Source organism: Candidatus Edwardsbacteria bacterium RifOxyA12_full_54_48 (assembly GCA_001777915.1).
In the GTDB taxonomy this organism is placed as follows: domain Bacteria; phylum Edwardsbacteria; class AC1; order AC1; family EtOH8; genus UBA2226.
Map to the genome: position 1 here is coordinate 1 of MFFN01000006.1, position 57,671 is coordinate 57,671.

48 protein-coding genes (1 of these 48 running past the window's edge) are annotated in these 57,671 nt (G+C 56.0%); 2 read left to right on the top strand and 46 right to left on the bottom strand.

Annotated features, from left to right (window positions below; translation table 11 throughout):
- Positions 1-318: 318 nt before the first annotated feature.
- Positions 319-2,817 (top strand): hypothetical protein, encoded by a 2,499-nt coding sequence (locus tag A2273_00005; GenBank protein ID OGF06640.1) that lies wholly within the window; start codon positions 319-321, stop codon positions 2,815-2,817.
- A gap of 78 nt (positions 2,818-2,895) precedes the next feature.
- On the opposite strand, the gene A2273_00010 is transcribed toward A2273_00005, so the two are convergent.
- The 36 genes from A2273_00010 to A2273_00185 all read right to left on the bottom strand — a co-directional run bounded on the left by A2273_00010 (position 2,896) and on the right by A2273_00185 (position 48,022).
- Entirely contained in the window at positions 2,896-3,228 is a 333-nt protein-coding gene (locus A2273_00010; GenBank protein ID OGF06641.1) for a hypothetical protein, read from the bottom strand.
- A 122-nt stretch (positions 3,229-3,350) separates the two neighbouring features.
- Entirely contained in the window at positions 3,351-3,836 is a 486-nt protein-coding gene (locus A2273_00015) for a hypothetical protein (GenBank protein ID OGF06642.1), read from the bottom strand.
- 77 nt (positions 3,837-3,913) lie between these two features.
- The gene (locus tag A2273_00020; GenBank protein ID OGF06938.1) at positions 3,914-4,264 is read right to left on the bottom strand and encodes a hypothetical protein; all 351 of its coding nucleotides are present in this window, start codon (positions 4,262-4,264) and stop codon (positions 3,914-3,916) included.
- Between the two features lie 37 nt (positions 4,265-4,301).
- Positions 4,302-5,555: a hypothetical protein gene (locus A2273_00025; protein ID OGF06643.1), complete on the bottom strand. Its 1,254-nt coding sequence runs from the start codon at positions 5,553-5,555 to the stop codon at positions 4,302-4,304.
- A gap of 59 nt (positions 5,556-5,614) precedes the next feature.
- Complete coding sequence (locus A2273_00030) at positions 5,615-7,234, bottom strand: CTP synthase (protein OGF06644.1); 1,620 nt, start codon at positions 7,232-7,234, stop codon at positions 5,615-5,617.
- A 226-nt stretch (positions 7,235-7,460) separates the two neighbouring features.
- Positions 7,461-10,037: a hypothetical protein gene (locus tag A2273_00035; GenBank protein ID OGF06645.1), complete on the bottom strand. Its 2,577-nt coding sequence runs from the start codon at positions 10,035-10,037 to the stop codon at positions 7,461-7,463.
- A gap of 158 nt (positions 10,038-10,195) precedes the next feature.
- Positions 10,196-11,509, bottom strand: coding sequence for an AAA family ATPase (locus A2273_00040; protein ID OGF06939.1), 1,314 nt, complete (start codon positions 11,507-11,509; stop codon positions 10,196-10,198).
- Positions 11,510-11,589: 80 nt separating this feature from the next.
- Positions 11,590-13,374, bottom strand: coding sequence for a hypothetical protein (locus A2273_00045; protein OGF06646.1), 1,785 nt, complete (start codon positions 13,372-13,374; stop codon positions 11,590-11,592).
- Entirely contained in the window at positions 13,374-13,706 is a 333-nt protein-coding gene (locus tag A2273_00050; GenBank protein ID OGF06647.1) for a hypothetical protein, read from the bottom strand. Before A2273_00050 ends, A2273_00045 begins: the two co-directional genes overlap by 1 nt.
- 109 nt (positions 13,707-13,815) lie before the next feature.
- On the bottom strand, positions 13,816-15,000 hold the full coding sequence (locus tag A2273_00055) for a hypothetical protein (protein ID OGF06940.1): 1,185 nt from the start codon (positions 14,998-15,000) through the stop codon (positions 13,816-13,818).
- Between the two features lie 46 nt (positions 15,001-15,046).
- On the bottom strand, positions 15,047-15,718 hold the full coding sequence (locus A2273_00060; GenBank protein ID OGF06648.1) for a hydrogenase accessory protein HypB: 672 nt from the start codon (positions 15,716-15,718) through the stop codon (positions 15,047-15,049).
- Between the two features lie 11 nt (positions 15,719-15,729).
- Entirely contained in the window at positions 15,730-16,074 is a 345-nt protein-coding gene (locus A2273_00065) for a hydrogenase maturation nickel metallochaperone HypA (GenBank protein OGF06649.1), read from the bottom strand.
- On the bottom strand, positions 16,074-18,629 hold the full coding sequence (locus A2273_00070) for a hypothetical protein (GenBank protein ID OGF06650.1): 2,556 nt from the start codon (positions 18,627-18,629) through the stop codon (positions 16,074-16,076). The genes A2273_00065 and A2273_00070 overlap by 1 nt, the downstream gene beginning before the upstream one ends.
- Complete coding sequence (locus A2273_00075; GenBank protein ID OGF06651.1) at positions 18,630-19,472, bottom strand: TIGR00159 family protein; 843 nt, start codon at positions 19,470-19,472, stop codon at positions 18,630-18,632.
- Between the two features lie 129 nt (positions 19,473-19,601).
- Positions 19,602-20,441: a dihydropteroate synthase gene (locus tag A2273_00080; protein OGF06652.1), complete on the bottom strand. Its 840-nt coding sequence runs from the start codon at positions 20,439-20,441 to the stop codon at positions 19,602-19,604.
- Between the two features lie 44 nt (positions 20,442-20,485).
- On the bottom strand, positions 20,486-21,919 hold the full coding sequence (locus A2273_00085) for a hypothetical protein (GenBank protein ID OGF06653.1): 1,434 nt from the start codon (positions 21,917-21,919) through the stop codon (positions 20,486-20,488).
- A 118-nt stretch (positions 21,920-22,037) separates the two neighbouring features.
- Positions 22,038-22,595, bottom strand: coding sequence for a GTP cyclohydrolase I FolE (locus tag A2273_00090; protein OGF06941.1), 558 nt, complete (start codon positions 22,593-22,595; stop codon positions 22,038-22,040).
- A 13-nt stretch (positions 22,596-22,608) separates the two neighbouring features.
- On the bottom strand, positions 22,609-24,525 hold the full coding sequence (locus tag A2273_00095; GenBank protein ID OGF06942.1) for a cell division protein FtsH: 1,917 nt from the start codon (positions 24,523-24,525) through the stop codon (positions 22,609-22,611).
- Between the two features lie 36 nt (positions 24,526-24,561).
- Complete coding sequence (locus A2273_00100) at positions 24,562-25,092, bottom strand: hypoxanthine phosphoribosyltransferase (GenBank protein OGF06943.1); 531 nt, start codon at positions 25,090-25,092, stop codon at positions 24,562-24,564.
- On the bottom strand, positions 25,092-26,489 hold the full coding sequence (locus A2273_00105; GenBank protein ID OGF06654.1) for a tRNA lysidine(34) synthetase TilS: 1,398 nt from the start codon (positions 26,487-26,489) through the stop codon (positions 25,092-25,094). The genes A2273_00100 and A2273_00105 overlap by 1 nt, the downstream gene beginning before the upstream one ends.
- 98 nt (positions 26,490-26,587) lie before the next feature.
- Complete coding sequence (locus tag A2273_00110; GenBank protein ID OGF06655.1) at positions 26,588-27,118, bottom strand: hypothetical protein; 531 nt, start codon at positions 27,116-27,118, stop codon at positions 26,588-26,590.
- A gap of 157 nt (positions 27,119-27,275) precedes the next feature.
- Positions 27,276-27,545, bottom strand: a complete 270-nt coding sequence (locus A2273_00115) for a hypothetical protein (GenBank protein OGF06656.1) — start codon at positions 27,543-27,545, stop codon at positions 27,276-27,278.
- A 16-nt stretch (positions 27,546-27,561) separates the two neighbouring features.
- Positions 27,562-28,545, bottom strand: a complete 984-nt coding sequence (locus tag A2273_00120; protein OGF06657.1) for an AmmeMemoRadiSam system radical SAM enzyme — start codon at positions 28,543-28,545, stop codon at positions 27,562-27,564.
- Positions 28,546-28,653: 108 nt separating this feature from the next.
- Complete coding sequence (locus A2273_00125) at positions 28,654-29,187, bottom strand: hypothetical protein (protein ID OGF06658.1); 534 nt, start codon at positions 29,185-29,187, stop codon at positions 28,654-28,656.
- A 192-nt stretch (positions 29,188-29,379) separates the two neighbouring features.
- Positions 29,380-30,693 (bottom strand): propionate kinase, encoded by a 1,314-nt coding sequence (locus A2273_00130; protein ID OGF06944.1) that lies wholly within the window; start codon positions 30,691-30,693, stop codon positions 29,380-29,382.
- A 232-nt stretch (positions 30,694-30,925) separates the two neighbouring features.
- Positions 30,926-31,420 (bottom strand): nucleoside-diphosphate kinase, encoded by a 495-nt coding sequence (locus tag A2273_00135; GenBank protein OGF06659.1) that lies wholly within the window; start codon positions 31,418-31,420, stop codon positions 30,926-30,928.
- Positions 31,417-31,959: a 2-oxoglutarate ferredoxin oxidoreductase subunit gamma gene (locus A2273_00140; protein OGF06660.1), complete on the bottom strand. Its 543-nt coding sequence runs from the start codon at positions 31,957-31,959 to the stop codon at positions 31,417-31,419. Before A2273_00140 ends, A2273_00135 begins: the two co-directional genes overlap by 4 nt.
- Positions 31,960-32,086: 127 nt before the next feature.
- A complete protein-coding gene (locus A2273_00145) occupies positions 32,087-32,902 on the bottom strand; it encodes a 2-oxoacid:ferredoxin oxidoreductase subunit beta (GenBank protein OGF06661.1) in 816 nt (271 codons plus the stop codon).
- A gap of 2 nt (positions 32,903-32,904) precedes the next feature.
- Positions 32,905-34,041 (bottom strand): 2-oxoglutarate synthase subunit alpha, encoded by a 1,137-nt coding sequence (locus A2273_00150; GenBank protein ID OGF06662.1) that lies wholly within the window; start codon positions 34,039-34,041, stop codon positions 32,905-32,907.
- The gene (locus A2273_00155) at positions 34,038-34,280 is read right to left on the bottom strand and encodes a hypothetical protein (protein OGF06945.1); all 243 of its coding nucleotides are present in this window, start codon (positions 34,278-34,280) and stop codon (positions 34,038-34,040) included. The genes A2273_00150 and A2273_00155 overlap by 4 nt, the downstream gene beginning before the upstream one ends.
- 60 nt (positions 34,281-34,340) lie before the next feature.
- Positions 34,341-35,288: a carbamate kinase gene (locus tag A2273_00160; protein OGF06663.1), complete on the bottom strand. Its 948-nt coding sequence runs from the start codon at positions 35,286-35,288 to the stop codon at positions 34,341-34,343.
- 107 nt (positions 35,289-35,395) lie between these two features.
- The gene (locus A2273_00165) at positions 35,396-36,715 is read right to left on the bottom strand and encodes a GTPase (protein OGF06664.1); all 1,320 of its coding nucleotides are present in this window, start codon (positions 36,713-36,715) and stop codon (positions 35,396-35,398) included.
- 339 nt (positions 36,716-37,054) lie between these two features.
- Positions 37,055-41,533: a hypothetical protein gene (locus A2273_00170; protein OGF06665.1), complete on the bottom strand. Its 4,479-nt coding sequence runs from the start codon at positions 41,531-41,533 to the stop codon at positions 37,055-37,057.
- Positions 41,534-41,744: 211 nt separating this feature from the next.
- Complete coding sequence (locus tag A2273_00175) at positions 41,745-44,519, bottom strand: hypothetical protein (GenBank protein OGF06666.1); 2,775 nt, start codon at positions 44,517-44,519, stop codon at positions 41,745-41,747.
- 206 nt (positions 44,520-44,725) lie between these two features.
- The gene (locus tag A2273_00180) at positions 44,726-45,994 is read right to left on the bottom strand and encodes a phosphomethylpyrimidine synthase (GenBank protein ID OGF06667.1); all 1,269 of its coding nucleotides are present in this window, start codon (positions 45,992-45,994) and stop codon (positions 44,726-44,728) included.
- Between the two features lie 141 nt (positions 45,995-46,135).
- Positions 46,136-48,022, bottom strand: coding sequence for a hypothetical protein (locus A2273_00185; protein OGF06668.1), 1,887 nt, complete (start codon positions 48,020-48,022; stop codon positions 46,136-46,138).
- Positions 48,023-48,152: 130 nt separating this feature from the next.
- On the opposite strand from A2273_00185, the gene A2273_00190 reads away from it, so the two are divergent.
- Positions 48,153-48,401: a hypothetical protein gene (locus A2273_00190; GenBank protein ID OGF06669.1), complete on the top strand. Its 249-nt coding sequence runs from the start codon at positions 48,153-48,155 to the stop codon at positions 48,399-48,401.
- Here the strand turns inward: A2273_00190 and A2273_00195 are convergent.
- The 10 genes from A2273_00195 to A2273_00240 form a co-directional block, all read right to left on the bottom strand.
- Complete coding sequence (locus A2273_00195) at positions 48,377-50,677, bottom strand: hypothetical protein (protein OGF06670.1); 2,301 nt, start codon at positions 50,675-50,677, stop codon at positions 48,377-48,379. The genes A2273_00190 and A2273_00195 overlap by 25 nt on opposite strands.
- 9 nt (positions 50,678-50,686) lie before the next feature.
- Entirely contained in the window at positions 50,687-51,034 is a 348-nt protein-coding gene (locus A2273_00200) for a 50S ribosomal protein L31 (GenBank protein ID OGF06671.1), read from the bottom strand.
- A gap of 31 nt (positions 51,035-51,065) precedes the next feature.
- Positions 51,066-52,358, bottom strand: a complete 1,293-nt coding sequence (locus A2273_00205) for a transcription termination factor Rho (GenBank protein ID OGF06672.1) — start codon at positions 52,356-52,358, stop codon at positions 51,066-51,068.
- A gap of 18 nt (positions 52,359-52,376) precedes the next feature.
- Positions 52,377-52,868 carry a hypothetical protein gene (locus A2273_00210; protein ID OGF06673.1) on the bottom strand — a complete coding sequence of 164 codons (492 nt, stop codon included), beginning with the start codon at positions 52,866-52,868 and terminating at the stop codon, positions 52,377-52,379.
- 36 nt (positions 52,869-52,904) lie between these two features.
- A complete protein-coding gene (locus A2273_00215) occupies positions 52,905-53,549 on the bottom strand; it encodes a molybdopterin-guanine dinucleotide biosynthesis protein B (GenBank protein ID OGF06674.1) in 645 nt (214 codons plus the stop codon).
- Positions 53,550-54,074, bottom strand: coding sequence for a hypothetical protein (locus A2273_00220; protein OGF06675.1), 525 nt, complete (start codon positions 54,072-54,074; stop codon positions 53,550-53,552).
- Between the two features lie 93 nt (positions 54,075-54,167).
- Positions 54,168-55,379, bottom strand: a complete 1,212-nt coding sequence (locus A2273_00225; GenBank protein ID OGF06676.1) for a hypothetical protein — start codon at positions 55,377-55,379, stop codon at positions 54,168-54,170.
- A gap of 1 nt (position 55,380) precedes the next feature.
- Positions 55,381-56,196 (bottom strand): hypothetical protein, encoded by an 816-nt coding sequence (locus A2273_00230; protein ID OGF06677.1) that lies wholly within the window; start codon positions 56,194-56,196, stop codon positions 55,381-55,383.
- 270 nt (positions 56,197-56,466) lie between these two features.
- Complete coding sequence (locus A2273_00235) at positions 56,467-57,576, bottom strand: hypothetical protein (protein OGF06678.1); 1,110 nt, start codon at positions 57,574-57,576, stop codon at positions 56,467-56,469.
- On the bottom strand, positions 57,573-57,671 hold the final stretch of the coding sequence (locus A2273_00240; protein ID OGF06679.1) for an ABC transporter permease. 597 nt of this gene lie beyond the right edge of the window; 99 of the gene's 696 nt are visible here — the last part of the coding sequence; its start codon lies off the right edge, out of view — the gene reads right to left on this strand; it ends in the stop codon at positions 57,573-57,575. The genes A2273_00235 and A2273_00240 overlap by 4 nt, the downstream gene beginning before the upstream one ends.

Genomic DNA, 57,671 nt, shown 5'->3' on the forward strand with positions numbered 1-57,671 from the left:
ATCAGCCAACCTTGGGTTGACCAAATTTCAACAACTTGCTCCTACCCCTGACATTTTCACTTGCCTGTTACCCTGACATATTGACTAAGCAACGACAGCAAAGAAAATTACATAATATAAGCCCCGCAGTTGCGGGGCTTTATATTTGATGAGTATTTGAAAGGGCTCTTACCATTTTCTGGCATATTTATTTCTTATTGACATGTAAGAAGTATGGCATTATAATAATAATTGAGCATATCTTGGCAAATCATGATCGTCAACTAAAATCAAACCAATTAAAAGGAGGGGATGATGCTAAACAGAACTGTTCTGCTAATGCTTGCCCTGCTATCTACCGTTAGTTTGGGCTTGGCAACCCAGAACTTCGAGAGCAATTCTTTGACGCTAAAAGGTAAGGATTTAGTTAAGGGAAACTACCAGGGGGAGCAAACCGCTGCAACCGATGCCAAAGATGAAATATCTTTTGCGCCGAAAACGGCAGTAAAAGCCAAAAGTTCGGGAGGACCTGATGCCTACGGATATATCTGGACTGATTCTGACGAGGCAGGCGGACCGACCTATAGCTGGATTGACATCACCGGCACTGGCACTCCGCTGAGTATTTTAGATGACGGAGAGGCGAATATCACCATACCTTTCTCTTTCCAGTTCTACGGCATATCGTCCGCAGATCTGCGCGTCGGCAATAACGGCGGCATTATTTTCACCACCACCATCGGCGATGTCTTCGCCGGCAACACTGCCTTGCCAGCCACATCATGGACCATGGGGATAATGGCCTTCTGGGACGACATTGACGATGAGACCGGCAATGTCTACTGGGAGGTGCAGGGCATTGCCCCCAACCGCCAGCTGATAATCGAGTGGTACGACCGACCGCATTACAGCAACACCGGATCGGCCACTTTTGAGATGATCCTGTCCGAGGGATCGAACGCCATCGTTTTCCAGTATGCCGATCTGGACTTTGGCAACGCATTATATGACAACGGCCTTTCGGCCACCGTCGGCATCCAGGGAAGCAGCACTGCCGGCGACAGCCTGTATCTGTTGTACAGTTTCAACACGGCCTCGCTGCACGATAACCTGGCCATTCGCTTCTCTGATTATATCCCAGCCACCCACGACCTTGCCGTAGCCAGCATTGATACACCGACTACCATAATGCCACCCTCGGAGGGATTTACCCCCGTTGCCACCGTAAAGAACCTAGGACTGAGCCCGGAGAGCGACTTCCAAGTGTTCTTCCAGATCAATGACAGTATGGGCTCCCAGCTTTACCTGGATTCGGCACAAATAACCAGCCCGGACAGTATTTTATGCGATTCCTTGCGGCAATTCACCTTTAGCGCTTTCGACCCGAATGCATTTACCCGCTACACTGCAATTGCCTGGACCGGACTGGCCGACTCTATACCATCCAACGATACCCTGAGCAAGGCCTTCCGCACCTGGGATTTGAATGTAGGAGCAACCGGTATCCTGGCTCCGGCGGTTAAAGTTAACCCCGAATCTACTGCGGTCCCGACGGCCACATTCCACAACTTTGCCACCCAGACGGCAGACTTCCAGGCCCATTTTGAGATCCGTGACAGCGCCAGCATGGTTTACGGACAGTCGCTGGCCATTACCGGACTGCCACCCGGGGGGGACACTACCATAGTCTTTCCGGACTGGGCGGCTCCGCACGCCCTGGGAAACTATAGCGCTTCTGCCTATACCGTGATGCCTCACGACCTCAATCCGAGCAACGATACGCTGACTGAAAGCTTCATCGTCGGATACCATCAATTTGGGGATATCGATACCACCATCACTATAGGCACCCTGGCTAGCTACGCTCTGACCGGCATTACCTTCTGCCAGGCGGACAGTAATTTCTATTTTGTGAGCATGGCCGACGATTGTGTCTATCGCCTCGATCCCGATACCTGGGCAACCACCCTGGCCTTCCCGGTCGACAACAGCGCCGGCGAGATCCCCTGGGGCATCTCCTGGGACGGCACCAATTTCTGGGTAGGCCAGATCGAGAACAGCATGATCTATGCTTATAACAAGCAATACACCTTTGCCGGGACCTACACCGGACTTTACTGCGACATTACCGGCATCGGCGGCAGCGGCTGGATGGCAGGCATGGATTTCGACGGCGTCCACACCTGGCAGGTGGCGGTAGGCGGAGATAACATGATCTATAGGCTGGATCTGCCGAACGGGGCAGTCATCGATACCATCAACTCCGTGCCCTGGGTTACCTCGCAACGGGGTTGTAGCTGGATACCATACACCAGCCAGTTCTTGTCCGGCGGTTGGAATACTAACCTGCTTTACAAGCTCGACTCCCTGGGTAATCAGTTAGACTCAGCCGTCATGGCCTCCATGGCCGACGTTGACATCTACGACCTTATCGCCGAGGGTGAGTATCTCTGGGGATTGGTCACCATCCAGGACGCAGCCAACTCCATCAGAAAGGTTTGGATGGGTTACCTTCGACCGACCGGAGTGAATGGCAACCCCAACGAGCTGAACGAATCGGCAGACTTCTCCCTGCAGCCAGCCTACCCCAACCCACTTCAGGGCAACACCACCATCAGTTTCAGGCTGCCCCGGGCCTCGCTGACCAGCTTGGATATTTACAATATCATGGGGCAGAAAGTGAAGACCCTTGTTGCCGGTAATCTTGAGGCCGGCCGGCACAGTGTCATCTGGAACGGATGTGACAACAGCGGCAGGAAAGTGGCTTCGGGGGTTTTTATTTGCCGTTTGACATCCGGCAGCGGCCAGGCCACCCGCAAGTTGCTGGTCATCAGATAAGCCCTGGTATCAAGGAAACAATAAAGCCCCGCTTTGATGCGGGGCTTTTCATTGGGTGATATTATCGACCGTTTTCCCTCAGCTATGACGGTATTTTATCACCCGGATATCCTCCAGGGTCACCAGTCCCTCGGTTACGTTCTGGTCGATGAAAGGCATCAGCCGGTCGATATTCTCCTTGGTATCCACCACCTCGATGACCACCGGCAGATCCTCCGACAGGTTCAATAATTTGGCGCTGTGAAGCCGGCTGTCGGCCCCGAATCCCAGGATGCCCCTAAGGACCGTGGCCCCGGCCAGGTTCAATTCGCGGGCCTTGAGCACTATCTGCTCGTACAAAGGCTTGCCGTTATGCTTGTCGTTTTCGCCGATAAAGACCCTTAACAGCACCGCCTGCTCCGGAAGTTTCATCCGCCAATCCTCCCTGTTCGCTAACAATTATAAACATCTGCAATTGAGAATAAAATTTAACCTTATCATAAATATTATGCTCCTGTTATATCGCATTTACAACATTCTCATGGCAAATCTATTTAATAATATTTATTCATTATATTTGCATTGTATCTTCGTATAATATCGTTTAATTCAGACACCTCATCTTTTGTTATGGTTTTGTTATTAATAATTGATATTTCTGTGACATTCCGTGTTGGCTCAATAAAAATTGGTAAAAATAAAAACAAGGGCTGCTTATTTTGAATATATTTGTATAGAGAAAATAACTGAACAAGGTAAGCTGGAGGCGTTGTATATTTATGAAGATTTTTCAATGGTAATTTACACTTAAAATACTCTAAAGAATCAATTATACTTTTACTCTCTAATAAAGTCCAATCATTGTCGTAATAACATTTTATATCATGTTTTATTTCTTTGATTTTGTCGTGATAAATAGATATTTTAGAAGTTTCAGTATAAATTGGTTGCACTAAAACCGCATCTGTTCTTTTTCCAACAGAGGTTGCACAACCAAACAGAAACAATAATAATGCATAATACAATAATTCTTTTTTCATTTATTGGCTTTCGTATTTCCCTCATGCTTTACAAGTTATTTCCCGTAATTCCACCAAGAAACCGTTGGTTTATATTTTTAAAATGTTTTGAGCGCCAATTTAGCGACATACATGCCGAGAACCACCAACAGCAGCCCCAATATATTGTTCAGGAGCACATTGGTCAGGCACAGCCTGATCTCGCCCTCCCGCAGCAGATTGATGGTTTCCAGGGAGTAGCTGGAGAAGGTGGTGTAGGCCCCCAAAAAACCGATGGCGATAAAGCTTCTCAGGTCGGAAGGGATCATGGCCCGGTCGAAAAATTCAAAGAACACCCCGATGGCCAGAGAGCCGGACAGATTGACAAACAAGGTCCCCCAGGGAAATATCTCATTGACCGACAGCTGGACCAGCCGGGAAAGCCCGTAACGGGCCAAAGCCCCGGTCATGCCGCCCAGGGCGATATAGATCAAATGCTGCACGGGATCACTGCTTCAAAAGCTCCTCGACTTCGCGGGCCAGCATCTGATCCAGATTCTCGCGGTAGCCTATATGCCGGTACCTGATGACCCCCTGCTTGTCTATCACAAAGGTGGTGGGGATTCCGGTCACGCCGTAAACCCGGTCGATACCGACGCCCATCATCCCGCCCTGCAAAATGACGAACTGATGACCCGACCTCTCTACGAACTGCTTCACCAACTGGTTCTTGTCCCGGCCCTCCAGGTTGATGCCCAGCACCACCAGGCCTTTTCCCTGGTATTCCAGGAAGACCTGGTCGATCAGAGGCATGGCCAGCTTGCAGGGACCGCACCAGGTGGCCCAAAAATCAAGTATCACCACCCGGTCCCGGAACTGGGAAAGCTGATAGGGCTGGTCGTCCAGGTCCGGCAGGCTGAAGTCGGGGGCCGGCCGGCCGACTATTCTGGCGGCGTCGGCCTCATCCTCGGCCTGCTGGCGGGCCAGGGTTTTCTCCGCCGCCTGTTGCAGCATTTTGTCCAATCCTCTCAGGGTCCTGTATCTTTCCTCATAGACGGCCTCCAGCTCGGCTTTGGTCTTGGCCGGGTCCTCCAGCCGTCCGGCCAGGCTGGCGGCCAGGTTCTCTATGGCGCCATCCAAATCGCCCGTCCGGTATAAGGCCAGCCCCAGGTGATACTGGATGGTCGGATCCTCTGCCAGTTTAAAGGCCTTCTGCAATTCCCGCAGGGCTGCATTATAGTCTCCCTTTTGATAAAGCACCCAGCCGTAGGTGTCCAGATAATTCCCCCTCTCCATCCGGAGGATGTTTTCCCAGCGTTCCCGCGACAGGCCGGCCGGCTTCTGGCCGGATGATCTCTTGTGGGCCAGGGCCGCCGCTTTTTGAGAGTATTGCTCGGCCTGCTCCAGGTTGATCCCCTGCTTGGCCCACTCATAGGAAAGATTGTTGAGCACCTCGGCATTCTCGGGGTCCATCTTCAGAACGGACTCGAAGACCTCATACATCCTCGGCTGGTTGCCTATCTGGGCGAAACGGCCGGCCAGCATGGTATACAGCCCCAGCCGCTGTTCCCTGGTGATGAACTTCATCCCCTTGATGTCGCCCTCCGCCCGGTCAAGGCTTTCGGCCTCTCCGGCCTGGGTGATCTTTTGGGCCTGATCCAGTACCATCTCCCGCTGTTTGACGATGAAGAAGCTCAAGCCAGCCAGGGCCAGCAGACTGGACAGCACCAGTACCCAGAATAGCTTTGGAATTTTTTTCATATCTGTCCCTTTGAAACGGGTTGGCTGTTAAAAATGGGCTGATCTCTCAGCCCATGAAATTATTTTTTCCCGTCCCGGTATTCCTTGGTCGCTTTGATGAAATCGCGGAACAGGGGTTGGGGCTTCATGGGCCGGGACTTGAATTCGGGATGGAACTGGCATCCCAGGAACCAGGGATGGTCCTTCAGTTCCACCATCTCCACCAGCATCCCGTCCGGCGACCGGCCGCAGAACACCATGCCCTTCTCCTCCAATTTTGCTACATAGGTGTTGTTGACCTCGTAGCGGTGGCGGTGGCGTTCCGATACCTGTTCTGTCTGGTAGGCCTGATGGGCCTTGGTGCCGGGCGTGATGACGCAGGGGTAGGCCCCCAGCCGCATGGTCCCGCCCAGGTTGCTGATGTTCCTCTGTTCCGGCAGGTAGTCTATCACCGGATGCGGGGTCTTGTCGTCGAACTCGGTGGAATGGGCCTGCTTCATGCCGCAGACGTTGCGGGCAAACTCGATGGTGGCCACCTGCATCCCCAGGCAGATGCCGAAATACGGCATTTTATTTTCCCGGGCGTACCGGGCCGCCAGGATCTTGCCCTCGATGCCCCTTTCTCCGAAGCCGGGGCAGACCAGGATGCCGTGGCAGTTAGCGAAGCGTTGGGATACATTCTCCGGGGCCAGGCTTTCGGTATCTATCCAGTCCAGGTTGACCTTGGCCCGGTTGGCGATGCCGGCATGGACGAATGATTCTATGATGCTCTTGTAGGCGTCGTGCAGATCGACATACTTGCCGCAGATGGCCACCCGCACTTCGGATTCGGGATTCTTGTGTTTTTCGATCATCTGGCTCCAGGCGGTCAGGTCCGGCTTGTGAAAACCGGCCCCCAGCAGATGGGCCACGATCTCATCCAATCCATCGTTGTGGAATCTGAGGGCCACCTCGTAGATGCTCTCCACGTCGATGGCCTCGATCACCGACTCGGCCGAGACGTTGCAGAACAGGCCGATCTTCTCCTTGAGTTCCTTGTCCAGGGGCTGCTCGGTCCGGCAGATGATGATGTCCGGCTGGATGCCGATCTCCCGCAGTTTGTTGACCGAATGCTGGGTGGGCTTGGTCTTAAGCTCGCCGGAGGCGTGGATATACGGCACCAGGGTCAGGTGGATATAGGCGCAGTTCTCCCGCCCCACGTCCAGCCGGAACTGCCTGATGGCCTCGATGAACGGCAGGCTCTCGATGTCGCCCACCGTGCCGCCGATCTCGGTGATCAGCACGTCGACGTCGCCGCTTTCGGCCAGCTTGTGGATCCGGGCCTTGATCTCGTTGGTGACGTGCGGCACCACCTGGACGGTCTTGCCCAGGTAATCGCCCCGTCGTTCCTTGGTGATGATGGATTCGTAGATCTGCCCGGAGGTCAGGTTGTTGTCCCGGGTCAGGGGCCGGTCGATGAACCTTTCGTAATGGCCCAGGTCCAGATCGGTCTCCGCCCCGTCGTCGGTGACGAACACCTCCCCGTGCTGGAAGGGGCTCATGGTCCCGGGATCGACATTCAGGTAGGGATCGAACTTCTGGATGTTGACCTTGAGGCCCCGGGCCTTAAGCAGATAGCCCAGCGATGCCGAGGCGATGCCCTTGCCCAGCGAGCTGACCACCCCGCCGGTGACAAATATGAACTTTACTTTCTTCTTCATAACTTTTTATGTTTCAAAAATTTGTTTTTAATGACATCGTTTTGTCACCCTGAGAAAGCAGCAATACCAAGCAAGCCGAACGGGTGAACTCTTGCCGCCCTATACCTTGTGCCCCGATCAAAATGATAAGTAAAATTTGAAGTATTAAGTTTACTTTAAAAAAAGCCCCCTGTCAAATGAAAAAAGGGCGAAGTGAAGACACTTCGCCCTGGGTTTTTCTGATGATCTACTGTACCACCACGAATTTCCTGGTGGCCCGGTAATTCCCGGCCTGCAGTCTGACAAAATAGACCCCCTCGGCCACATTGGCATCGCTCCATTTCAGCGAGTAGTGACCCGGCTCCTGCAGGCCCCGGTCGAAGCTCTTGACCGTCTGGCCCAGCACATTGTAGACCTTGATGTCCACCTGGGCTGCCCTGGGCAGCTGGTACCTGAAGTTGACCTGCCCCCGGGCCGGGTTGGGCCAGGCGTTTTGCAGGGCGAAGACTGCGGGGTTCCCAGCCTGCGGTTTGCCGCTTACCCCGGAGGCTCCCACGGTCATGGAGACCGGGATCTTCTTGGGGTTGTTGGCCAGATCGTTGCTGGCCAGGCAGACCGTGTCGCTGTAAGTGCCCAAGGATAATCCCGTAGCATTAAAGCTGAAGGTGACATTGCTATTGCCGGCCGCGGCCACTGTTCCCGAGGTGGGATCGATGGTGATCCAGTCGGCCAGCTTTTTGCCCAGCATGGCCTTCAGGTTCCAGTTGTAGTCAAGCGCGTAGGTTTGCAATTCAGCCCAACCGCCGGCTTCGACCCAATCCCCTTTGCCGTCTATGGCCGGGCCGTTGTCGGTTGAAGCAGGATAGGTGCCATTGACGTGCCCCACACTGTACCCTACCCAGTAATTGATGCCGGTCTGAAGGGTTATCGGCGAAGGAAGCTGGTAGGTGTTCCATCCGTCCGCTGTCGACGCAGTGACATCGGAGGAATAGATCTCGGTGGTCGGAGAGGTGGTCCCGCCCTGCCACACTTTAACAGTCACATTGGTAATAGGAAGGATGATCAACGCCTTTACGGCATATAGTTCATAGGTTTCGTAATAAGAAGCCAATTCGGTGCTGGTCAGCAGGATTGCGGTGGTAAAGGTCGTGCCGCCATTTCCTATGGCATCACCATTGTCAGCATTGTCATAACTTCCAATGCCGGTATTTAAATATGTCAGGTTCCAGTCCAGATCCATACCGCCGGTGTTGCCGATCACCAGGGTCTGGTCCAGGCTGTCGTTCTGGGGAACGTTGACATCATAATAGGTGTGGTCCAGGGCCATGGCCGGCCCGGTGGGAGCGCCTTCCGGCTTGACGATCAGGCTGCAGGTCATGGCCGATGAGCCGGCCGGGATCTGGCGCACCGCCACCCCGGCATGGGCCCCGCCGGTGGAGTCGGTGGCGCCGTTGTAATAGCTGACCGGGTAGGCAGTGCCGGAACTATCAAAGCTGGCCTGGGTGCTGCTGGTCCAATAGTCGGCCGCATCTCCATCGTTGGTCCCATTCCACAATTCAGAACGGTAACCGGCGGTGGTCATATCGGTCTCCTCCACCGCCACGCCATAGGGCCGGGCCACCCCCCCGCTGGTATATTTATTATTCATCGTGTTGTTATTCAAATAGGTGGTGGTGGTATAGGTGCTGTCGATATGGTAGATGGCCAAACCGCCCGGCGAAGTTGAAGGCAGCAGAGAGTCCCAACGTACGCTGCTGACCGGACCCATGCCAAGTTCATAGCGGTTCTCCACCAGCCAGAACTGCTTGGTGGTGTCAGTGCCCAAAAAGGCCAGCTTATAGCTGCTGTTGGTGGCCGTGGTCATGATACTGTTGACGGTGTAAACATCGTTAGCGGTGACCAGGGTAGGACTGGCCCAACCCAGAAAACGCCGGCACCACAGGTCAAGGGCCACCGGGCGGGCATTGGTGGAGCCGTTGCCGCCCCAGGAACCGCCGGCCATCAGCGAAAATTTGCCGATGCCCGAGCCGGCGCCGTAATCGTAATTATCAGTATCATAAAGGTCCGGTAGGCCCAGGGCATGCCCGAACTCGTGGCAGAATACTCCGCAGCCGATCATCTCGGTGGTGCCGCCGTTGCCGTCGGCGTAGTTGGTCCTCTCCGGCATGATGATATATTCGTTGATCCGAACCGGATTGCCGGTGAAGGGGCTAATGTCGCCGGTGGTATAATAGGTGGCCCCGCTGCCCCAGCCCGACAGATAGAAGCTGTGCGACCAGATGGCGGTGGCGCCTTCTTCTGCTCCTTTGCCGGCGTGAACCACCCACAGCACGTCGAGATAGCCGTCGTGGTTCTGGTCGTAGCTGGAATCGGCGAAGTTGACGAACGAGTCGGCATGGGCCAGGGTTTTGATTATGAACTCATAGGTATTTCCGGTTGTCCCAGTATTGAACCCATAATTGGCCGAATAATAGGCAACGGTGTTGTTGCTGGTGCGCCAGTTGTCGACCGCGCCGGAACAGCTCATGGTGTTGTAGGACATGTCGCGGTAGTAGTTGTTGACCGATTTGTTGTTGGTCCCGGTGTTGAACAACATGCCCTGGAATTCGGCCTGGGTGTTGATGGCCGCCAGGTCGGTAAAATAGCCCATGATCACCGGGTATTCCCGGCTGCCGGTGACCTTGGCATCGGAGCCTTTGATATCCTTAAGCTGAAAGATCAGGCCCCGTTCCGGGCTGTCCATGCCCTTCAGGCGCATGGCCTTCAGGGCTTCGGGCTCCCGGATCCCCTGATAAGGGGGCATGGCAAACAAAAAGCCGGCCATTGACGAAAGTATCGCCATGACCAAAAGTAATCGCACTATTGAGCTTTTACCCATGAATAGTTACCTCATTTTATATTTATGGAATGGTTACTTCCTGGATCAATTATAATCACGGAAAGGCCCAATGTCAACCCAAAGGATGAATTAAACTTTTCCAATTATTTATTGCCACCATCCTTCTTTTTCCTCCCCTCCCAGCCCCGCTCGGTGGGAAAATAGAACTTCTGGTCCTTGATCTCGTCCGGCAGGTGCTGCTGGTCCAGTTTGGCGTCGGGCTCGTCGTGGGCGTAGCGGTAGCCGGCCCCGTAGCCCACCTCCTTCATCAGCTTGGTGACGGCGTTGCGGATCACCAGCGGCACCGGCAAAGAACCGGAGCGGTCTATCTCCCGCATCACCGCGCCGTAGGCCTTGTAGACCGCGTTGCTCTTGGGCGCCAGGGCCAGATAGATCACCGCCTGGGCCAGGGCCAGCTCGCCCTCCGGCGTGCCCAGGAAATGATAGGCCTCTTTGGCCTGGTTGGCTATCAGCAGGGCGTTGGGATCGGCATTGCCGATGTCCTCGGTGGCAAAGCGGATCATCCGCCGGGCCACATACAACGGGTCCTCGCCCGAGGCCAGCATCCGGGCCAGCCAGTATAAAGATCCGTCGGGATCGGAGTCCCGCAGGGATTTATGCAGGGCCGAGATCAGGTTGTAATGCTCCTCCCCGGCCTTGTCGTACAGCAGGGATTTCCTCTGCATGGCCTCCTCGGCATCGGCCAGGGTCACCGTTCTCTTCCCGTCCTGGTCCGGTTTGACGGTGCTGACCGCCAGCTCCAGAGCGTTGAGGGCGGTGCGGGCGTCGCCGTAGGAGGACTGGGCGATGAATTCCAGGGCCTTGGCATCGGCCGCCGGATGGAGCTCGGCCAGCCCCTTTTCTTCTATTAGAGCCCGCTCCAGAATGCCCTTGATATCCTCCTCGCCCAGGCCTTTCAGGATCAGCACCTTGCTGCGGGATAAAAGGGCCGAGATCACCTCGAAGGACGGGTTCTCGGTGGTGGCCCCTATCAGCACGATGGTCCCCCGTTCCACGTAGGGCAGAAAGGCGTCCTGCTGGGCCTTGTTGAAGCGATGGATCTCGTCCACGAAAAGGATGGTGCGCTGGCCCTGGTGGCTGCGCTTGGCCTCGGCTTGCTTGATGACCTCCTTGATCTCCTTGATGCCGGAGATCACCGCCGAGAATTCCAGAAAATTGGCCTTGACCGAGCTGGCGATGATCCGGGCCAAAGTGGTCTTGCCGGAGCCCGGCGGACCCCAGAAGATCAGCGACGGCACCTCGCCGGATTCCAGGATCTTGCGCAGCACCCGTCCGGAGCCGATCAGATGCTCCTGGCCCACCACCTCGTCCAGGGTGCGGGGCCGCATCCGGTCGGCCAGGGGCACGGATTTGGCCTCGGCCGATCTATCGGGAAATATTTCGGTCTGATCGGTCATGATCATTTAAGGAATTGTGGTTAGTTGCTATTTTAGATCACCCCTTCCCCTCCTTGATCAAGGAGGGGATTAAGGGGAGGTCATTTTATTTTCAAAAGAAATTCTTTCATCCCGATAAAGATGGCCCTGGCGATCCTCTCCTGGAAAACTCCGTCCAATAAAAGGGCTTCCTCGCGGGGGACGATGATGAAGGCCGGCTCCACCAGGATCGAGGGGAATTCGGTGGCCCGGCACAGCACCAGGTTGCCGTAGAACAGTCCGTGGTCGTTAAGCGGAAGCGTCTTCTGAAACTGACGGTGGACCGTCTCGGCCAGCCACCGGCTGTAGGGCTGGTAGTAATAGGTGGAATATCCGCTGTTCAACAGGGGATTGGCTCCGTCCGGCGAGGCGTTGTTGTGGATGCTGATCAAAATATCCGCCTTCCAGCCAGCCGCCCGGCTGGGGCGCTGGTAGATGCCGGCCCCCTCAGACCCCTCCCGGGTGTAGAGAACCGAGGCCCCCTCCTTCTTCAGCATCCGGCCCAGCCGCTGGCTGATCTGCCAGTTGATGTCCTTCTCCAAAGTTCTCAAGGGGCCCACTGCGCCGTTGTCCGGGGAGTGCCCGGGATCCAGGGCTATTTTTAAATTTTTGAATGGAAGTTTATGGTTGATGGCCGGCGGGGCCTTTAAAGACAGCACCAGGTTGTTGTTCTGATAGGCAGTGCTGTATCCCCACAATTTGCCGGCCAGAGACACCTCCAGCTCCACCGTCCGGCTGTCAACCTGCCTCCAGCGGATATCGTTGACAAAACCGTCGGCCGGATCGTAGCGCACCCAGTCCATGTCGGCCCGGACATCGTAAAGCACCATCTTCAGGCTCCGTCCATCGGCTCCGGGAAAGACCTGATGGACCGAAGGCCGTGACAGCAAGATGCTCAGTTGGCTGCCGCGGGGTTCCCTGGCCGTCTTGACCAAAACCAGCTTGGCGGCAGGGAATATTTTCCCCGCCGGAAACAGTTCCAACGAGTTCTGTTTGACCCAGGCCTCCTTGGCCTCCGAAAGCTTCAGCCGGTAATACTGATCGTGAATTCCGTTGATCTGCAGGATCGTTCCCCGGGGCAGGAACATCTCATAGCCCAGGTCCGGGGCGGTCTTGAGCACCGCAAGGGAATCCTTCACTTTGGCAAAGACCTGGCGGGCATCGTCCCAATTGCTGAGAATTGGCCCGGTGGAATCAATTACGGAATTTCCTTCCCGGTCAACCAGGTAAAAATATATTCGCTGGCTTTCCCAGCCCTCATCTCCCCTTATCAGGCAGGACCCGCCGTAGATGCCGGGCACCACAGTGGTATCGGCGGTGGAGGAGTCGGAAAAAGCCAGGACCTTGTCGTCCGGCTCGGTTGATGCATTCTGCTCAACCATCACCCGACCGCGGCCTCGGCCCACCGAAAAACTGGCCTTGCCGCCGGGCGTCCCCTGGAATGAAACATAAAGGCGATCTCCTGCCGGCAGGCTCAATTTGTAATTGGGGTTGATCGAGCCGTGCAGGATGCACAGGCTGTCAGGCCGGATGTTCTTTTTGCCCGCAGCCACCTTCACCTTGCGATCCAGGGTGGCGATGCCCGAGGCATCCAAAGCCGACAGCTGGATGATGAATTCTCCCGGATCGAACGGGATATAAGCCAGAAAGGCCCCGGTCTTGTAGACCTCCACCTTGCGACCGTTGACCGAAAGCTGGCTGCCGGGCGTTACCGATCCCAGGATGAACGACCAGGAGACCGGCCCGATATCGGCTCCCTCCGGTGGATAGACCAGGTCTATTTGGGGGGCAGATCGGGCCAGCCCCGCAACGATAAGCAGGATAAGGATGCTGCTGATTTTTCTCATTACTCTATAAACACCTTAGCGATTAATTTTAAGGCCCATTTGGCAAACTTGGCCAGGGCAAAGAACCAGTTATTGGAAGCCTGGTTGGCATTCAACGAGCGGATATTTACCACGGCTTTTTCAATCCGAGCAATACTGCAATCTGCCTGCATCGGCCTGGCTGATCCCTGCCGGGGATCCAAATTAAGATATTTCAGCAGTTTCTCCGCCGGGACCTGGTTCCGGCGGGCGATCTGCTTCAGGGTCAGCGTGGTGTCGATCTCAACCGGCCGGAGGGATGTATCCTCTGCCCGGACAACCGGCGTCCCTAGAAACAGGATCAACAGACACATCCCCAGCCGGGGTGATGTTGAAATCCTTTTAAAAGATGCGGCAAAGATATTTTTAACTATATGATACATGTTTTATTATATTCCGGAAGCGATAATAGATCAATAGGATTTACTGTTTCTTGATCACATACTCGGCCGCAGCATTCCCGGCCGCATATCCCGAGCTCCAGGACCACTGGAGGTTGTAGCCGCCGGTGTCCCCGTCCACATCCAGCACTTCCCCGCAGAAGAACAGCCCGGGAGCCTTCTTGGACATCAAGCTTTCGGGAAATATTTGCCGGCAGTCCACCCCCCCGGCCGTGACCTGGGCCTCCTTGAAAGGCCTCGGGCCTTTTATCTGAACCGGCCAGCGGCAGAGATTTTCCAGCAGCATCGGCAATTGTTCATCCGATATCTCCCGGCATGACGCATCGAGGTTCAATTTGCTTTGGATCATCATGACCAGTCCCAGTTTCTCCGGCAGCAGTCCGGTCAAAAAATCCCTGGTCAGGCGGGAAGCCAGTTTTTCCCTTCTGGCCCTCAGTTGGGTGATGACCTCTGTTTCATTGGTATAGGGCAGAAAATTGATCCGGCACTCAAGTCCCGGACCTTTCATCATTCGGCTGGCCTTGAGGGCCAGCGGTCCGGACAGCCCGTAGTGGGTGAACAATCCTTCATCGACGATCTCAAAAACAGTCTGGCCGCCCCGGCTGATGGTCAGCCTGAGGTCCATCCTCAATCCCTGGAGCTTATGGAACCAGTTCCCGGCCAGCATCAGCGGCACCAGGGCCGGCTCCGGGGGGACGATGGCATGGTTAAGTTTCGACGCCATCTCGTAGCCCTGCCCGGTGGAGCCGAACTGCGGACTGGCCGCCCCGCCGCAGGCCAGGATCACCGCAGCGGATCCATGCCCAGGCCCCCTTTGGCGGACCTGCCAGCCGGAGGAAACCCTCCCCAGGGCCACGATCTCGGACCGCAGGTTGACCTCCACCCCCAGCCGTTCCATCTCCTGCTCCAGGCAGAACAGCACCGCGGAAGCCTCGTTGCTGCGGGGAAAATACCTTCCCCGGCTGTCGGCGTAAAACGACAGTCCCAGGCCCTCGAAAAATTCCAGAGTGTTCTTCACTTTGAAATTATCAAGGATGCCGCCGGCCAGTTGCAGGTGGCCGCCGTGAAAGTTATCCAAGGAGATGTTCTGATTGGCAAAGTTACAGCGCCCGTTGCCGGTGGCTAAAAGTTTGCGGCCCAAGGAGCCGTTCTTCTCCCAGAGCCGCACCCGGCCGCCTTTCCCGGCGGCGATGATGGCCGCCATCATCCCGGCCGGCCCGCCGCCGATAATATCGATATATCTGTTCACCGTCTCATCCCGTTTTGGATTTCCCCTGTTCAGCGGCCCTGGCGGCCAGCCAGTCCACCCATTCCGCCATGCCCTGCCCGGTGGCGGCCGACAGTTCGAAGATGGGAGCCTCCCGGTTTATCCTCCGGACGTCGGCCCGGGCCTTCTCTAGATCGAAGTTCACCGCTTCCAGCAGGTCGATCTTGGAGAATATCACCGCCCCGGCCTCGGAGAAGATCAGGGGATATTTGGCCGGCTTGTCGTCGCCCTCCGGCACCGAGAGCACCACCACCTTAAAAGCCTCGCCCAGGTCGAATTCGGCCGGACAGACCAGGTTGCCCACGTTCTCCACCGCCAGGATATCCGTCTTATCAAGCTGAAAATCCTGAAAGGCCCGGTGCACCATCCCGGCATCCAGGTGGCAGCCGCCCTCGGTGTTGATCTGCACCACCGGAATGCCCAGGGCCGCCAGCCGCCGGGCGTCGTAGTCGCCGGTGATATCTCCCTCGATCACCGCAAATTCCATTTTACCTTTCAGGCCGGAGATGGTCCTCTCCAGCAGGGTGGTCTTGCCGGCCCCGGGCGAGGCGATGAAATTAAGCGCCAGGATGCCGTGTTTTTGGAACACTGCCCGGTTCTCATCCGCCCGGTGGCGGTTCTGGTCCAGGATATTTTTCAGGATCTTGATCTCTGTCATATACGGTGAATTCAATTATCGATTTCGATGCTGTCTATGAACATCTCCCGGCCGTCGATTATCTGGCCGCTTAAGATGCCGCATTGGGGGCAGGTGAGGTCCAGCTGGTCCGATTGGTACTCGGCCCCGCAGTCCCGGCAGCGGCACCTGATGGGGACCCATTGGATGTCCAGCACCGCCCCTTCGGCCCTGGTGCCGGGGGTCATCATCTCGAAGTTCATCTCCACCGCCTCCGGCACGTACCCGGTCAGTCGGCCGATCTTCAGGTTGATCTTCCTTATTCGCAGGGCGCCGGCCTCCTGGGCCTTGGACAGGGCGATCTTGACCAGGCTCTGGGTGATGGCCAGCTCGTGCATCAGCGCATTCTTTGCCGCAGATCGCTCAGCATCCTGCCGGCCCCCGGATCGTTGGGATTCTTGCGCAGCCAGTCCTGCAGGATGGAGGCCGCTTGATCGTATCTCTTCTGTTCCATGTACAGCTGATACAGCCGGCCGTAGGCCTCGGCCAGGTTGGGATCCTGCAGCAGGGTCTGCTGGTAGTAATATTCGGCCGAGTCATACATCCGGCCCTGCTGGAAAACGCCGCCGATCTGCATCTTGGCGTAGGGATTGGCCGGGTCCTTGTCCACCAGCTTGTGCAGCCATTCGGAGGCCTTGGCGTAGTCCCCCAGTTCGGCATAGGCCACCCCCAGCCAGTTGTAACTGGCCGGTTCGTTGGGCAGGATGTTGTAAGCCTGCTGGAACTGTTCGATGGACTTCATCATCCATTCCCGATAGCGGTCCTCCCTCTTGGCGGCCCGCTCGGCCTCGGCCTGTTTCCGCATGGCCATCCCCAGCTGCCAGTAGGCCACCGCGTAGTTGCCCAGCAGCCTTTGGGTGTTGTCATCCTTGAAGATATGGGGATCGGTGATGCCCCGATAACGGTAGACCTGGGTGATGTTCTTCTGGGTCAGCTCCAGGTTGACCTGCTTGTTGGACACCCCGGGCGTCACCCGGTACAGCAGGCCCTCGAACGACAGGTGCTTCTGCAGGCCGGCCAGGTTGTCATCGGAGACGGTGACCGCGAAGTAGACCGGATATTTCTCGGTATAGTTCTTATCGAACACCAGCTGGGCGAAGCTGTCGGCCGGGGCCAGTATCTGCTGGAAGGAAAGTTTCTTCCCGGCATTGGAGGCGATGATGAACCTGATGGCGATGTCGGACAATTTGAAGATCTGTCGGTCCTCGGTGATATAGCCCCGGCCGGCCAGCTGGTCTATCTGATACTCGGAGAGGTCCAGCGGGACGCCGTGGCGGATGGCCTGCTTGAGATACCAGTCGGTGTTGGCCAGCGACAGGTTGACTATCCGGACATCCTGGCGGATGCCGTTGGTCTCTTGCATGAACCATACCGGATAGGTGTCGTTGTCGCCGTTGGTGAACACGATGCCGCCCGGCTGGGACGATTGCAGGATGTTGTAGCCGTAATCATTGGGGATCCAGTTGTCCGAGCGGTTCTTCTCAAAATGATACTGCTTGATATTGAACAGCGCGATCAGAATAAAGATCGTTCCCAGGATGATGGGCGCCAGCCTGGCCCATTTGGCCGATCTCTCCCGGAGCATCTCCTTGACGTACTGCATCAGGCGCCAGCCGCCCATCCCAATCCAGACCGCGAAGAACAGGTAGGCCGGGGCGAAGATGTAATCCCGCTCCCGGGGCTGGGGATTGGCCATGTTCAGGTAGACCACCAGCCCCAGGCTGGTGATGATGAAGGCCGGGCCGACGATGGCAAAGCTCTTGTCCTGGCGCTTGTAGACATGGAAGAAACCGGCCACCACCCCCAGGGCTATCAGCATGGTCGCCATCGGGCTGTTGGTGAATAGGGCCACCAGGACACCCACCACCAGCAAAACCGCCGCGGTGATCCCGAACTTTTTCTCCTCCTTTTCGAGCAGGTGGTATACCGCCCCGAACACCCCCAACACCATGGGCAGCGAGGAAAGCCACAGGGCCGGAGCGCTGTGCAGTTCGGAAGGGCCGGGCCGGATTATGGGGGCGAACTGCCAGCTGAAGTAGCGCAGGAACATGTGGCCGAACTGGTACATGAAATCCTCTCGCCGGGTGAAGAAATTGAACGGCTCGTACTGCTTCCTCTGCAGCACGTACATCAGGGAATCCCAGTTGCGGGGATTGCACATATTTAGGGCCGGATCCAGGTTGGCCCTCAGCAGCAGATAGTAATTTATGGTGATCCCGACGAATATCAACCCGGCCGCCCAGCCCAGGAATTTCCAGTCCACCAGGGCCCGCCAGTCCACCAGCAGGATGAACAGAAATATCGGCCCGGCCGCCAGTAAAGTGGACATGTGCCCGGCGATGCCCAGGGTGAACAGGTAGACGATCAGCAGCAGCATCTTGCGGTTGCCCACTCTCCCGATCTGGTCCCGCCACCGCAGGGCCAGCCACACGGTCATGGACATCATGAACATGGCGATGCCGTAGACCTCGGTCTCTATGGAATTGTCCCACCAGGTGGGACAGAAAGCCAGGAACAGGGCGGCCGATGCGCCGGCCAGGTGAATTATTACCTCATCCAGCCGGTCCTTGGGCTGGCCCTTCCAGACCACGATCAGTTTGACGGTCAGCAGGTAGACGATGGCGATGGTCAGGGCCGAGAACAGCGGCGACAGCAGGTTCACCCGGAAGGCTATCTCCTTGAAGAACGGCAGCAGCATGATGGTCACCCGGCCAACGATGGCGTACAGCGGGTAGCCCGGCGGGTGCGGAATGCCCAGGATCTGGGAGACGGTTATGAACTCCCCGCAGTCCCAGAAGGAGGCGGTGGGGGCCATGGTCTTCAGGTAGACTATGAAGGCGGTCAAAAATATCCCCAGCCCGATCCACAGCCTGGTCTTGGTTTCCTTGATCATCTAATTCTCCTTGCTATTTATGTCACCTGGTGTGTTTTCTTTCATCTCTGCCGGGCCGGCCTTGGTGTGCAATGCCCGGTTGAGTTTTTCCCTCAGTTCCTGGATATTTTTCAGTTCGATCAGCTTCCCGTAACGGGCGATGGAGATGGACTGCTTCTCCTCCGAGACCACCACCGCCACGGCGTCGGTCTCCTCGGAAAGGCCCACCGCCGCCCGGTGCCGCATTCCGTGCTCCCCGGAAAAATTTTGGTCCTTGGTGATGGGCAGGGTGCAGCCGGCGGCCACCACCGTCTCCCCCCGGATGATCACCGCCCCGTCGTGCAGCGGTCCGTCGGGCACGAACAGGGAGACCAGCAGCTGCTCGGTGAGGTGGGCGTTCAGCTCCACCCCGGTGGCGGTGTAGTTCTTCAGGCCGTCGTTCTTCTCCAGCACGATGATGGCCCCATAGCCCCTGACCAGCAGGGCCTGGCAGACCTTGATAACTTCCTCGATGGCCCGCACCTCGCCCTTGAGAAATATCCCCAGAAAGCGGTTGCGCCCCAGCTGGGTCATGGCATTGCGGATCTCCGGCTGGAACAGTATCACGAAGGCCACCACCCACACCGTCTTCAGGCTGGATATTACCCAGCTGGTGCCGGGCAATTGGTACAGCTGGGCCACTATGGCGATGGCGATCAGCACCAGCAGGCCGAACATGATCTGGACCGCCCGGGTGCCCTTCATCAGGTGAAAGATCCGGTAGATGATGTAGGCCACCAGGATTATGTCCAGGATGTCCAGCGGCCGCACCGTTAGGAAGGACAGCACGCCGGGCAGGTGAAATGTGGGAAATAATTTATCCATTAATATATTCTTTTGATAAATAAGATACTTTTAGACCTCTAGACCTCCCCCGTCCCCTCCTTGATCAAGGAGAGCCTGCACTGAGCAGTGCAGATTATTTTAGATCATCGAAGTGGGATAAAGGGGTGGTTAATCAATATTCATTACCGCCTGCGTCACCCTCAGAGCCTGTTTGGTCTCAGCCACGTCGTGACAGCGGATTATGGCCGCCCCGTTCTGCACCGCCAAGATGGCCGCCGCCAGGCTGCCTGGCAGGCGTTCTGTGGCCGGGATATCATTGTTCAATTTTCCGATGAAGGATTTCCGTGAAGCGCCGATGACGATGGGGCAGTCCAGATCTTTGAAGTATGCCAGATTCTTTATCAGGCTCAGATTATGCTCCACCGTCTTGCCGAAGCCGATGCCGGGATCTATGGCGATGGCCGATCGCTCCACTCCGGCATCCAGGGCGATCTTGATCGAGCCGCTTAAGTAGGACCTTATCTCTCCCAGCAGATCTTTATACTGCGGGTCCTGCTGCATGTCCTCCGGCGTGCCCTTGATGTGCATCAGCACCAGGCCGGATTTAAACTCCGCTGACAAGCTGGCCATCTCTGGATCAAACCGCAGCCCTGAAATGTCGTTGACCATGGAGGCCCCGGCCTCCAGTGCTTTTCTAGCCACCTGCGATTTATAGGTATCTATCGAGATCGGGATGTCGGTTTTTTTTGCCAGCGCTTCGATGACCGGCACCACCCGCTCGATCTCCTCTTGGGCCGAGACTTTGGCCGCCCCCGGCCGGGTGGACTCGCCCCCAATATCGATGATGTCGGCCCCCTGCTCCGCCATCTCCATGGCCCGGGCCAGGGCCTTGTCAAACGCATTGAACCGGCCCCCGTCGGAGAAGGAATCCGGGGTGACATTGAGGATGCCCATCACCAGGGTTTTATGACTGGTGTCGAGTTTATATTTGCCGCATTGCCAGAACATACTATGCTTTTATCTCCCCTCTAATAAGAGGGGCCGGGGGTGTGTCACCTCACCACCACCATTTTTGCCGTCGCACTCAGTCTTTCTGACTCTAACCGAATAAGATACACCCCGCTGGAAACTCTGCGGTTGCTGGCATCACAGCCATTCCACTGTAAACTGTGAGCTCCGGAACTTTTAAATTCATTTACCAAAGAACGCACTTCCTGTCCCAGCAAGTTGTAAACCTTTAGCGAAGCAACGCCGTTTTGCGGCAATTGATAATTTATTTTATTCCCAGCAACCGTCAACTTCAAACTCTCGACTGTAAACTTATCACTGCCCGGGTTCCCCTCCACCCCGGTATACTTTGGAATAAAGGCCCCGTAAACATCTCCATCTGTGCCACTAAAATTAAGTCTGGATCCGACAGCCAAAAACCAGCCGCCTCCGAACCCGCATCCGCCAAACGGTATCCTGCCGCCCACTGAATTAAATATTATAAATGGCACGTCTATCGGCACACCCGCCGGAGTCCAGAACTGTCCCATTAGAGTAAGGTCAACCGATTGGGTCCAGGTTGCCAAATAGTGATCGCCATCAAAAGAGATACTTGGGAACCCAGGGTCTTTCGTAGAATCGCAGATGACTATCGATTCTTCCATCGTCCCCGAGGTGGTGATAAAACGTCCCATCAAGGTCCACTTTGTATTGGTATCCGGCGTTTCATGGTAGGCAAGCAAATACCGTGCACCATCACAAGCAAGTGCTGTTGGATTGTCGCTGTAATTTGGTCCGCCATCAATTAAAAAATTGGTTCCGACCAGTGACCCCGCCTTGTTGATAAACTGTCCGTATATATCTTTGTCTGTATCGGAGATCACTTCAACCCAAGCAGCCAGATAATTGGTGCCATCGTAAGCGAGGGAAATATCCCGCGCATGATTATTGCTGATCTGTACTTGACCGCCTAGCAAAATCCCACTTTTGCTTATTCGCTGTCCGTAGAGATGAGTGTCAGCCTTAGCAAACACCCCAAAGTAAGTAGTATCGTTAAAAGCCATACCACCGGACCAAGGCCCCTCAGTTGATGTATTTGTAGCAATGGTAAAATAGGACCCCACCAAGTTACCTGTTTCATTGATGAATTGCCCGTTTATATCGCCGGTATTTTCTTTCCAAGCCAGGAGATAGTTGGCTCCGTCAAATACAACCACTACTCCACCGGGGAAAACACCAGTTCTGCCTACCGAGATTCGGTTCCCAATTAAACTATCCGGCGGATAGACCAACTGGGCAGTAACATTGTATTGACTAAGAGTATCGCCCAATATGGCTACCAGGCCTGTTGTAGTGCCATAAACCGCACCCGTGCTAAAGGTACTGTCTCTTCCCACGGCTATGGGAAATTCCGTGAATTTTGCTTGGGCTATGGCAGTTGCCGCCGCCAGGTAGCACACCACCGCCGTCATCAGCCAGATTGACATTTTTTTGGACATGGTTGACCCCCTTTTTTGTTTGTTAATCCCCTTAAGTTAATTGCCAAATGGCAGATACTATCGGGAATTATAACCTCATTAATCATTAAAAATCTTTCGTGATCTTCGTGGACAGTCTTTACCGCCCTTTTATCAGCGACAGCGCCTCCAGCCGGGTGGATTCCCGCTTCATCCCTCCCCGGATGGCCGAGGTGACCACCGATGAGCCCGGCTTCTTGACCCCCCGCATGGTCAGGCACAGGTGCTCCGCCTCCACCACCACCAGCACCCCCAGCGGCTTCAGCTTCTTCATCAGCAGATCGGCGATGTCGGCGGCCAGCCGCTCCTGTAGCTGCAATCTCTTGGCCATGGCCTCCACCACCTTCACCAGGCTGGAGAATCCGGTGATCTTGTTGCGGCGGGGAATATAGGCGATATGTACTTTTCCGAAGAACGGCAGCAGGTGGTGCTCGCACAGCGAATGGAAGGTGATGTCCTTGACCAGGATCATCTCGTCCTCGTTCTTGGCGGTATACACCTTCAGCTGGTCAATGGGGTCGTCGGCCATGCCGGACAGGATCTCCTGGTACATCCGGGCCACCCGGCAGGGGGTCTCTTTAAGCCCCTCGCGCTGCGGATCCTCGCCCACCGCCAACAGCAATTGATGAACCGCCTGCTCGATGGCCGGGCCGTCGATGCCGCCTGCCTTCTTAGGCCTGGACCTTGGGGGGGTCGTTGTTTTTCTTTTCATCGTTCTTTTCCATTTTGGGCGGCAGCTGCTCGCCCTTGATTATCATCTCCACCTCCTCGCCGTCCAGGCATTCCCGCTCCAGCAGGGCCTGCGACAGGGCGTGGAGTTTTTCTACATTATCCTTTAACAGGGCCTTGGCTTTTTTATTGGCCCCTTCCACCAGCGACCTGATCTCGGAGTCGATCAGCTCCGAGGTCTGCTCGGAGTAATTCTTTATGTGCCCGTAGTCCCGGCCCAGAAAGACCTCCTCGTCCTTCTGGCCGAAGGTCAGCGGGCCCAGCTTGTCGCTCATGCCCCACTCGCAGACCATCTTGCGGGCCAGATTGGTGGCCTTCTCCAGGTCGTTGCCCGATCCGGTGGACAGCTCGTCGAACACCAGCTGTTCGGCCGCCCTTCCCCCCAGCATGGTGGTTATCTGGTTGATGCACCAGGTGCGGGAATAGTTGTGCTTCTCGTCTATAGGCAGGGAGACCGTGACCCCCAGGGCCCGGCCCCGGGGGATGATGGTCACCTTGTGGATGGGATCGGTGCCGGGTATCAGCCGGCTGACCAGGGTGTGCCCGGCCTCGTGATAGGAGGTCATCTTCTTCTCATCCTCGGAGATCACCATGCTGCGGCGCTCGGCGCCCATCATCACCTTGTCCTTGGCCTCCTCGAAATCTATCATGAACACCTTGTCGCGGTTCCGGCGGGCGGCCAGCAAGGCGGCCTCGTTGACCATGTTGGCGATGTCGGCCCCGGAAAAGCCCGGGGTGCTGCGGGCCAGCACTTTCAGGTTGACGTCCTCGGACAGCGGCTTGTTCTTGGTGTGGACCTTGAGGATGCCCTCCCGGCCCACCACATCCGGCCGGTCCACCACTATCACCCGGTCGAACCTCCCCGGCCGCAACAGGGCCGGGTCCAGCACATCGGGACGGTTGGTGGCGGCCACGATGATCACCCCCTCGTTCCCGGCGAAGCCGTCCATCTCCACCAGCAGGGCGTTCAGGGTCTGCTCCCGCTCGTCATGCCCGCCCCCGATCCCGGCCCCCCGGTGGCGGCCCACCGCGTCGATCTCGTCGATGAAGATGATGCAGGGGGCGCTGCGCTTGCCCTGCTCGAACAGGTCCCGCACCCGGGCGGCTCCCACCCCCACGAACATCTCCACAAAATCCGAGCCGGAGATGGAGAAGAACGGCACCCCGGCCTCGCCGGCCACCGCCTTGGCCAGCAGGGTCTTGCCGGTTCCCGGAGGGCCCAGCAGCAGGGCGCCCTTGGGTATCTTGCCACCCAGCTTGGTGAATTTTTTGGGCTCCTTCAGGAAGCCGATTATCTCCTGCAGATCATCCTTGGCCTCGTCGGCCCCGGCCACATCGCTGAAGGTTATCTTGATGCGGTCCTCGGAAAGCAGTTTGGCCTTGCTCTTGCCGAAGGAGAAGACCCCCTTCTGGCCGCCCTGCATCTGGCGCATGAAGACGAACCACAGCACCCCGATGACGATCAGGAATCCCCAGTTCATCAGAAATGACAGTATGGGGCTGGGCGCGGTGTTCTCGGCCTTGATCTGGATGCCCCGGCTCTCCAGTTCGGCGATCAGCCCGGGGTCCTCGATGGGCAGGTAGGTCTTGAACTTGGGATATTCGCTGCGGATGGACCTCTCCACCTTGACCTTGGGGGTCTTGAATTTTCCCTTGACCTCCCGGTCGTAAAAAGTGACCTGGGTTATGTTGCCGGCGTTGATCTCCTCGCGGAACTGGGAATAGATGATATCCATCTGCTTCTCGCGGCCGCCGGAGAACAGCTGATACAGGGTGATACCCAGCATGAAGATGATCACCCAGAACAGCAGGGTGCTGGTGCCGCTCCTCCAGTTGGGGGCCGGCGGCAGCTTGTTCATCCGCTTGTTCCTGTTAGGTTTGACGGGATTGGCCATCTATTCCTCCTCGACCCAGCTTACATATGGCAGGTTACGGTATTGCTGAGCATGGTCCAGGCCGTAACCGATGACGAACTTGTCGGGTATGGTGAACCCGACGTATTTTAAAATTCCCGGCTCCTTTTGGCGCCGTTCTTTCTTGTCCAGCAGGGCGCAGATCACCAGACTGGCGGGATTCCTGGTCTTCAGGTTGTCGATCAGGTAGGACAGGGTGATCCCGGTATCCACTATGTCCTCCACCAGGATGACGTCGCGCCCCTTGATGTTGGTGTTCAGATCCTGCAGCAGACGCACCACCCCGCTGGAGTTGGTCTGGCTGCCGTAACTCTCGACCGAGATGAAATCCACCTCCAGGGGGATGGTGACGGCCCTTATCAGGTCGGCCAGAAAGACGAAAGAGCCCCGAAGAACACCCACCAACACCGGATTTTTATCGGGGTAATCCCGTGAGATCTCCCGCCCCAGCTCGAGGATCCTTTGTTGGATCTGCTCCCGGGAGATAAGGATATTTTTTGCCCCGTTGCGGATCATGATACAAATTCCAGTTTCAGGATGTTTTTGGTCTCCCGGTTTACCGGTGCATGGTTGGAGCGTTTCAATCCGGCCAGCCAGATTATCTCGTCCCCGCGCCTGATCACCGGCCAGGAATCGCGCTTGGCCTGTGGCACTTTGGCTTCTATGAATAACTCCTTGGTCTTCTTTTTGTGCGACGACCCGAAGGGAACCATGGCGTCGCCCGGCCGGCGTTTACCCACCGTGAGGTCCATCTCTTTCAGTCTGTCCCAGTCGTAATAGACGGCATCGTCGCTTCGGATCAGGGTCTTTCCCCAGGTATGAGATCCGACGATTTTCGATATGATCAGATGACTGTTAAAAATTGTTTTTCCCGGTACCGCCAACTTTTTAACGGCAGGGTCCTTTTTAACTATGGGGCTGGTCGGAGGTATGACGATCTCCGCTGTTTTATATCCGGTGATGCACCAGATTCCCGGCAATACTTCCACCCGGCTGCCCACCCGGCCGGCCATCAGATGGATGCAATTCTCGACAGCCTCAAAGCTGGGGGCAACCCCTTGCCGGGCAAGACGTAGAACCGCCAGCCTCAAAACGTTTCTTTGCAACCCTTTATTATAACTATTAAATAATGATAAGTCAATATTAATTTTGGCCTTATGGATTTTGGCCGTCTGCCTGAAAGCCTGCTCAGCCAGCTGCTCGACCAGTTCCAGATCGGACCCCGCAGACTCGGCCAGATGGGATAATGATTGGGCTATCTGCGGGTTGTATTCTTTCAACTGCGGGATCAGGGTCAGGCGGATCCTGTTGCGGGTATGTTCCGGACTTTTATTGCTGCTGTCCTCCCGCCACTCGATCTTATTGACCCGAAGATATTCCAGGATCTCCTGCCGGCCGATGCCCAGCATGGGCCGGATGAATTTTCCGTTGGCCGCCGGGATCCCTTTAAGTCCGGTCAGACCGGAGCCCCGAATGATGTGCATCAGCACCGTCTCGGCCTGATCGTTGAGATTGTGGCCGGTGGCGATCTTTTGACAGTTGTATTTATCAGCAGTTTTTAAAAGGAATTCCCGCCTTAGTTCCCGGGCCGCGGTCTCGATGGAAAACTTATGCCTCTTGGCGTATCCGGCCACATCGCGTTGGGCGGAGATCAGCTTGACCCCCTCTTTTTTGGCCAGGGCCTTGACGAATGCCTCGTCCTTATCAGACTCCGCGCCCCTCAGGCGATGGTTTAAATGCCCGGCCAACAAAGTGATCTTCTGATCTTCCCGCAGGGCCAGCAAAGCATGCAGCAAAAAGACCGAATCCGGCCCGCCGGAGAGGGCCACCAGCACCTGGTCCTTGGGCCTTATCAGCCGGCGGGAAACGATGAACTCCCGTATTTTATTTAATGGTTGATCCTTCGGCATTTGTCATGAATGATAACATATAAGGGCCTTTCCCGCAAGGATAAAGACAATAAAAAACCGGCCTGGGAGCCAAGCCGGGATGCAAGCATCTTTTTAAGCTAAAGTTTATAATGATCCCTGATCATCTGGGCCGCTTTTAACGGAGATAACCTGGTATTGTCGAGTTTCAAACTATTTCCATAGGGCATCGGCGTGAATAGGTCCCATTGCTTCAGGACTAACTTCAATTTAGCGGTGGACTTGATCTTCCCATGTTTCCGGCGGGAGGCATCCCCCACTCTTTTGAACAGCTCTTCCCTGCCGCAATAAAGCTGAACGAATCGGACCCGCCCGCCGTTCTTGGCAACCACCCGTATGGTCTGCTTGACGAACTTATCATCCTGCGGATGATCATAGCAATAAGTGAATATCAGCCCTTTAAGGCCGTATTTACAGGCTGTTTCGAATACCTTGAATCGCATTGCCGTGGCTGTTTCGGCAAAAGCCGGCGTGCCGAAATCGAAGATCGGTGCAATGGAATCGAAAGTCAGATGATTGTGAAATATCTTAAAGCCCGTCAACTTTGCCAGTTTTTTGGCGACGGTCAACTTCCCCGATGCCGGCGGTCCGTAGATGAATATCAGGTCCATTTATTTGCCTTCATTTTTATCAACCTATTGGATGATCCCTTAAATACTGGAGGGACATGGCGCACCATGTCCCTAAAATGCAGATTATGAATTGAAAACCGAAAAATAAGTCTCTTGGTGCCCGGGTGGTTAAATTTACTATCGCGTCCCAATAAATTTAAAACCACTTCAACAGATAGGCCATCAGTATCACCCCCAGCAAAGCGATGATGTTCAGCTTGAAGGTGAATCCCAAGGTCAATGTCATAACTAATAGATTGATGGTCACCGGCGGGTTCACCCCCGGGGTCACCGCCTTGATGAAAAAGTCGTGCACCACGCCGCTGGGCAGCAGGTATCCCACCAGGTCGCCCAGGGCGCTGCCCAACAACGCCCCGCCCAGCAGTATCAGCAGAAAGAAACCCACCCCTCTTCTCTTTAAGGCCATAATTCACCCCTCTTCTTCAAAGGCCGACGATATCGGCCTTCCTGCCGCAATTTTGGCAGTTCTTATTCTTTATTCCGGTTATCGCCGTCCGGTATCCCCGGCGTTCTATCAGCACATCCCCGCACTGGGGACAGAGGGTATCCTCTTTCCCCGGCAGGCTGAGGTTTCCCAGATAGACGTATTTGAGATCGGCCAAAGCCCGATCGTAGAATCTTATCAGCGTGCTTTCCGGCGTGGGCTCTATCTTGGTCTTATACTGCGGAAAGTACCGCGAGATATGCAGCGGGACCAGCGGATCCACGCTTTTCACGAAATTTACCAGGTCGTCAAAATTCTGGTCGGAATCATTGAGTCCCGGAATGACCAGGTTTGTCAGCTCGATATGACATCCGCCATATGCCGTCATGATGGTATCGAGCACGGTTTGCAGATCGCCCCGGCAGGTCTTTTTGTAGAAGCCGGCATCCATCGACTTAAGATCGATGTTCATGGCGTCTATCAGGGGCAGCAACTCCTCCAGCGGTTCCCGGTTGACCGTTCCGTTGGTCACCAGCACATTGACCAGACCATTCTGGCGGGCCAGCCGGCAGGCATCCAGCAGGTATTCGAACCAGATGAACGGCTCGGTGTAGGTATAGGCGATGCCGATGGAGTTAGATTTAATAGCCAGATCGACCAGCTTTTGCGGTTCGATGCATTCTGTCGGCACCTCCTGCTGGGAGATCTCCCAATTCTGGCAGAATTGGCAGTCCAGGTTGCAGCCGTTGGGACCGGTGGAAAGTATCTGCTGGCCGGGATGGAAATGGAACAGCGGTTTCTTCTCGATGGGGTCCATGGACAGCGACACCACTTGGCCGTAACTGAGGGCCTCCAGCATCCCGCCCTGATTTCGCCGGACCCGGCACAGCCCGGCCCTCCCCGGCGCTATCCGGCACAGATGGGGGCACAGCAAACATTGGACGACATCGTCCCCGGTCTTTTTATAATACTTGGCTTCCATTTTTATATTCCCGCCGTAATGTGGGTGGAGCCGGCAGATGCTGAAGTGTAAAAACCGGAAAATTTTTGTGCTCTTTGTGCCCTTTGTGGTTTAAACCTTGGGGTGGGGTCACTTTTTCTTTTTCCCGGCCGGCTTTTTCCCCTCCAGCTTAAGCAGGCCCTCCCAGCGGGGGTCCATGGATCGCTTGCCGCACCGGCATTCCCCGTTGTTGAGATCCTTTCCGCAGGTCGGGCAGATGCCCCGGCAGTCCTCCGAACAGAGCGGCTTCATGGGCAGGGCCAGTACCATGGCCTCCCTGAGGTCGGGCCACAGGTCGATCTCGTTGCCCCGGTAGGCTATCACGTTCAGGTCGTCGGAAGTGAGCTCCGCCTCCTTCCCCACCAGCGCATCCTCTAATTTTCCGGTACGGTAGAAAAGCTCCAGGGGCTGGCTGACGGCGCATTCAAAATCGTTCAGGCAGCGGGAACACTCCTGAAGGGCGGTGAAACTCAAAGCGCCCCTGACCCTCAGGGTGGTGCCGCACTTCTCGATGACCAGGTCGCCCGAAAGATCGGCGAACTCCGGAGGGTCTCCGATGCTCCCCTTTCTCTCCACCCGGTAGGGATTGAACCCCTCCCGTAATTCCTTGACCCTGATCTTCACTTGGTGCCCATTAGATTATATCGCCTTGATGATTGATCGCATGAGTTTAAAAATGGATTCCCTCTCGGGTCGGTTGAGTGCAGTAACCTGGATTTCCGCCAGAGTTTTGCTGAATGTAATGAAACGCGTGAATGACAAGTGGGTGAAAATCTTTGCGTCTTGGTGCCTTTGTGGCAAGGATAACCCGGGGGCCTATTTCTGCTGCTTCTTATCCAGGGCCCACTGGTAAGCCTCGTCCCGCATGTTGTTCCGGTAGCCGGGGTCCTGGAAGGAATATTTGAAATTGGTGTGGACGTCGTAGCGCCGTTCGATGATGGCCACCACGTCCTCGGTGAAAACCAGTTCCTCGTCGGTGGGAATGACGAACAGCTTGACCCGGGAGCTGTCGGACGAGATCACAAACTCGTGATTGCGGTTCTTGGCCGTGGTGTTCCTCTCCTGGTCCAGCACGATCCCCATCTCGTCCAGCCCGGAGACCGCCTGGGCCCTGAGCCGCGGCCCCATCTCCCCCACCCCGCCGGTGAAGACGATGGCATCCAGATGCCCCAGCGCGGCATAGTAGGATCCGATGTACTTGCGCAATTTGTAGGCCTCGATCTCGAAGGCCAGTTTGGCCCGTTCGTCGCCCTCGTCCATGGCCTTCTCGATGTCCCGGCGGTCGATGTATTTCCCGGAGATGCCCAGCACCCCGCTTTTCTTGAGGTAGATGGACTCCACCTCCCTGGTGGTCAGCTTCTCCTTGTTGCAGATGAAGGGCATCAGCCCGGGGTCCACGTCGCCGCTGCGGGTGCCCATCACCAGGCCCTCCATGGTGGTCAGGCCCAGGCTGGTGTCGTAGGAACAGCCGTTCCTGATGGCGGCCAGGCTGACCCCGTTGCCGATGTGGCAGGTGATCAGATTGACCTCGAAGGGGCTCTTCCCCAGCATCACCGCCGCCCGGCGGGCCACGTAAAGATGGGAGGTGCCGTGGAACCCGTAGCGCCGGACCCCGTACTTCTCGTACCACTCGTAGGGCACCGGGTAGATATATGATGTCTTGGGCATGGTCTGGTGGAAGGCGGTGTCCATCACCGCCACATGGGGGATGGTGGGCATCAGGGCCTGGGCGGCCCGGATCCCCAGCACATTGGGGGGGTTGTGCAGCGGGGCCAGGGCGGACAGGTCCTCGAAGGTTTTTATCACCTCCTCGTTGATCAGGGTGGATTTGGCGAATTTCTCGCCGCCGTGCACCACCCGGTGGCCCACCGCGGTGATCTCCTTGATGTCGGAGATGACCGGATGGTTCTCGTGCAGCAGTGTGTCCAGTATCAGCTGGATGGCCACTTCGTGATTGGGGCAGGATCTCTCCGCTTTGTGGGGCTCCCGATGGGGCACCTCGTGGATGATGAAGGAGCTCTCGGTGGACACCCTCTCCACCAGGCCCTTGGCCATGATCTCCTTCTGGCTATAGTTGTAAAGCTGGTACTTGACCGACGAGCTCCCGCAATTGAGCGACAGCACTATGATGTCGTTGGACACTGATACACCTCTTGAAATATATTTAAAGGTTTTTGTTAACAAGATAAGATCCGATAACCTCATCGCCTCTTAACCCAGCCCTTAAGGACTGGGTTAAGGACTCCGACTAAAAGCGATTAAGGCCATTCATGGCCTTATGTCAATTATTTTCTGCTCTCATCAGCAACGCTGCGATTCCTTGGGATATAAAGACAGTTCAACTATTTGGCCAGTATCCCGGTTATCTCCTGGCGAACGGCATGCTGTAGATCCTTTTGATCCGGCGGTGGATCCTGACCATGGCGCTTTCCCGGAAGAAGAAATGCACCTCGCGTTTGGCCGATTCCGGCGAATCGGAGGCATGGACGCAGTTGAAGCGGGTGGCCGTGGCATAGTCATGGCGAATGGTGCCGAAGGCGGCCTCATCCGGGTTGGTGCTGCCCACCAGCTGGCGCAGGTTGGCTATGGCGTTCTCCCTTTCCAGCACGCACAACACGCTGGGATCCGAGGTCATGAACTTCACCAGGGCCTTGTAGAAGTTTTTTTTGCGGTGCATCCGGTAGAACCCCTTGGCCTGGGACTCGGTCATCTTGATCATCTTCATGGCTATGATCTGGAATCCGTCCAGCTCCACCCGGTGCAGTATCTCTCCGATCAGCCCCCGCTCCACCGCATCGGGCTTGATGATCATCAGGGTCCGCTCCGGCGGCCCTTTGGGATGCTGCTGCCCGGTCATTTCTTGGCTTCCTTTCCCAGCTGGAACCCTATCTCCAGAGCTTTCTTATTCTTTTCCTCGGTTCCCTTGGGAATGCGGGAAAGCAAAGATTTTTCCAGGGCCTCCCGGCTGACCACCCCGGTGATCTGGGCGATGGCCGCCAGGGCGATGACGTTGGCGATGATCTCCAGCCCCACCTCCTCGCGGGCCTTCAGGCTCAGGGGCAGGCTGATCACTCCGGGCTTGTCGACATTCTTGACGTACCAGGAATCCACGATGGCCACGGCGTCGGGGTTGAGGTCGCTGCTGTATTTCTCCCAGGCCTCCTGGGTCATGGCCAGCAGGATGTCGATGGCGGTGGCCTTGGGGTAGAAGATCTCCTTGTCGGAGATTATCACCTCGGCCTTGCTGGCCCCGCCCCGGGCCTCCGGGCCGTAGCTCTGGGATTGGACCACGTTCTTGCCGTCATATACCCCGGCGGCCTCGGCCAGAACGATCCCGGCGGTGATCATCCCCTGGCCGCCGGAACCGGAAAGACGTATCTCGTATCTGTTCTTCATTTTATATCCTCTGTTGGGGCGAGGTTACCTCGCCCTTACTTATCTGTTGGGGGCGCGGTCACCGCGCCCTTGCTGGTTCTTCGTCTACTGTTGGGGCACGATGCATCGTGCCCTTACCATTATCATATTATTTCCCCTGGGCCTTGCGGATGATCCGGTCGTAGATCTCGGTATAGGGTATGGTCTCCACGTCGTGGAAGATGCCGGTCACTATCTTTCCGCTTACCTGATCCATGGGTAGTTTTTCAGCAGCCTTGATGTTGATGGTATTGGCCTTCTGCCACTGCAGCATCTTGACCGCACTGCCCTCCTTGTTCAGCCGGCCGTAGAGGGTGGGACAGGGGCTGATGGCCTCCACCAGGGAGAATCCCTTCTTGGTCAGGGCGGTCTCGATCAGTTTTTCCAGCTCCAGGGCGTTGTAGGCCACTCCCCGGGCGGTGAAGGCCGCGCCGGCCGCCTGGGCCAGGGCGCAGGGATCGAAATCGCGCTCGGCCGTGCCGTAGGGCGCGGTGGAGGCCCGCTTGCCGATGGGGGTGGTGGGCGAGTACTGCCCGCCGGTCATCCCGTAGATGTTGTTGTTCATCAGGATCACGGTCAGGTCGGCGTTGCGGCGGCAGGCATGGATGAAATGGTTGCCGCCGATGGCCAGAGCGTCGCCGTCCCCGGTGATCACGATCACATGCAGTTTGGGATTATGCAACTTGACCCCGGTGGCAAAGGCGATGGCCCGGCCGTGAGCGGTGTGCAGGCTGTTGAAATCCACATACACCGGCATTCGGGAGGAACAGCCGATGCCGGAGACCATCACCATCTCGTCCCGGGACCAGCCCAGTTTCTGGACCGCCCGGATGATGGCCCCCTGGACTATGCCATGGCCGCAGCCCGGGCACCAGACATGGGGAAACTTCTTGCCGGGCCGAAGCATTTCATAGGATGGGTGCATTCTCATTTTGTCACCTCCACAATGGCGTTCAGCACTTCGTTGGGGGTCAGCATCTCGCCGTCATAGCGCTGGACCGGAACCACCTTGGTGTGGGTCTGGTTCAGGCGCTGGATCTCGCCCAGCAATTGACCCTGACTGATCTCGGCCACGATCATGGTTTTGACCTTGCGCAAGATCTCTTCCAGGGCCTTGTCCGGGAAGGGCCAGATGGTGGTGGGTCTCACTAATCCGGCTTTGATGCCACTGGCCCGGGCCTCCCGGATGGCTTGCTGGGCGCTGCGGGCCGCTCCGCCGTAGGAAAAGACCGCGATCTCGGCGTCATCCATGAATTCCTGGTCCACTTCCAGCAGCTCGGCCCGGTGGCCCTCGATTTTATCTTTCAGGCGGTCCATCTTCCACTGGATCTCGTCGGACCGGCCAGTGGGAAATCCGTGCTGATCGTGGGTCAGGCCGGTGATATTGAAGCGGTACCCGCTGCCCATGGAGGCATATGGCCCTCCCACGCTGCTTCCGTCGCCGTAATGGGTATATTCAGCCGGGCTGACCGTCGGCTGGGGATGGGTATATAATTCCAGCTCTCCCGGGGCAGGCATCTCCATCTTCTCACGCATGTGCCCGATGAATTCGTCCAAAAGGAGGATCACCGGCATCCGGAATTTTTCGGCCAGATTGAAGGCCTTGACGGTAAGCTTGAACGATTCCTCCACCGATGAGGGGCAGAGCGCGATGGTGGGGTGGTCGCCGTGGGTGCCCCAACGGGCCTGCATCATGTCGGCCTGGGCCCCCTTGGTGGGCAACCCGGTGGAAGGTCCACCCCGCTGGACGTTGACGATGACGCAGGGGATCTCGGCCATGCAGCCATATCCCAGCAGTTCCATCATCAGGGAGAATCCCGGCCCGGAGGTGGCGGTCATGGCCTTGGCCCCTGCGGCGGCGGCCCCCAGAATGGTGCCGATGCCGGCGATCTCGTCCTCCATCTGGATGAACCGGCCGCCTTTTTTCGGCAGCATCAAAGCCATATCCTCGGCGATCTCGGTGGAGGGCGTTATGGGATAGCCTCCGAAAAAATTGCATCCGGCATATAGGGCGCCCAAGGCGCAGGCTTCGTTGCCCTGCAGTAATCTGATATCCTTGTTCATTTCTTTTTCTCCCGGGTTAGAAAGATGGCCAGGTCCGGACATCTTATTTCGCACTGTTTGCAGAAGATACAGTCGTCCGGACGGGCCACTACAGGCTTGCGGTCCTCGCCCATCTCCAGGACATTCTTGGGACAGAAAGCCACACAGATCTCGCAGGATTTGCACCAGGGCTTGTAGACATACACCGGCAGGTCATAGCCCTTTTTAAAATCCTCCTCGATGGCAAGCCTGGCCTCCATCACATCGGTATTTTTGGCCATAAAGTCTCCCAATATATTTAATGTTTTACTTTATCAGATTCACTCAACACCAAGAATTGTTCCTGCTTTACCGTTTAGCGCTTCGGCTGCCTTTTCCAGGGAAGTGATAATAACCTGTCTGCCCCCGTATTCCAAGAATTGAATGGCGGCCTCGATCTTGGGGCCCATGCTGCCGGCTGCAAAATGCCCCTCGGCCAGGTATCTTTTGGCCTCAGCCAATGTGGCTCTGTTGAGCTCCTTGTGGTCCGGCTTTTTATAGTTCAGCGAAACCTTTTCCACCGAGGTCAGTATCAAGAGGGTCTCGGCCTCAATGTCGCGGGCCAGGACCGCCGAGGCTCGGTCCTTGTCTATCACCGCATCCACCCCCTCATAGCCTCCGTCATTCTTGGCATACACCGGCACCCCTCCGCCCCCGGCGGCGATGACGATGGTCCCGGAATGCACCAGTTCCTTGATGGTCCGGCGGTTGACGATGGAGCGGGGAATGGGGGACGGCACAAAGCGACGGTAACCCCGTCCGGCATCTTCTTTGACCACCCAGCCGCGTTTAAGCAAAGCTTCAACTTCATCCTGCTTATAATAGGGGCCTATTGGTTTGGAAGGATCCAATATCGAGGGATCATCCTTATCTACCACCACCTGAGTGACCATGGTAACCACGTCACGATCGATCTTCTCCCTGATCAGATTGTTCTGAAGGGATTGCTCTATCATGTAACCCATCCCGCCCTCGGTGTCGGCCACAATGACACCCAAAGGCAGGGCCGGAATGCCGTCCGGGAAGGTCCGTTCAACGCGAAGCAGGGCATTGCCCACCTGGGGGCCGTTGCCGTGGGAGACGGCCAGGTTGTAGCCTTCCTTGACCAGCTCGGTGATGGCCAGCACCGCCTGCCGGGTGTTGGCGAACTGCTGGTGAATGTCTTCCTTGCCGGTGGCGCCGATGGCGTTCCCGCCCAGGGCCACCACCGCGGTTTTAGTATTGGGCATATATTTCTCTTAAGGTTGGTATCACGGCAAAGACCCCACTCTCTGCAACAGGGGGAAATATCCCCGCAGCGCAGAGCAATGAGGCCGTTGCAATGGTTAAGGTTTTATTATTTTTTGATGACCTTTTTGATGGCCGCAGTTAGATCGGGATGGGAGGTCTCCTTGAGGTCATATCCCACCCGAACCGCCGGTTTGGGGAATTTGACCAGGCGGCGCAGGTCGATGGGCGTTCCCACCACATACATGTCACAGGGCGTCCGGTTGATGGTGGCCTGGAGGTCCTTGATCTGCTTGTCGGAATAGCCCATGGCCGGAAGCAGTACGCCGATGCCGGGGTATTTCTTGAAGGTGTCGGCAATGGTGCCCACTGCGTAGGGACGGGGGTCTATCATCTTGGCCACCCCGTGTTTCTTGGCCGCCACCACCCCGGCGCCGTACTTCATCTCGCCATGGGTCAGGGTCGGGCCGTCTTCGATCACCAGCACCCTCTTCCCTTTAAGGCTCTTGGGCTGTTCCACCGTTACCGGGGAATCGGCGTCGATCACCAGCGCATTGGGATTGGCCATTTTGATATTGGCTTTGACGGTCTTGATGTCCTCTTTCCTGGCGCTGTCCTCCTTGTTGATGACGATGACATCGGCCCGGCGCAGATTGACCTCGCCCGGATAATATGACAGCTCATGCCCCGGACGGTGCGGATCCACCACCACTATCTCCAGGTCGGACTTGTAGAACGAGAAGTCGTTATTGCCGCCGTCCCAGACGATGACATCGGCCTCCTTCTCGGCCTGGCGCAAAATGGCCTCGTAGTCCACCCCGGCGTAGATAACGTTGCCGCGCACCACATGCGGCTCGTACTCCTCCATCTCCTCGATGGTGCAGTTATGCTTGGCCAGGTCCTGGACCGTGGCAAAGCGCTGGACCTTCTGCTTGACCAGGTCGCCGTAGGGCATGGGATGGCGGATGGCCACCACCTTCTTGCCCAGGGCCATCAGGATCTCGATCACCCGGCGGGTGGTCTGGCTCTTGCCGCTGCCGGTGCGCACCGCACAGACGGAGATCAACGGCTTGGTGGACTTGATCATGGTATCCTTGGGGCCCAGCATCATGAAATCCGCCCCGGCGGCGTTGACCACGGCCGCCTTGCCCATGACGTAGGCGTAGGGCACATCGGAGTAAGCAAACACCACCTGGTCGACCTTCAGTTTGGCGATCAGCTTGGTGAGTTCTTTCTCATCGTAGATGGCAATGCCCTTGGGGTAAAGCTTTCCGGCCAGAGCCGCCGGATATTTGCGCCCGGCAATATCGGGGATCTGGGTGGCGGTGAAGGCCACCACTTCGTAATCCTTGTTGTCGCGAAAATAGGTATTGAAATTATGGAAATCGCGCCCGGCGGCTCCCATGATCAGCACTCTTTTTTTGGACATCTTTGGCTCTCCTGTTTATTTGATTCATTTATTTCCGGTTAAATAAAAAAAGGCAATGCTCCGCAGTAAAGTAAATAATACAGCGATCGTGCAAATGCCCGAAATGATTCTAAATTCAGTCGAAGGGGTCTTCCCGAAGCCAGTCTAATATGTAATTACGCGATAACAACATACGGAATATTTCCATTTGTGGAATTAGGGTTGTATTTTAACACCAATACGGGCTTATGTCAAGGATAAAAGGCCTGGCATCGAAAGACTTTAAATTAAGGTTGTAAAATAATAAAGGGGCTGTCCTTTAAAACAGCCCCTTATGTTTTATCATCTAGGTTAAGACAGTTACCTTACTATCAACAGTTTTTTAGTAGAGCTGAACTCCCCGGCTTGTCCGCCGGAGCCTTGGCATAGGCGGGCCTGCAAGCGGTAGAAGTAGATGCCGTTGGGCAGGGTATTGTCGTTCCAGCTGATCTGGTGGTACCCGGCCGGCTTGGTTCCCTGGTCGAACCGTTTGATCGCCTGGCCCACCACGTTGTAGACCGTCAGGCTGGCCTTGCTCTCCTTCGGCAGCTGGTACTTGAAGATGGTCTGACCCCGCGACGGGTTGGGATAGGCATTCTGAAGGGCATAGACCGTCGGCAATGATGTTCCCGGCTTCCCCGCCACCCCCGAGGGCCCGATGGCCTTGAAGCTATAAGTACTGCTGGTGCTTTGGTGGTCCAGCATGTCGCTGATCTTGAGGTAATAACTGACACTCAGGGTCTCGTCGGTGGCTGGATTTATCTCCGGTATGCTGTCCCTCAATGAGTCCGAAACCGAGAACATGGCCGTGCTGTCCCACCCTCCCCCGTTGATCCGGGTGAACATATAAGCTGTCTTGACCCCGCTCAGGTCATAGACCTTGCTGCTTACCTCGTACGGCCCGTAGGGAGAGCTGGGGTCGTCGGGTAAGTTTGTGACATACTGGATATCCGGTGCGGTGGTGTCTATCCCAAAGGTCCGGTAGGCCGAATAGATCCCAAAATTCCCGGCCAGGTCAAAGGCCATCACCCGCCAGTAGTATTGACCTTCCGACAGGTTGAAGCTATCCAGCAGGATATTTGTGGTATCTTCGATGATCGGCGAGGCAAAGGTGTTGTTGGTGTCCAATTGTATCACGTATGACACCTCCGAGGCCTTGGCCGCAGGCGATGCCTTCTTGGCCACCTCAGTCCAGCTGCAGACCAAGGTGGTATCTATGGTCCAGCAATCATCAATCGGGGATAGCAGGGTCGGAACGTTCGGATCGTGCGTATCCACTGTCAAATACCTGAGGCCTGAGATGCTGGTATTGCCAACAGTATCCCGGGCCACCACCCGCCAGCAGTAATTGCTGTCGGCCAGGATCAAAGCTATGCTGGTGTCGGTCAAGGTGGTCTCGGCCAGGCCCTCGGTGAACCCTGCATCGTAGGCATATTGTAAAGTGTAGTTCTTCAGGCCGCTGATGCTATCAAAACAGCTATTCCAGATAAAATTGTTATTGCTTTGGTTGGTGATCAAGCTGTCATTGGGGCTGATCAACAAGGCCATTGCCGGTGAGGTTGTATCATAACCAAAGTTAAAGAAGCCCGATATGCCCGGAGGATTGCCGGCCTCATCGTAGGCCTCCACCAGCCACCGGTAACGGCCCTGAGATACCAATAAAGTGTCCGATGTCAGAGACGTAGTGTCGACAACAACCGGATTTATGGTATCGGACAAAGCATAGGCTTTCAGCACATAATACACCGCCGAGGCCTTGGTCTTTTTGCTGACTGCGCTCCAGGTGCAGAAGGCGGTATCAGATGACAACCAGGCATTATTGGCCGGGGTCAGCAGACTGGGATCAATCGGACTGGTGACGTCGATCTCAAACCTCCAAACTGACGAATACTCTCCCACATTGCCGCAGGCGTCCACCGCCCGCACCCTCCAGTAATGCAGGCTGTCGGCTAATGAGACCGTCAGGACCAGCCCGGTATCCGCTACCGCGGTATCCTGCAGGGCCGCAGTGAAGCCGGAGTCAGCCGCGCACTGAAGACGATAGTGTCCCAGCCCGAAATCATCGGCGGCCGGGCTCCACCGGAAGGTCACCGCGGAATCCCCGGAGATGGCGCCGTTGGTTGGCCAGGCCAGGGCCGGGGCCGCCGGCGGGGCGTTGTCTATGGTGACCAGGGCTGTGGCCTGGTTGCCCCACAGGGTGTCGGAAAGTCTGACCTCCCCCACCCGGTATACGACCGTATCTACAAGTCCGCTGACGGTATTGCCCGGCAGGCTCAGGTTGCTGGCGCTGTCGGTAATCCCGGCGCTGACGCTGATCACCTGCAGCACCAAGCCCGCCTGGGCGGTCTCCAGATCGCAGTCATTGAGCAGCAGCTGGGCCAGCATGAAGGTGGTATCCGATCGCAGTGTATCCTGAAAGGCAAAGGGGGCGTTGTCCAGGGCCTTCAGGCCGGGATAGGTGCTATCGGCCCGTATGTTCCAAACACCGGAAAAATCCCACACGGAAAAACTGGCTGACTGTTTCATGGCCGTTATGGCCAGGCCGGTGGCCGAAAACGTGGCGCCGAGGTCGCTGTACCCCAGGCCGCTGCTTTTGCCGGATGATTCGATTCCCCAATAGCTGGTATTCACCGTACTAGCGGAGTTCCACCCCACCAGCCCGCCCGCATAGGCACTTCCAGTCACAAATCCGGTGGAGTAGCTCTGGCTGATGGTGGCGGAGGTCTTATTATAGCCCACCAGGCCGCCGACGGCGCTGCTACGGACCAAGGTCACCGGGCCGGTGGCATAGCATTTGTTCACCGTGCTATACCTGATGTTGTAACCCACCAGGCCGCCGACGCAGCCCCCGCCGTACACGGTTCCGGTGGCGAAGCTTTCTGTGACGCTTCCATAGTTGTCGATGGACCCGATCAGGCCGCCCACAAACGATAAGGTGTCCGACACCATCCCAGTCGAGTAGCAGCGGCTGACCGCGCTTTGGTCGACCAAGCCGATCAGACCGCCGACGTGGTAATATCCGCCCGTTACCTGGCAGTTGGAGTGGCAATCGCTCACCGCGCCGCTACTGATCAAATAGCCGGAAAGGCTCCCGACCGTTCCATAGCCGGAGACAACGCCACCCGCCAGTCCCAAGCTGTCTATGGTGGCGCCGCTGGCATAGCCGAACAGCCCCACATAGTCGGTCGTCGGCCGGTTGATGTATAGATTCGAGATCAGATGCCCGGCCCCGTGGAACTTCCCGGTGAACTTGGAGCTGCCGTTCCCAATGGGAATGAAGCCTTCCCCGCCGTTCTCGGAAGCCGAAGGCGAGGCATCAATATCGGCCGTCATCCGGTATACCGCCCCCAGGTGGTAGGTGGAATTGATCCCCACCGTCTTGAGGTCGGTGTAATTGGCAATCAGAAAAGGATCGCCCTCAGTGCCGCTGCCGTCCAGGGTCACCAAAGTGAGTTGCGCGGACGCGATGTTCCCCCACAGGGTGTCGGAAGCCCGGACTTCGCCCACCCGGTACTTGACCGCGGCCACCGTCCCGTTGGGGATGCCGCCGGAAAAGGTTAGGGTGGTGGTGCTGTCGGTGGTACCGGCGCTGGTGCTTGTCACTTTAAGTACCAGAGCGCTGCCGGCCGTCTCCACGTCGAAATCGTTAGACAAAAGATTCGACAACGGGAAGGATCTGTCGGAGGTAAGGGTGTCGTTAAAGGCGAACGGTGCGTTGTCCAAGGCCTGCAGGCCGGGATAGGTGCTGTCGGCCCGGATGTTCCAAACACCGGGAAAATCCCACCCGGAAAAACTGGCCGATTGCCTCATCGCCGCGGTGGTCAGTCCGGTGGGGACCCCCGTCCCACTGTTGGATCCGATCCCGGTCGTCTGTCCCGACGCATCGATGTCCCAGTAGCTGCCGGACACCGTAGTGGTCTTGTGGTAGCCGATAATCCCCCCGACGGTGCCGCCTCCGGCCACTTTCCCGCTGGAATAACAATCGCTGACCGTGCCGATGCTCCAGCCGTAATTGTATCCCACCAGGCCTCCGATGTACTGTCCAGAACTGGTGACGCTGCCGGTGGCATAGCATTTGATGATCGACCCGGCGTAATAGAAGTAATTGGATCCGACCAGACCACCCACATTGTTTTCCGAGCCTGTCACCGGACCGGTGGCATAGCACTTGGTAAGGGTGCTCGACGAATTGGACCCCGCCAGCCCCCCCACCGAACCGGTTCCCGAGACCGGGCCGGTGGCATAGCTGTCATATACCTTGCCGTAATAGTTGCTTCCCACCAGACCGCCAGTTCCGTTGCCACCGGATACCTGGCAGTACGCATAGCATCTATCGATGGTCCCAGCCGTGGAATAGCCATTATTGCGGCCAGCCAACCCGCCCGCCGTCCCCCCATTGCCGATTACGGTTCCTGTGACATAGCATTGATTGATGGTGCCATCATTTTCTCCCGCTATACCGCCGACATAGGACCAGGCTCGCAGGTACAGATCTTCAAGCCCCAGGCTATCCACCAAGCCTTTGGTATAAGAGAACAAACCTGCAAACGAACTATCGGGACGGTTGATGGTTAAATTCCTGATGACATGTCCCGATCCATGCAAGGTGCCCGTAAAAAAGGGCACCGATCTGCCGATGGGAGTAAATCCACTTCCCCCGTTCTCCGTAGCCGAGGCCGAGGCGTCGATATCAGCGGTCATCCGGTAAACTGCACCAAGGCCATACGTCGTTCCAACAGCCTTCAGATCGGCATAATCCTCCACCAAATAGGGATCGGCAACGGTTCCGCTGCCGGACATCACTCCGCCAACGGCATAAGCCGTGGTATGAGCAACAAATGCACCGACAATCATATTAATGCTAAGGAACAAATAGTGCCTTATTGTGACAGATGATATTTTATTCATAAAAAGAAACCTCTATCAGTTGAGTCCATTATATGCTTACTTATAGCCGGATGCAATAGATGTCAAAAGTATATTTCCAACAGGTATCTACGCCAAGGGAAGCCTACAAGTTCTCCAGCAGTTCATCCAGGTCCCGGCAGATGAACAGCGGCATCTTGGGCAGAGACCGGATAAAGACCTTGCCGTATTCGGTGGCGGTTATCCGGCTGTCGCCCACCACCACCGCCCCGAAGTCGGTCCGGCTGCGGATCAGCCGCCCGAAACCCTGGCGGAAGCGAATCACCGCCTCGGGCAGCAGATACTGGTTGAAGGAGCTGCCCCCGGCCTGCTCGATGGCCTGGCAGCGGGCGCTGACCAGCGGATCGCTGGGCACCGAGAACGGCAGGCGGGCGATGATCAGCAGTTCGCAGGCCTGGCCCGGCAGGTCCACCCCCTCCCAAAAACTGTTGGTGCCGAAAATGATGGTGTCCTTCTCGTTCAACGACCGCTCCACCAGCTGGGCCGGGTTGCCGTCCAGCCACTGGGCCAGGACCTTCAGGTTGCCGCTCTCCTGTACCTGCTGGTAGCTTCTCTTCAACTGATCGAAGGCGGTGAACAGCACCAGGGTCCCCACCTTGGTGGACTCCAGCACCTCCTGGACCATGTCGTTGAAGGCCTTGTCGTAGTCCGGCAGCTTGGGCGACGGCAGATAGGTGGGCACGAATATGGCCGCCTGCTTATTGAAATCGAAGGGCGACGCCAGTGCGGAGCAGACCACCCGGTCCTGGTCAACCAGAGATAATCCGACGCGATTCTTGAAAAAGTCGAATTTGCCGTCCACCGCCAAAGTGGCCGAGGTGAACACCGCCGTCTTGACCCTGGGGAACATGATCTTGGCCAGCACCTGGCCCACCTCCAGCGGGCCGGCCACCAGCTTGATCCCGTGGTTGTGGTCGCCCGGCTCCATCCAGAAGATGTAGCCCTTGTCGTCGGCCGCTGCCAGTTTGCCCAGGGTGTTGCCGATGTTCCTGGCCTCCAGGCTGCGCCCGGATATCTCCTGACGCAGGGTATCCAGTTCGTCGGAATCGGCCGCCTCCACATCGGCCAGCCACTGGTTCAACAGGCTCAGGGAATCGGTCAGGCGGTCTAAAAGCCCCATCAACTCCTGGGCTTGCTCCAGCACCGACTGCTGGAAGCCGTCGCCCTCCAGGTAGCGCCTTTTCTCCTGCCGGCCCTTGGGATCGCCCAGCTCCCACTTTCGTTTGAAGAACCGGTCGGCGGTCTTGCCGGCCTCCAGTATCTGCTGAACTATGTCCAGCGATGATTTCTCGATGGATCCGGCCACCTCCTTGTTAAGGCCGGATTTTTTCAGCCAGTGATTCAGGGTGGGCAGCAGTCCGGATTCCACCGGGCTCCGGTTGAATATCCCGGACAGGAACCGGGACACCGTCCAGCGGTCCAGGCTGTAGCCCAGAAAATCGGTGGCCGTCTTTTCGATGTTGTGGGCCTCGTCGATGATCACCCGCTGGTAGTCCGGCAGCACCCCGCTGGGCATCACCAGGTCGGTGAACAGCAGGGAATGATTCACTATCACCAGATCGGCCTCCTCGGCCCTTTTCCTGGCCTGCGCCATAAAGCATTTCTTAACGAATTTGCAGCGGTGATTATGGCAGGCGGTGTGGTCGGAGCAGATCTTGCCCCACAGTCCGGGCGCCCGGCCGGGGGAGAATCCCCGGTGCTCGGCCACATCGCCGCCGGCCGTGGTCCCGGCCCACCGGCACAGGATCAGGGCCTCCTCCCTTTCGTCCGGGGTCAGGAAAAGCTCGGGATGCAGCATCACCTCCTGCCAGCGCCGCCAGCACAGATAATTGTTCCGCCCTTTGAGCACGGTGGCGTTGAAATATCCGGCCGCCGCGCGCAGGATCGGCACATCCTTGCCGTAGAGCTGCTCCTGAAGGGTCTTGGTCTGGGTGGAGATCACCACCCTTTCGTTGTTCAGCCGGGCCCAGATGGCCGCCGGGGCCAGGTAGGCCAGGCTCTTGCCGGTGCCGGTGCCGGCCTCCACGCACAGGAACTCGTCGTTGACAAAGGCCTCCATCACCGAGCGGGCCATGTCCATCTGCTCCTGGCGGGATTCATAGCCCGCCCCCAAAACCCCGGCCAGTCTTTTATCCGGGCCGAAGATCTCCTCCAGGTCATCGGCCCTGGGAGCCGCCGCTCCGGCCGGAATTTTCTCCCGGTCTGTTTTTTGATCAACCGTGATGCCGGTCTGCCTGGTCTCCGACATCGCCCGGGACAACAGCAGGCGGTGGAACGGCAGGGCCAGGTGCGACATCGCCTGCAGCATCGGCAGGTCCAGGTCCAGCAGCTGGTCATATAGCTTGAGGAACAGCAGTGCGGTGGAATGGGCGTCATCATCGGCCCGGTGGGCCTGCCCGGGATCGATCCCGTAGGCCGAGCAGAGGTTTTTGAGGCTGTGGCTCTTGTTGTCGGGAAGCAGGGCCCGGGCCAGGGTCAGGGTGTCCCAGCAGGGATTGGCGATCTCCAGGGCGGCCTTAAGGAATTTCAGGTCGAACTGGGCATTGTGGAACACCAGCGGCAGCTCCCCCATGAACTGCTGGAGGTCGGCGGCGCAACCCTCCAGGGGCGGGGCGTCGTCTATCTCGGCCTGGGTGATGCCGGTCAATCCCTGGATGAAAGGCGGCACCTTCCGCTCGGAGCGGACCAGGGTCTGGAACCGGGCGGTGACCGCCCCGTTCTCCACCCTGACCGCGCCCAGCTCGATGATCTGGTCCCGATCCCAGTTGAGCCCGGTGGTCTCGATGTCCACCGCAACAAAGGCGAGGGGCTCTTCCCTCGCCTGCTGGTCGATTATTTTCTCTTTCTTTTTTCTGGACATTATTCAAGATACCTACTCACAAATTATCAAGAGACATTATAACAAAATAGTCAAATTTTCTCTAATCAAGCATTGCTGCCTTTGCGTCTTGGTGGCAGAATAATCCCTGTCAGCAATATGCGATTTGTTCCCTGGATTCCCGCATTCGCGAGAATGACAAGGCAGCAATAATAGCTTCTGTGTTCTCCGCGTCTCTGCGGTAAAACTTATTTCTTGTCGTCCAGCACTTCGTTCATCTTCTTCATGGCGCAGAACTCCCCGCACATGGTGCAGACCCCGGATTCCTTCCGGGGGGCGGATTCGAACACCTGCCGGGCATAGGGCGGGTTGATGGACAGCTCGATCTGCTTCTTCCAATCCAGTTTCTTCCGGGCCTGGGACATGGCCCGGTCCCAATCAGCCGCCCCGGGCGCCTTTTTGGCCAGGTCGGCGGCGTGGGCCGCTATCCGCAGTACTATCACCCCTTCCCGGACGTCCTCCAGGGTGGGCAAACGCAGGTGCTCCGACGGGGTGACGTAGCACAGGAAGTCGGCCCCGAAGTAGGCCGCCCAGGCCCCGCCGATGGCCGCGGTGATGTGGTCGTAGCCCGGGGCGATGTCGGTTACCAGCGGGCCCAGCACGTAGAACGGCGCCCCCTTGCAGATCTCCTTCTGGATCCTGATGTTGGTCTCGATCTGGTCCATCGAAACGTGCCCCGGCCCCTCCACCATGGCCTGGACCCCGGCCTTCCGGGCCCGGTCCACCAGCTCGCCCAGGATCAGCAGTTCCTCCAGCTGGGCCCGGTCGGTGGCGTCGGCCGTACAGCCGGGCCGAAAGCCGTCCCCCAAACTCAAGGTGACGTTATATTCTTTGCAAATATTCAATAAACGGTCGAACTGGCTGTAAAGCGGATTCTCGGCCTGGTTGAAATTCATCCATTCGATCATGAAGGCCCCGCCCCGGCTGACCACCCCGGCCACCCGGCCCTCCTCCTTGTAGCGGGCCACCGACTGCAGGGTGACCCCGCAATGCACGGTGATGAAATCCACCCCGTCCCTGGCCTGCTTCTCGATGACCCCAAAGATCTCATCGGGCGTCATCTCCACCAAGGATTTCTTCTTGGCGGCGGCCTCGATGGCCGCCTGGTAGACGGGCACCGTGCCCAGCGGAACCGGGCATTGATTGATTATCTCCCGCCGGATGGCGTCGATATCACCGCCGGTGGACAGGTCCATGATGGCGTCGGCCCCGGCCCCTATGGCCGCCTTTAGCTTCTCCAGCTCGCCGGCCAGATCCGACAGGTCCTGGGAGGTCCCGATGTTGGCATTGACCTTGATCCGCATCCCGGCCCCCACCGCGCAGGGCTTGAGCAGGCGGTGGTTCTTGTTCATGGGAACCACTATGGTCCCCTGCTCCACGCCGTTCTTTATATGCTCAAAAGAAACCTTTTCCTCTTCGGCGATGCGTTTTAAGATGGATTCGTTCAAATTTATCACCTGGCTCTCCCTCTGTTTAAATACTGAAGAAGTATGATACGACATTGCGGCTTAAAAGTCAAGAAACACAAGGCCCGGCAATCGCCTCATAAAAAAGGCGACGGGCCCTGCCGGCCCGCCGCCTGATTAAATTTCCCTCTTTCATTTCAACATGATGAATCTGACCGATCTTTCGATGCCCAGAGCCGTCAGCCGGCAGAAATAGACCCCGGCCGAAACCTTTTTCCCAAATCGATCGCTGCCGTCCCAGGTGAAGGTCCGCACTGCTCCGGCCGGCACGGTGCCCTGGGGCAGGCTCTTTACCCGGCGTCCCGTAATATCGTAGATATCCAGAACCGCCGGCCCGGAAGCCGCTAACTGATAGCGGATATGGATCCCAGATCGTCCGGGATTTGGGTATGGCTGTTCCAGCCGGGTGATGAAGACATTGACCCCCGGCCTTCCGGCCACTCCGCTGTCGGTGGACAGGCTGAAATTGATGGTGCTGTCGTTCTCGAATTTCAGGCTGTCGTAGATGACGGTGGTGTATCCCGCGGCCGAGGCCTTCAGGCTGTAATAGTCATCTTGGTTCCAGCGCAGTTGATAGGTCCCGCCGCTGTCGGTGGTGTCGCTTCTAAGGCCGACGATCTCCACCAGCGCCCCGGGGATGGGGTTCCCGCCGCCGCTGTCGCTGACAATGCCGGTGATCAATATCGGCGCCAGTTGCATGTCCAGATTGGTAACGCTGTCTATCCTCACCCGAACCTCATCGGCCCATTTTTCGTGGTACCCGATGGCCGAATAGATCAGATCATACTGCCCTGTCATCAGCATCCGGTGATAATCGCCGATGGTGTCAGTATAGACCGGTTTGTCTATCCCGAAGGGGACCACCGAGGCCCAGTTGATGGGCAGCCCGGTCAGGGAGTCGGTGACGATCCCCTGCAGGCCCCACCCGGCCTGCCGGATGAAATACAGCATCCCTTCACGGTTATCTGACCAGTATGATGGCAACTGGCTTGCCGGAGGCCATTTGGTGCCGATCTCCATGGTAATATCCAGACAGGAGGTAACGTGATATGACCAATCCTGCAGGGACCCGTAAACATAATACCAATCCCAGCCGTTGGTCACCCCGCTGTCAAAAACCGTGCTGGCATACATCGGAGGATTCAGCCGTGAATACCCCAGTGAAACCTCCTTAGCCAGAGCATCATCGGGGCAACGGACGACAGTATAATCCCACGGATAGTTGGCGACCAGGGCCCCTCCATGGTAATTCAGCGAAAGCACCCCACGTTTACCCGACCAAAAGTCGATCATCCGCTGTGTCTCAACCTCATTGTTATAAGTATCATCCTCGCCGATTGAACCATCCGGAACTGGGAAGTTGCGATTCAAATCCATACTGTTGGCGTTATACCGTTGGTTCAATTCATAGCCGTCTGGATTCAATGAAGGCATAAACCAGATTTCCCTTGAATCCACCAGATCCTTAATGGTGATAATCGAGCCATATACTTTTGTCAATGAATCTATCATCGCCAAACAAAGTTCTCTGCCCACCGTTTCATCGCCATGAATATTGGCGGCCAATCGAACCTCTGCTTCATTCTCATTGGAATCAGGATTGTCGGTTACCAAAAAGGCCCACAAATCCCTGTTTTGTACCGATTTCCCTATGGATACCTTCTTCGTGATCGCCGGGTACAGAGAATGGATCGAGTCCAAAAAACTGGTCATTTGAGTATAGTTATGATATTGAGTGGCGATCTTGGGATCAACCTTTTCTATGGTCCTGCCCTCCACCTTCCAGCCCGAAGAGATCAGCTCATCTATCTTTTCCCGGGTAACCCGGGCCTCGATATAGCCGTCCTTAAGTTCTTCGATGCCCACCCCCAGGGCGTTAAATTTGTAAACATCGTCATGGGTGGTGATGTATATCTTCACCGGGATCAGGGTGTTTATATTGATCTCTTCGGCCCGGATGTATTGTACGGTCAAAGAGAACAGAGCGGCTGCTATTGCCAGTATCAGTGATTTTTTCATTTGTTCTTATTTCTTTTTCAGTTTTGCGACACTCGATCACTTTTGACCCAACCCCTGCCCCTTTTGGGAAGGGGTTTGATAGTCCCCTCCCAATCGAGGGGGGTCCGTCATCCCCAGCCGTGCCCGGCGGGTGCTTCCCGACTTGCCGGCTGTCGGCAAAGTCCTTCTCCAGCGCCCCGGCGTAATCCGCTTCGGAGAAACCGGGACAGAGTTCCTTCAGAGCACCCAGCTGGAATTTCCAGACCGCTTTCCATTCCCGACCCTTGAGCTCGGGCCAGCGGCCGTCGCGGTAACGGTCGGCCAGTTCGTAGGCAACGGCATCAAGACCGGAAATATTGCTCATGCCGTGGGCACTCACCTCAACAGGATCATCTTATAGGCTCGGAAATAAGCGGGCGTCGCCAGGCGATAGATGTATATCCCGCTGGAGACCTTCCGCCCGCTCTCATCCCGCCCGTCCCAGGTCGCCTGCCCGCTGGTCCCCGCCGTCTGGATGCCGCTGATCAGCGTTCTGACCTTCCGGCCCATGATATCGTATATCGAAAGGTCAACCTTTCCGGCGGAGGATAGCTGGTAATTTATCCTGACCGGAGCCGAGGCCGGATTGGGTTTAATTAGTTCCAGTTTTGTTACTTTGATGTTCGGGAAAGAAGGTTTGCCGGATACCCCGGTTACCACATCAACCCGGTGCGGCTGACAATAATCGCCCCAGCCGTGTTCGGCCTCATAGGCCTTCACCAGATAATGGTAGTCACCGGACGTTTTTGACAAGGCATAGGAGGTGTCCGTCACCGCGCTGTCCAGCACTGCATCGCCGGAATAAACCGCTACCGGTCGAAGATCGTCGATAAAAACTCCCGGTTCGGTAACATAGCTGTCTGCCAAATATCGTACCCTGATATAAATATATTGTCCGGCGTAGGCGTTTAGTGAATACGCTTTTCTGACCCAGACGCTCGAAAGCCCGCTGAATTTATCCAGCAGGGTCCAGTTCCGCCCGTCTAATGAGACCTCAACCACCACCACATCGTAAAGCGGCTCGGTATCATACCAGCACCAAAAGCCCAGGGAATCCCCGCCCGTGACTTTGAACGGCCTTTTGGTGGTCATGACGGATATTATGTCGTCGCCCTGTCCGGAAAAAAGGCTTTTACTGCCGCTGTGATAACGGGCGGAGGAAGAGGCGAACCCACCCTCCAGCGCCCACAGGTCGCCGGAGGTTTCGAACCCGTCGCTGATCGCAGAAGCCCCGGACAGTTCCCTGACGGCATACTTGGAGGGAACGGCGCCCGATTGGGGTCTGCTCCACATCAGATTGAAATCCGGACCCGAGGAATGATCATCCGACAGATTCTCCGGGGACATGGCCCTTGGTTTCAAAACGGATCTTATGTTCCCGGCCTGCTGGATCAGGTATTCGGCCCCGTGAAAATTCTCCCTGACCACCTGATCCAATGAGCCGGCGCCGGGGATGAATTCCACGCAGGCCTCGATGGTGAATGGCAGAAGATTCTTGCCCCGAAGATACAGGCTGTATCCGTACAGCCAGTCGTCGGAGTCGCCGGTCACCGGATACAGCCCGGCCGATTGATAGGCGTCATAAGTTGCCGTACCGGATTGTTTGGTTATCCTCCCGGCGATGCTGTCCCCCAACTGCTGCAGCAGAACATCGTACTCCGTCTTGGCCGCGCCGTCAAAGCCCCAGGGCCACATCACGCATTCGGTATAAGTATGCCAGGAGATGGAAGAGATGAAGTCGTGAGAATCTATCAGGGATTTTACGGCTTGAAGCTCCGGCTCGGACATGCCGTAGGGGCCGCAGTAGGTATCATATCCGTTGTCGTGAGTGGCGGCATCCAGCCAGACCACCCCCCATTCGCCGTCCCGGGAATGATCCAGGGAGCCGGGATAATTCCGATTGAGGTCTACCCCGTCGGCGCTTTCTTCGAAAACATTGCTGCCGTTGTTGTCCCGGCAATTCTTCCGCCACCAAGCATAGCTGGCGTATGTTTGGTAGTAATTATAATCATAATCAAATCCGTCGGGGTTGACGCAGGGCACAATCCAGATCTGATTGTTGTCGAGATAGTTAGTGATATCCGGATCCAGGCCGTATGCCATTGTAAGGGTATCGGCAATGAACAAGGTGATCTCCAGGGTGGGCCACTCCCGGGCATGGTGGCAGCTCATGAACAGGATCTCCGGCTCGCCGGGTTCTTCGATATTCACATTGTCGGATAGTTTCAGGGCCAGGATCGGTCTGTTCTGCCAGCTCCTGACATTTAGGGTGCACAGCCGGGCGATATCGGGGTTGTACAAAGCGATATACTCGAACAGGGTATATATCTCAGGCAGGGAATGATAACTCCCCTTGGCCGGTTTAATGGAGGGAGCATCGTTCCTCGCCATCAGCTTAACTCCGGCCCGGCCCTGGATGGCCCGATATTCATCGCCGGATAGAACGATATCAAATGACTGGCCGGTTATCCGGCCGGCAATATCGGGATTCCTGATGCCGTATGATTTCAATTCCGCCCGGTCGGCGGCGGTTATCCGCACCAGATATTTGACTGGCTCCGCCGACAATTTGCCTGAAAATGAAAAAAGCAGCATCAGGCAGGCAAAGCCCAAAGCTGCATTTTTCTTTATGGACATATCGCTCCTTTATTTTTTCTTGGCGACCGTTTCCTTCTTGGGGGCGGTTTCTTTCTTGGCGGCCGCTTCCTTCTTGGGGGCGGCTTCCGGCTTGGCGACCGTTTCCTTCTTGGCGACAACTTCCGGTTTGACGGCCGTTTCCTTCTTGACCTCGGCGCCTTCCTTGCGGTAACGCTTGTTGAAACGCTCCACCCGGCCGGCGGTGTCCATCAGTTTCTGCTTGCCGGTGAAATAGGGATGGCAATTGGAGCAGATCTCCACCCGGATATCCTTCAGGGTCGACTTGGTGGGGATCACGTTGCCGCAGGCGCAGGTGATGGTGGTGGTCTCATACTTGGGATGGATGCCTTTTTTCATTTTGACCTCGTTGATTTATTGATTATTTTTATTATTCTCGGTTTCTGGATTTCTTGTCGTTGTTCTCCCGGCCGTCAAAAGCGCTCATGGCAGTGATGAAATCCTTATTGGACTTGGTGCCCTTGAGGCGTGATATCAGGAATTCCATGGCCTCCACCGGATTCATGTCGCTCAACAGCTTCCGCAGTATCCATGACCGGTTGAGAGCCTCGGGTCCCAGCAGCAGTTCCTCCTTGCGGGTGCCGGAGCGGTTGATGTCGATGGCCGGAAATATCCGGCGGTCGGCCAGCTTGCGGTCCAACACCAGTTCCATGTTTCCGGTGCCCTTGAATTCCTCGAAGATCACCTCGTCCATCCGGCTGCCGGTCTCCACCAGGGCGGTGGCCATGATGGTCAGGCTGCCGCCCTCCTCTATGTTGCGGGCGGTGCCGAAGAACCTTTTGGGCCTCTGCAGGGCGTTGGAATCCACCCCGCCGGACAGGGTCTTGCCGGAATGCGGTATCACCGCATTGTTGGCCCGGGCCAGCCGGGTTATGGAATCCAGCAGGATCACCACGTCCCTCTTCCGCTCCACCAGCCGCTTGGCCCTCTCCAGCACCATGTCGGCCACCTGGACGTGCCTCTCGGGAGGCTCGTCGAAGGTGGAGCTGAAGACCTCGGCCTTGACGTGCCGCTGCATGTCGGTGACCTCCTCCGGCCGCTCGTCGATCAGCAGGATGAACAGCATGATCTCGGGATGGTTGGCGGTGATGCTGTTGGCGATATCCTGCAGCAGCACCGTCTTCCCAGCCCGGGGCGGCGAGACCAGCAGCCCCCGCTGGCCCTTGCCGATGGGCGCCAGCAGGTCCATCACCCGCATCGAGAAATCGGAGGCCCCCCGTTCCAGCACTATCCTCTCCTGGGGATATAGCGCGGTCAGGTTGTCAAAAAAGATCCGGTCCCGGGCCGTCTCCGGGTTCTCTTGGTCGATGGCCTCGACCTTTAAAAGAGCAAAGTTCTTTTCGCCCTCCTTGGGCGGCCTGATCTGCCCGGTCACCAGATCGCCGGTGCGCAGCAGAAAGCGCTTGACCTGGGTGGGCCCCACGTAGATGTCGTCCGGGCCCGGCATGTAGCTGTAATCGGGCAAACGCAGAAAACCGAATCCGTCCGGCAGCACCTCCAGCACCCCGCCGCCGAACACCAGACCGTTGCGGACAGCCTGGGCCTGCAGGATCTTATAGATGATCTCCTGCTTCTTCAATCCGCTGGCCCCCTGGATGTCCAGCTCCTTGGCTATGCTGCACAGTTCGGAGACCGTCTTGGATTTAAGCTCGACAATATCCAAATATATATCCGGTTGTGTTTACTGGGAGGTGCTGTCCTGCTGGGTGGAATCGGGAGGCATGGGTTTGCGTCCGGCGGTCCCCCGGATGCCGGCCACGGCGGTGGGCGTCTGGGTGGTCAGGGTCTGCTTGGTTCCCTGTATCTTCTGAATGCTTTTTATGACCTTGCTTCCCGCTTTGGCTTCCGAAGCGGCGGCGGTCTTTTCCAATAAGTTGGTCACTTCATCCGTCAGGGGTCCGGCCAGGTTCTGCGTCCCGCCCTGACCATCGATGAGCTGGAGTTCGGCCTTTTCGGGGAGGCTCAGGCAGTCGCCCTGGTACAGGGTGTCGCCGATGGCGGCCGTTTCCCATTTACCGCTCAGCAGCTTCTGAACATCGCCCTTGATGAAGCCGATGCTGGCGACCATGGCCGGTTTTGCCGGCTCCGGCACCTCCGCCACCTTGGGCTCCCCCTTCTTCCCGCAGCCGGAGATGACCAGCACGGCCAGAAGAGATAGAACTAACTTATACATAACACTTTCCCCCAAACGCAATTTTGCCTAAGGATACTATATTTTCCGGCCGAAGTCAATAGAGATATCTACCTTACGCCCTTTGCCGCCCTTGAGCGTGCCCAGGGCCCCGCGGATGGTTTCCTTGATGATATCCGCCACGAAATCTTTCAGTGGCAGCCTTTTGCCGTCCACCTCTATGACCACCTGGCGGCTTTTCCGGCCGGGAATGATGATATCACGCTCCAGCCACTTGATGATCTCGGCTATCTTTGAGGGCTGAAAATGCCGGACCTTGCCTGAAGAAATCTTTTTCTTGCCCACGGTGGCAATGACGCCCTTTAGATCGGCAACCGACAATTCATCCGAAAAAAGCACCTTGGGGTAATGTTCTTTTTTGTATCCTTCTATGATCAGCAGGTCCAGTTCCTTGCTCAAAGCTTGAACTATGGCCTTGGGACTATGGCCTTGGGCCTTCTCAAACCTCACCAGCATTTTGTCGTCGCAAATGGACGATATCCCGGCCCCGGCCAGCCGGAACCGGTCGGTGTCGGTTCCCTTTTTATCGGCCTTGATGGCGCCGTGGGTGTGCTTCAGCACCCCGACCCTATAGCCCTTGCGGCTGAGGATGCGGACGATCTGTTCGATGATGGTTGTCTTGCCGGAGTTGGAATGTCCGACGACGGAGATTATTGGATTCATTTATTTCACCTGCTTTTTATAGAAGTAATTGGCTATCATATCAAAATAATCAGCATCCGTGGCAACTCCAAAATAAAATTTCGGATTCTTTTTCCCATCAGTCAATATAGCCCCTACTATATGCTCTTTACCAGTTTTAGAAAACATGGTGACCTCACCATTATCTTTCACAATTTTGTAAATTGGTTTTGAAGAAATACTGCATTTGACCCCGGTTTTATTTAAAGAATCGATAACAATATTTGTGTAATGCTGGAAATCGCTCAATACCTCATCAATTTCATTTGTTTTGCCACCGTTTTTCACAATTGAATCATATTCAGTATTTGTCAATGAAAAGAATATGACACTTTTGCCTTTTACATATAAAGTATCATTGACAATCACTTTGGTGTTTTGAACATTAGCCTCTTTCTTTGTACAACCGAATAATAACGAGAATATACAAGACAAAATAAAAAGAAAGACTAATCTTTGATTATAGCCAGAATTGAAATACCTTATGGAAGAGATTATTGTTTGCATTGTATTACCAGTTTATTCGTTTACAGTTTACATAGTTTACCATTTTGCCAATCCGTCTGAATCCATTAAAATCCGTGTTCATCCGTGTTCCATTCACCTGAATAATTCGACAACCACTACATCCCCCGGCTTAACTCCCTCGCACTCTTCCGGCAGGATCATCAGCCCGTCGGCTTGGACCATGGAGGTCAAAATGCCCGACCCCTGCGGCCCGGTGAGCACTGCGTGATACGCGCCTTCCTGCCATTTTACTTTTGCGCGGAGGAACTCCGTCCTTTCGGCCTGTTTCCTTATTCCCTGGCCGCTGTACGCTGTCACCTGCACCCTGAATATATTCATTGCTCCCTGCATCTTCAGCAGCAACGGACGGACATACTGGTCGCAGACCACCATCGAGGACACCGGGTTGCCCGGAAGCCCCACCACCGGCTTGCCGTTGATATGCCCATAGGCCAGCGGTTTTCCCGGCTTCTGTTTCACCTGCCAAAAGTTCATCTGCCCCAGTTCGGACAGCGCCTGTTTCATCAGGTCGTAGTCGCCCACCGACACGCCGCCGGAAGTGATGACCACATCGCATTCCCGGGCCGCCTGGTTCAGGGTTTCTTTGATCTTTTCCAGATCGTCAGTGATGATACCGTAATCCTTGACCAAGGCCCCGGCCTCTTTCACTTGTCCGCCGATGCTGAAACGGTTGGCATCGTAGATCTGGCCCGGCTTCAGCGGCTGGCCCGGCGCGGCCACCTCGTTGCCGCTGGAGATGATCCCCACCACCGGCTGTTTGGAGACCAGGGCTTCGGTCAAGCCCAAGGAAGCTATCAGCCCCACCTCCTGCGGTCGCAATCTTGTTCCCTTTGTTATCAGCAATTGCCCTGCCGTAACATCCTCTCCCTGCCTGCGGACATTGGCTCCTTGCTTGACCTCCTGTAATATTTTGCAATTTGAAATTTGCAGTTTGCATTCAGTTAGTTCCACAGGAATCACGGCGTCCGCCCCCTCCGGTATCTGCGCCCCGGTCATGATGCGGATGGCCTGCCCCGGTTTCAAGGACTTGGCGGGCACCCTGCCGGCCGGGACGTCCTCGATGACCTGCAGGGTCACAGGACTTTGCTCCGAAGCCCCGGCGACATCGGAGGCGATGACGGCAAAGCCGTCCATGGCCGAGTTGTCCCTGGGCGGGATGTCGAATGAGGCCGTGACGTCCTGGGCCACTATCCGGCCCAAGAGGTCCTCCAGACGGCATTTTCCCGGGGGCAAAGGGTTTATGCCCTCCAGCATTTTGCTGCGTGCTTCGTGGAATGAAATCATTTTATTTGCTATCTTGATTTCCTTTGGATTTTAAGGGACCTTCACCAAACTGCTCTACAATTGAGTTGTAAATATCTTCTTCAAATTTATTTAACTTTTCTTTTGCGTCATATTCCCATAAAATAAATTGGCGGTGATTTACATCAAAATGGGTATGCCGTTCCTCTTTTATAATTCCCTTTTTCCATTGATCATTTATCTTGTATTCGCCTTCATTTTCTGCCTCTTTATTATCAAACCAATCTTTTTTACAGGTCCAAATAACATTTAGACCTAAACCCTTCGCAAAACCTGCCTCAAAATATACACCTGCACGTTGCCCGGTAAAATCGGCAATCATAAATTTACTTTTTTGTATTTCCGCTAATATTTGCGATGTCACTTCATTGTCGTGTTTTACATCCGGTATAATCATAGGTTTATAACCAGCCCTTTCAATTGCCTTGCTAATATAGTCCAGATATACTTTATTCATTTCATCAGTAAACCACATTGCAATAAAGCACTGCTCTGAAACATTTTTAATTATTGAAAGATCCTGTATTTTCTTCCAACCATCTACTGTGATTTTATAACCCTGAGAACCTCTGTTTTGTTTAAAGAAATTTATTTCATCTAAATATTTAAGATAATATTTAAATTCGTTTTCATCAACGCAATAACCAAGTGCATAATCTTTTACTGGGTTGATCTCAATATCAGAACTCGGGTTATTAGCTAAACGTGATAAATTTATAAGTAATTTATCAATTTTATCTGGTACGGTTTTTGGAGCTTGTTGAATCGCAGTTGTAATAAATGTTTTAAAATCATTCAATTTAATATCAATGGTCCGGTTAAGTAACGTTAACTCTCTTGTATAGCCAATAAATTGAGACCGGTTTTCATTAGTAATTTCGTATGGTTTTCTTGTCTTAATATTGTCATAACTCAATGAATATTCTAGAGAATAATTACCACAACATTGACATTCAATACTTGCTATACATAATAATGGTGCGTCTGTCCTATTAATAACTGTATTGACATCTGGATTGCCGCAAATAATACAACCACTGATCTTTTCCATATTAGACTCCAAATATAATTATTGTTCTTCTTTCCAAATTCTTACAGAACTGGCCTTGAACACCGCATACACCCTGCTGCCCTTCTGCAAACCCATCTCGTCCCACGAGGCCTTGGTAATGGCCACGTCCAACGCCACGCCTCCGTTTTGCGACATACTCTGGCGTGCAAGCACGCCCACGTCCACCGTAGCCTTGTACAACCCGCCCTCGGAAACTGCCTCGGTAACAACTCCCTCCAGCACATTGCGGGCGCTGCTGACTAATTTCTGCGATGACAAAATTATCTCATTGGGATTAAGGCTGGCCATGGCCGGGCCTTCCAGCTCTGTTACAATCTCGAACGATACACCATTGATCTTAAACGATTTCCTATTTCCGATATTTTCAATTTGCCCGGCAAATATGTTGTCCCGTCCCAGAAACTTGCCCCAAAAGGCCTGGTCGCCTTTGTGCAGAACATCCTGGGCCGTGCCGGAGATGGAGATCACCCCGTCGTTGAGGAACCACACCCAGTCGGCTATCCGCTCCACCTGCCACAGATTGTGGGTGGCCAAAACCACTTTCTTGCCCCGGGAGGCCAGCTCCAGAATGGTCTTTTCTATCAGCTTGGCGCTCAAGGGGTCCAGATTGGCGGTGGGCTCGTCCAGAAAAACCACCTCCGGGTCCAGCGCCAGCACCCGGCCCAAGGCCACCCGCTGGATCTCCCCGGCCGAGAGGGTCCTGGCTTCGCGTTTCCCAAAACCTTTTAATGACAGCACCTCCAGCGCCTGGTCCGACCTTCTTCTCCGCTCTGCAGGGGACACGCCCCTAACCCGCAAACCGTATTCCAGGTTGTAGCGCACCTTGCCGGACAGCATCACCGCCGGGTTGTGGATCAGGCCCATCTTCTTTCTGATGCCCGACGAATGCACCACCGCATCATATCCCTCGCTGTCCCGGGTCTTGTATTTAAGGGTCCCTCCGTCGCTTTTTTCCAGCAGGGCCAGCATCCGCATCAAAGTGGTCTTGCCCGAACCGTTGGGACCGACCAGGGCATAGATGCCTGAATTATCGATGGTCAGCGAAACGTCCTTCAGCACGGCCTTGCCGTCAAAGCTTTTGGAGATGTTTTGGGCCGTTATCTTCATCGCCCGGCCCTCCCCTGCACTGCCTGAAGGACGATGTTTATCCCGATGGCCACTATCAAAAGCACCAGTCCCAGTGCGATCCCCAGCTCAAAGTT

What these genes read in the sequence shown, in the direction of transcription:
- A2273_00060 (OGF06648.1), bottom strand. Translation starts at nt 15,718, where the DNA reads ATGACAGAGATCAAGATCCTGAAAAATATCCTGGACCAGAACCGCCAC.
- A2273_00050 (OGF06647.1), bottom strand. Translation starts at nt 13,706, where the DNA reads ATGTGTCTGTTGATCCTGTTTCTAGGGACGCCGGTTGTCCGGGCAGAG.
- A2273_00170 (OGF06665.1), bottom strand. Translation starts at nt 41,533, where the DNA reads ATGTCCGGCAGCGGAACCGTTGCCGATCCCTATTTGGTGGAGGATTAT.
- A2273_00175 (OGF06666.1), bottom strand. Translation starts at nt 44,519, where the DNA reads ATGTCCAGAAAAAAGAAAGAGAAAATAATCGACCAGCAGGCGAGGGAA.
- A2273_00145 (OGF06661.1), bottom strand. Translation starts at nt 32,902, where the DNA reads ATGCACCCATCCTATGAAATGCTTCGGCCCGGCAAGAAGTTTCCCCAT.
- A2273_00110 (OGF06655.1), bottom strand. Translation starts at nt 27,118, where the DNA reads ATGGACCTGATATTCATCTACGGACCGCCGGCATCGGGGAAGTTGACC.
- A2273_00185 (OGF06668.1), bottom strand. Translation starts at nt 48,022, where the DNA reads ATGAAAAAATCACTGATACTGGCAATAGCAGCCGCTCTGTTCTCTTTG.
- A2273_00010 (OGF06641.1), bottom strand. Translation starts at nt 3,228, where the DNA reads ATGAAACTTCCGGAGCAGGCGGTGCTGTTAAGGGTCTTTATCGGCGAA.
- A2273_00225 (OGF06676.1), bottom strand. Translation starts at nt 55,379, where the DNA reads ATGATTTCATTCCACGAAGCACGCAGCAAAATGCTGGAGGGCATAAAC.
- A2273_00065 (OGF06649.1), bottom strand. Translation starts at nt 16,074, where the DNA reads ATGCACGAGCTGGCCATCACCCAGAGCCTGGTCAAGATCGCCCTGTCC.
- A2273_00220 (OGF06675.1), bottom strand. Translation starts at nt 54,074, where the DNA reads ATGCAAACAATAATCTCTTCCATAAGGTATTTCAATTCTGGCTATAAT.
- A2273_00165 (OGF06664.1), bottom strand. Translation starts at nt 36,715, where the DNA reads ATGTCCAAAAAAAGAGTGCTGATCATGGGAGCCGCCGGGCGCGATTTC.
- A2273_00210 (OGF06673.1), bottom strand. Translation starts at nt 52,868, where the DNA reads ATGTATAAGTTAGTTCTATCTCTTCTGGCCGTGCTGGTCATCTCCGGC.
- A2273_00200 (OGF06671.1), bottom strand. Translation starts at nt 51,034, where the DNA reads ATGAAAAAAGGCATCCATCCCAAGTATGAGACCACCACCATCACCTGC.
- A2273_00080 (OGF06652.1), bottom strand. Translation starts at nt 20,441, where the DNA reads ATGTTCTGGCAATGCGGCAAATATAAACTCGACACCAGTCATAAAACC.
- A2273_00030 (OGF06644.1), bottom strand. Translation starts at nt 7,234, where the DNA reads ATGAAGAAGAAAGTAAAGTTCATATTTGTCACCGGCGGGGTGGTCAGC.
- A2273_00040 (OGF06939.1), bottom strand. Translation starts at nt 11,509, where the DNA reads ATGACCGATCAGACCGAAATATTTCCCGATAGATCGGCCGAGGCCAAA.
- A2273_00140 (OGF06660.1), bottom strand. Translation starts at nt 31,959, where the DNA reads ATGAAGAACAGATACGAGATACGTCTTTCCGGTTCCGGCGGCCAGGGG.
- A2273_00020 (OGF06938.1), bottom strand. Translation starts at nt 4,264, where the DNA reads ATGACCGGGGCTTTGGCCCGTTACGGGCTTTCCCGGCTGGTCCAGCTG.
- A2273_00095 (OGF06942.1), bottom strand. Translation starts at nt 24,525, where the DNA reads ATGAACAAGCTGCCGCCGGCCCCCAACTGGAGGAGCGGCACCAGCACC.
- A2273_00120 (OGF06657.1), bottom strand. Translation starts at nt 28,545, where the DNA reads ATGGAAGCCAAGTATTATAAAAAGACCGGGGACGATGTCGTCCAATGT.
- A2273_00070 (OGF06650.1), bottom strand. Translation starts at nt 18,629, where the DNA reads ATGATCAAGGAAACCAAGACCAGGCTGTGGATCGGGCTGGGGATATTT.
- A2273_00150 (OGF06662.1), bottom strand. Translation starts at nt 34,041, where the DNA reads ATGAACAAGGATATCAGATTACTGCAGGGCAACGAAGCCTGCGCCTTG.
- A2273_00155 (OGF06945.1), bottom strand. Translation starts at nt 34,280, where the DNA reads ATGGAGGCCAGGCTTGCCATCGAGGAGGATTTTAAAAAGGGCTATGAC.
- A2273_00160 (OGF06663.1), bottom strand. Translation starts at nt 35,288, where the DNA reads ATGCCCAATACTAAAACCGCGGTGGTGGCCCTGGGCGGGAACGCCATC.
- A2273_00105 (OGF06654.1), bottom strand. Translation starts at nt 26,489, where the DNA reads ATGCCGAAGGATCAACCATTAAATAAAATACGGGAGTTCATCGTTTCC.
- A2273_00075 (OGF06651.1), bottom strand. Translation starts at nt 19,472, where the DNA reads ATGGATAAATTATTTCCCACATTTCACCTGCCCGGCGTGCTGTCCTTC.
- A2273_00115 (OGF06656.1), bottom strand. Translation starts at nt 27,545, where the DNA reads ATGGCCTTAAAGAGAAGAGGGGTGGGTTTCTTTCTGCTGATACTGCTG.
- A2273_00215 (OGF06674.1), bottom strand. Translation starts at nt 53,549, where the DNA reads ATGAATCCAATAATCTCCGTCGTCGGACATTCCAACTCCGGCAAGACA.
- A2273_00085 (OGF06653.1), bottom strand. Translation starts at nt 21,919, where the DNA reads ATGTCCAAAAAAATGTCAATCTGGCTGATGACGGCGGTGGTGTGCTAC.
- A2273_00015 (OGF06642.1), bottom strand. Translation starts at nt 3,836, where the DNA reads ATGAAAAAAGAATTATTGTATTATGCATTATTATTGTTTCTGTTTGGT.
- A2273_00055 (OGF06940.1), bottom strand. Translation starts at nt 15,000, where the DNA reads ATGATGGCGGCCATCATCGCCGCCGGGAAAGGCGGCCGGGTGCGGCTC.
- A2273_00035 (OGF06645.1), bottom strand. Translation starts at nt 10,037, where the DNA reads ATGGCCGGCTTTTTGTTTGCCATGCCCCCTTATCAGGGGATCCGGGAG.
- A2273_00005 (OGF06640.1), top strand. Translation starts at nt 319, where the DNA reads ATGCTTGCCCTGCTATCTACCGTTAGTTTGGGCTTGGCAACCCAGAAC.
- A2273_00025 (OGF06643.1), bottom strand. Translation starts at nt 5,555, where the DNA reads ATGAAAAAAATTCCAAAGCTATTCTGGGTACTGGTGCTGTCCAGTCTG.
- A2273_00195 (OGF06670.1), bottom strand. Translation starts at nt 50,677, where the DNA reads ATGTCCATAAAGAAAAATGCAGCTTTGGGCTTTGCCTGCCTGATGCTG.
- A2273_00235 (OGF06678.1), bottom strand. Translation starts at nt 57,576, where the DNA reads ATGAAGATAACGGCCCAAAACATCTCCAAAAGCTTTGACGGCAAGGCC.
- A2273_00135 (OGF06659.1), bottom strand. Translation starts at nt 31,420, where the DNA reads ATGACCGGGCAGCAGCATCCCAAAGGGCCGCCGGAGCGGACCCTGATG.
- A2273_00045 (OGF06646.1), bottom strand. Translation starts at nt 13,374, where the DNA reads ATGAGAAAAATCAGCAGCATCCTTATCCTGCTTATCGTTGCGGGGCTG.